General features: G+C 65.0%; 52 protein-coding genes (2 of these 52 cut by a window edge). 15 read left to right on the top strand and 37 right to left on the bottom strand.

The window, feature by feature from the left end:
* From IE101_RS01355 to pyrH, 7 genes are all read right to left on the bottom strand, one after another.
* A protein-coding gene (locus tag IE101_RS01355) for a hypothetical protein (RefSeq protein WP_189632745.1) crosses the window boundary here: on the bottom strand, window positions 1-48 show its start. 102 nt of this gene lie to the left of the window's left edge; 48 of the gene's 150 nt are visible here — the first part of the coding sequence; the start codon lies at window positions 46-48; its stop codon lies off the left edge, out of view.
* 83 nt (window positions 49-131) lie between these two features.
* The gene (gene rseP / locus IE101_RS01350) at window positions 132-1466 is read right to left on the bottom strand and encodes an RIP metalloprotease RseP (protein WP_189632006.1); all 1335 of its coding nucleotides are present in this window, start codon (window positions 1464-1466) and stop codon (window positions 132-134) included.
* A gap of 32 nt (window positions 1467-1498) precedes the next feature.
* Window positions 1499-2689, bottom strand: a complete 1191-nt coding sequence (gene dxr / locus IE101_RS01345; protein WP_189632005.1) for a 1-deoxy-D-xylulose-5-phosphate reductoisomerase — start codon at window positions 2687-2689, stop codon at window positions 1499-1501.
* A 3-nt stretch (window positions 2690-2692) separates the two neighbouring features.
* Window positions 2693-3478 (bottom strand): phosphatidate cytidylyltransferase, encoded by a 786-nt coding sequence (locus IE101_RS01340; RefSeq protein ID WP_189632004.1) that lies wholly within the window; start codon window positions 3476-3478, stop codon window positions 2693-2695.
* Entirely contained in the window at window positions 3475-4152 is a 678-nt protein-coding gene (gene uppS / locus IE101_RS01335) for a polyprenyl diphosphate synthase (RefSeq protein ID WP_189632708.1), read from the bottom strand. The genes IE101_RS01340 and uppS overlap by 4 nt, the downstream gene beginning before the upstream one ends.
* 115 nt (window positions 4153-4267) lie before the next feature.
* The gene (frr, locus tag IE101_RS01330; protein ID WP_189632003.1) at window positions 4268-4831 is read right to left on the bottom strand and encodes a ribosome recycling factor; all 564 of its coding nucleotides are present in this window, start codon (window positions 4829-4831) and stop codon (window positions 4268-4270) included.
* Window positions 4832-4958: 127 nt separating this feature from the next.
* Entirely contained in the window at window positions 4959-5693 is a 735-nt protein-coding gene (pyrH, locus tag IE101_RS01325; protein WP_189632002.1) for a UMP kinase, read from the bottom strand.
* A gap of 157 nt (window positions 5694-5850) precedes the next feature.
* Between pyrH and miaA the strand changes: the two genes are divergently transcribed.
* Together miaA and IE101_RS01315 are read left to right on the top strand one after the other, a co-directional pair.
* Window positions 5851-6735, top strand: a complete 885-nt coding sequence (gene miaA, locus IE101_RS01320) for a tRNA (adenosine(37)-N6)-dimethylallyltransferase MiaA (protein WP_189632707.1) — start codon at window positions 5851-5853, stop codon at window positions 6733-6735.
* Between the two features lie 174 nt (window positions 6736-6909).
* Window positions 6910-7707 carry a helix-turn-helix domain-containing protein gene (locus IE101_RS01315; RefSeq protein ID WP_189632001.1) on the top strand — a complete coding sequence of 266 codons (798 nt, stop codon included), beginning with the start codon at window positions 6910-6912 and terminating at the stop codon, window positions 7705-7707.
* Here IE101_RS01315 and IE101_RS01310 read toward each other — a convergent pair.
* The 4 genes from IE101_RS01310 to IE101_RS01295 all read right to left on the bottom strand — a co-directional run bounded on the left by IE101_RS01310 (window position 7704) and on the right by IE101_RS01295 (window position 11832).
* Entirely contained in the window at window positions 7704-8198 is a 495-nt protein-coding gene (locus tag IE101_RS01310; protein WP_189632000.1) for a hypothetical protein, read from the bottom strand. The genes IE101_RS01315 and IE101_RS01310 overlap by 4 nt on opposite strands.
* 70 nt (window positions 8199-8268) lie before the next feature.
* On the bottom strand, window positions 8269-9738 hold the full coding sequence (gene der, locus IE101_RS01305) for a ribosome biogenesis GTPase Der (RefSeq protein ID WP_189631999.1): 1470 nt from the start codon (window positions 9736-9738) through the stop codon (window positions 8269-8271).
* A 59-nt stretch (window positions 9739-9797) separates the two neighbouring features.
* Entirely contained in the window at window positions 9798-11132 is a 1335-nt protein-coding gene (locus IE101_RS01300; RefSeq protein ID WP_189632706.1) for an outer membrane protein assembly factor BamB family protein, read from the bottom strand.
* Window positions 11133-11184: 52 nt separating this feature from the next.
* Window positions 11185-11832 (bottom strand): tetratricopeptide repeat protein, encoded by a 648-nt coding sequence (locus IE101_RS01295; protein ID WP_189631998.1) that lies wholly within the window; start codon window positions 11830-11832, stop codon window positions 11185-11187.
* Window positions 11833-11992: 160 nt separating this feature from the next.
* On the opposite strand from IE101_RS01295, the gene IE101_RS01290 reads away from it, so the two are divergent.
* Complete coding sequence (locus IE101_RS01290; RefSeq protein ID WP_189631997.1) at window positions 11993-12886, top strand: calcium-binding protein; 894 nt, start codon at window positions 11993-11995, stop codon at window positions 12884-12886.
* 15 nt (window positions 12887-12901) lie between these two features.
* Here the strand turns inward: IE101_RS01290 and IE101_RS01285 are convergent, their stop codons facing one another.
* Window positions 12902-14743 (bottom strand): ABCB family ABC transporter ATP-binding protein/permease, encoded by a 1842-nt coding sequence (locus IE101_RS01285; protein ID WP_189631996.1) that lies wholly within the window; start codon window positions 14741-14743, stop codon window positions 12902-12904.
* A gap of 87 nt (window positions 14744-14830) precedes the next feature.
* Here IE101_RS01285 and IE101_RS01280 point away from each other — a divergent pair, with 87 nt between their 5' ends.
* Window positions 14831-15220 carry an ArsR/SmtB family transcription factor gene (locus IE101_RS01280; protein WP_189631995.1) on the top strand — a complete coding sequence of 130 codons (390 nt, stop codon included), beginning with the start codon at window positions 14831-14833 and terminating at the stop codon, window positions 15218-15220.
* A 6-nt stretch (window positions 15221-15226) separates the two neighbouring features.
* Here IE101_RS01280 and IE101_RS01275 read toward each other — a convergent pair whose 3' ends face one another.
* Complete coding sequence (locus tag IE101_RS01275) at window positions 15227-16402, bottom strand: LysM peptidoglycan-binding domain-containing protein (protein ID WP_189631994.1); 1176 nt, start codon at window positions 16400-16402, stop codon at window positions 15227-15229.
* Between the two features lie 94 nt (window positions 16403-16496).
* Between IE101_RS01275 and IE101_RS01270 the strand changes: the two genes are divergently transcribed.
* Window positions 16497-17051, top strand: a complete 555-nt coding sequence (locus IE101_RS01270; RefSeq protein ID WP_189631993.1) for an LOG family protein — start codon at window positions 16497-16499, stop codon at window positions 17049-17051.
* Here the strand turns inward: IE101_RS01270 and rarD (IE101_RS01265) are convergent.
* The 7 genes from rarD (IE101_RS01265) to IE101_RS01235 form a co-directional block, all read right to left on the bottom strand.
* The gene (gene rarD / locus IE101_RS01265) at window positions 16988-17926 is read right to left on the bottom strand and encodes an EamA family transporter RarD (protein ID WP_189631992.1); all 939 of its coding nucleotides are present in this window, start codon (window positions 17924-17926) and stop codon (window positions 16988-16990) included. The genes IE101_RS01270 and rarD (IE101_RS01265) overlap by 64 nt on opposite strands.
* A 127-nt stretch (window positions 17927-18053) precedes the next feature.
* A complete protein-coding gene (locus IE101_RS01260; RefSeq protein WP_189631991.1) occupies window positions 18054-18656 on the bottom strand; it encodes a superoxide dismutase in 603 nt (200 codons plus the stop codon).
* 113 nt (window positions 18657-18769) lie between these two features.
* On the bottom strand, window positions 18770-19042 hold the full coding sequence (locus IE101_RS01255; protein ID WP_189631990.1) for a hypothetical protein: 273 nt from the start codon (window positions 19040-19042) through the stop codon (window positions 18770-18772).
* 117 nt (window positions 19043-19159) lie between these two features.
* Window positions 19160-19711: a sarcosine oxidase subunit gamma gene (locus IE101_RS01250; protein ID WP_189631989.1), complete on the bottom strand. Its 552-nt coding sequence runs from the start codon at window positions 19709-19711 to the stop codon at window positions 19160-19162.
* Window positions 19704-22682: a sarcosine oxidase subunit alpha family protein gene (locus IE101_RS01245; protein ID WP_189631988.1), complete on the bottom strand. Its 2979-nt coding sequence runs from the start codon at window positions 22680-22682 to the stop codon at window positions 19704-19706. Before IE101_RS01245 ends, IE101_RS01250 begins: the two co-directional genes overlap by 8 nt.
* On the bottom strand, window positions 22679-23002 hold the full coding sequence (locus IE101_RS01240; protein WP_189631987.1) for a sarcosine oxidase subunit delta: 324 nt from the start codon (window positions 23000-23002) through the stop codon (window positions 22679-22681). The genes IE101_RS01245 and IE101_RS01240 overlap by 4 nt, the downstream gene beginning before the upstream one ends.
* Window positions 23003-23084: 82 nt before the next feature.
* On the bottom strand, window positions 23085-24332 hold the full coding sequence (locus IE101_RS01235; RefSeq protein WP_189631986.1) for a sarcosine oxidase subunit beta family protein: 1248 nt from the start codon (window positions 24330-24332) through the stop codon (window positions 23085-23087).
* Between the two features lie 240 nt (window positions 24333-24572).
* Between IE101_RS01235 and ccmI the strand changes: the two genes are divergently transcribed.
* From ccmI to IE101_RS01220, 3 genes are read left to right on the top strand one after another with little or no spacing between them, the layout of a single operon-like run.
* On the top strand, window positions 24573-25790 hold the full coding sequence (ccmI, locus tag IE101_RS01230) for a c-type cytochrome biogenesis protein CcmI (RefSeq protein WP_229803989.1): 1218 nt from the start codon (window positions 24573-24575) through the stop codon (window positions 25788-25790).
* A complete protein-coding gene (gene ruvX, locus IE101_RS01225) occupies window positions 25787-26272 on the top strand; it encodes a Holliday junction resolvase RuvX (RefSeq protein WP_189631985.1) in 486 nt (161 codons plus the stop codon). Before ccmI ends, ruvX begins: the two co-directional genes overlap by 4 nt.
* Complete coding sequence (locus tag IE101_RS01220; protein WP_189631984.1) at window positions 26265-26495, top strand: DUF1289 domain-containing protein; 231 nt, start codon at window positions 26265-26267, stop codon at window positions 26493-26495. Before ruvX ends, IE101_RS01220 begins: the two co-directional genes overlap by 8 nt.
* A 13-nt stretch (window positions 26496-26508) precedes the next feature.
* Here the strand turns inward: IE101_RS01220 and IE101_RS01215 are convergent, their stop codons facing one another.
* Window positions 26509-27252, bottom strand: a complete 744-nt coding sequence (locus tag IE101_RS01215) for a phytanoyl-CoA dioxygenase family protein (protein ID WP_189631983.1) — start codon at window positions 27250-27252, stop codon at window positions 26509-26511.
* Window positions 27246-28064 (bottom strand): sulfite exporter TauE/SafE family protein, encoded by an 819-nt coding sequence (locus tag IE101_RS01210; protein WP_189631982.1) that lies wholly within the window; start codon window positions 28062-28064, stop codon window positions 27246-27248. The genes IE101_RS01215 and IE101_RS01210 overlap by 7 nt, the downstream gene beginning before the upstream one ends.
* Before the next feature lie 145 nt (window positions 28065-28209).
* Here IE101_RS01210 and IE101_RS01205 point away from each other — a divergent pair, with 145 nt between their 5' ends.
* Window positions 28210-29415 carry a multidrug effflux MFS transporter gene (locus tag IE101_RS01205; protein WP_189631981.1) on the top strand — a complete coding sequence of 402 codons (1206 nt, stop codon included), beginning with the start codon at window positions 28210-28212 and terminating at the stop codon, window positions 29413-29415.
* Here the strand turns inward: IE101_RS01205 and dusA are convergent.
* The 5 genes from dusA to IE101_RS01180 form a co-directional block, all read right to left on the bottom strand.
* On the bottom strand, window positions 29400-30413 hold the full coding sequence (gene dusA / locus IE101_RS01200) for a tRNA dihydrouridine(20/20a) synthase DusA (RefSeq protein WP_189631980.1): 1014 nt from the start codon (window positions 30411-30413) through the stop codon (window positions 29400-29402). The genes IE101_RS01205 and dusA overlap by 16 nt on opposite strands.
* 331 nt (window positions 30414-30744) lie before the next feature.
* Complete coding sequence (locus IE101_RS01195; protein ID WP_189631979.1) at window positions 30745-32256, bottom strand: methyl-accepting chemotaxis protein; 1512 nt, start codon at window positions 32254-32256, stop codon at window positions 30745-30747.
* A 33-nt stretch (window positions 32257-32289) separates the two neighbouring features.
* Complete coding sequence (locus IE101_RS01190; RefSeq protein ID WP_189631978.1) at window positions 32290-32862, bottom strand: hypothetical protein; 573 nt, start codon at window positions 32860-32862, stop codon at window positions 32290-32292.
* Window positions 32863-33074: 212 nt separating this feature from the next.
* Window positions 33075-36749, bottom strand: coding sequence for a vitamin B12-dependent ribonucleotide reductase (locus IE101_RS01185; protein ID WP_189631977.1), 3675 nt, complete (start codon window positions 36747-36749; stop codon window positions 33075-33077).
* A gap of 609 nt (window positions 36750-37358) precedes the next feature.
* Entirely contained in the window at window positions 37359-38237 is an 879-nt protein-coding gene (locus tag IE101_RS01180; RefSeq protein ID WP_189631976.1) for a DMT family transporter, read from the bottom strand.
* Between the two features lie 135 nt (window positions 38238-38372).
* Between IE101_RS01180 and IE101_RS01175 the strand changes: the two genes are divergently transcribed.
* The 4 genes from IE101_RS01175 (at window position 38373) to rarD (IE101_RS01160) (ending at window position 42711) form a co-directional block, all read left to right on the top strand.
* Entirely contained in the window at window positions 38373-39149 is a 777-nt protein-coding gene (locus tag IE101_RS01175; protein WP_189631975.1) for a DUF533 domain-containing protein, read from the top strand.
* A 227-nt stretch (window positions 39150-39376) separates the two neighbouring features.
* Complete coding sequence (locus tag IE101_RS01170) at window positions 39377-40267, top strand: DMT family transporter (protein ID WP_189632704.1); 891 nt, start codon at window positions 39377-39379, stop codon at window positions 40265-40267.
* Between the two features lie 118 nt (window positions 40268-40385).
* On the top strand, window positions 40386-41663 hold the full coding sequence (gene eno / locus IE101_RS01165; protein ID WP_189631974.1) for a phosphopyruvate hydratase: 1278 nt from the start codon (window positions 40386-40388) through the stop codon (window positions 41661-41663).
* A 148-nt stretch (window positions 41664-41811) separates the two neighbouring features.
* Window positions 41812-42711 (top strand): EamA family transporter RarD, encoded by a 900-nt coding sequence (gene rarD, locus IE101_RS01160; RefSeq protein WP_189631973.1) that lies wholly within the window; start codon window positions 41812-41814, stop codon window positions 42709-42711.
* A gap of 100 nt (window positions 42712-42811) precedes the next feature.
* Here rarD (IE101_RS01160) and IE101_RS01155 read toward each other — a convergent pair whose 3' ends face one another.
* Window positions 42812-43912, bottom strand: a complete 1101-nt coding sequence (locus IE101_RS01155; protein WP_189631972.1) for an anhydro-N-acetylmuramic acid kinase — start codon at window positions 43910-43912, stop codon at window positions 42812-42814.
* Between the two features lie 77 nt (window positions 43913-43989).
* Here IE101_RS01155 and tyrS point away from each other — a divergent pair, with 77 nt between their 5' ends.
* Window positions 43990-45240: a tyrosine--tRNA ligase gene (gene tyrS, locus IE101_RS01150; RefSeq protein ID WP_189631971.1), complete on the top strand. Its 1251-nt coding sequence runs from the start codon at window positions 43990-43992 to the stop codon at window positions 45238-45240.
* Window positions 45241-45351: 111 nt separating this feature from the next.
* On the opposite strand, the gene IE101_RS01145 is transcribed toward tyrS, so the two are convergent.
* Both IE101_RS01145 and IE101_RS01140 read right to left on the bottom strand, forming a co-directional pair.
* Window positions 45352-45915 (bottom strand): peptidylprolyl isomerase, encoded by a 564-nt coding sequence (locus IE101_RS01145; RefSeq protein WP_189631970.1) that lies wholly within the window; start codon window positions 45913-45915, stop codon window positions 45352-45354.
* On the bottom strand, window positions 45905-46414 hold the full coding sequence (locus IE101_RS01140) for a peptidylprolyl isomerase (RefSeq protein ID WP_189631969.1): 510 nt from the start codon (window positions 46412-46414) through the stop codon (window positions 45905-45907). Before IE101_RS01140 ends, IE101_RS01145 begins: the two co-directional genes overlap by 11 nt.
* A gap of 260 nt (window positions 46415-46674) precedes the next feature.
* On the opposite strand from IE101_RS01140, the gene IE101_RS01135 reads away from it, so the two are divergent.
* Entirely contained in the window at window positions 46675-47409 is a 735-nt protein-coding gene (locus IE101_RS01135; RefSeq protein WP_189631968.1) for a helix-turn-helix domain-containing protein, read from the top strand.
* 24 nt (window positions 47410-47433) lie between these two features.
* On the opposite strand, the gene IE101_RS01130 is transcribed toward IE101_RS01135, so the two are convergent.
* The 7 genes from IE101_RS01130 to IE101_RS01100 all read right to left on the bottom strand — a co-directional run.
* Window positions 47434-50517, bottom strand: coding sequence for an Hpt domain-containing protein (locus IE101_RS01130; RefSeq protein ID WP_189631967.1), 3084 nt, complete (start codon window positions 50515-50517; stop codon window positions 47434-47436).
* Between the two features lie 29 nt (window positions 50518-50546).
* Window positions 50547-50951 (bottom strand): response regulator, encoded by a 405-nt coding sequence (locus IE101_RS01125; RefSeq protein WP_189631966.1) that lies wholly within the window; start codon window positions 50949-50951, stop codon window positions 50547-50549.
* 80 nt (window positions 50952-51031) lie between these two features.
* Entirely contained in the window at window positions 51032-52807 is a 1776-nt protein-coding gene (locus IE101_RS01120) for a methyl-accepting chemotaxis protein (protein ID WP_189631965.1), read from the bottom strand.
* Window positions 52808-52989: 182 nt separating this feature from the next.
* Window positions 52990-53712, bottom strand: coding sequence for a ParA family protein (locus IE101_RS01115; protein WP_189631964.1), 723 nt, complete (start codon window positions 53710-53712; stop codon window positions 52990-52992).
* Window positions 53709-54236 carry a chemotaxis protein CheW gene (locus IE101_RS01110; RefSeq protein ID WP_189631963.1) on the bottom strand — a complete coding sequence of 176 codons (528 nt, stop codon included), beginning with the start codon at window positions 54234-54236 and terminating at the stop codon, window positions 53709-53711. The genes IE101_RS01115 and IE101_RS01110 overlap by 4 nt, the downstream gene beginning before the upstream one ends.
* Window positions 54237-54256: 20 nt before the next feature.
* The gene (locus IE101_RS01105) at window positions 54257-55333 is read right to left on the bottom strand and encodes a protein-glutamate methylesterase/protein-glutamine glutaminase (RefSeq protein WP_189631962.1); all 1077 of its coding nucleotides are present in this window, start codon (window positions 55331-55333) and stop codon (window positions 54257-54259) included.
* A gap of 1 nt (window position 55334) precedes the next feature.
* On the bottom strand, window positions 55335-56105 hold the 3' portion of the coding sequence (locus IE101_RS01100) for a CheR family methyltransferase (RefSeq protein WP_189631961.1). The gene runs 42 nt beyond the window's last position; the window shows 771 of its 813 coding nt (coding positions 43-813); its start codon lies off the right edge, out of view — the gene reads right to left on this strand; its stop codon occupies window positions 55335-55337.

Here is a 56105-nt window from a genome sequence, read left to right as displayed (position 1 = left end):
GAACGACAGACCACGGTAGCCATTCATGACGGTTTGCATCGTCTTCACCCACTTCTCATCACTCGGCAAGCTTAGCAGGTGAATATGGCATCATTAGGGCTATGTTGATCCATCCATAGGGATGGATGCCATCACGGGCAGAACAGATCGTTCGTCAGCGCAAAAAGCATCATGCTGAGCAAGAGCGTCAGCCCCACCGTCATCAGCCCGCGCAGCGCCCGGTCCGACGGCGGGCGGCCCGTCACCGCCTCATAGGCGTGAAACACCAGATGGCCGCCATCCAGCACCGGCACCGGGAAAAGGTTCATCATCCCGACTGCGGTCGAAAGCGTGGCGATGAACAGGATGAAGCTGCCCGCCCCCATCGAGGCTGCGGCCCCCGAGGTTTCGGCAATGCCCAGCGGCCCTTGCAGGTTGCAGGTGGAAATCGCGCCCGTGATCATGTGCCACAGGCCGGAAAGGCTGGTGCTCACGACATTGATCAGCTGCTGCACGGCCAGACCCAAGCCCTCGATCACGCCGGGGCTGCGCAATTCCGGGGTGAAGACCAGCCCGCCGCCCAGCCCCACCAGCCAGCGGGTTTCAAACCCGCCCTCGGGCTTGGGCATGTCCACGCGGCGGGGAGTCATGGTCAGCTCCAGACCCGCGCCATCCCGGATCAGCTGCAGCGTCACCGGCGCGCCACCCGAATTGCCGACGATGTCGCGCATGTCGTCAAAGCTCTGGACCGGCTGGCCGTTGATCGCCTGCACGAAATCGCCCTCCAGCACCCCGGCCTCGGCGGCGGCCGACAGGGGCTGCACGCTGTCCACATAGGGCGGATAGGGATAGGGGCCGGTCAGGTCGACCTCGGCGCCCGCCCGTTCGACGGTATAGGTGGCCGTCGCAGAGACGGGCAAGTCGCGCGCGGCCTTGAGGAAGCTTTCCAGATCCGGGGTGGGCGTGTCCCCCAGCGCGGTGATACGGTCGCCAGCCTGCAACACCTCGGCCCCCGGCGCGGGCTTGACCACGCCGACGACCGGCTGGTTGGTCGCAATACCCGCGACCCAGAAATACCCGGCAAAGATCAGGATCGCGAGAATGAAGTTGAACACCGGCCCAGCCGCCACCGTGGCCGCACGCGCCCAAAGGGGGGCGCCATGCATGGTGCGGCGCAGCTCATCCTCGGGCAGCGCCGCCATCGCCGCGCCATCCTTGCCAGAGGCGGCGTTGCTGTCGCCCAGGAATTTCACATAGCCGCCGAAGGGCAAGGCCGCGATCTGCCAGCGCGTCCCGCGGCGGTCCACCCGGCTGAACAGCGTGGGGCCGAAACCCAGGCTGAAAACCTCGGCGTGGATGCCCGACCAGCGGCCGACGATGTAATGGCCGTATTCATGCACCGCAACGATCACCGAAAGCGCCGCCACAAAGGCGACCAGCGTGAGGGCGAGGTTCCCGAAATCCGGGAGAAATCCGACCAGTTCCAACTGCCTGTCCTTTTGTCAGCCCGTCGCGGCCGTTACCCCGCCCGTCGCGCAGCCAGCGCGAGGGCACAGGTTTCGGCTTCCGCACGGGCGATCCGATCCATCGACAAAACGTCTTCCAGCCCCATCGGGGCATTTCCAAGGCCGTTCCGGCGCGAAAGCGCGGCGAGCGTGTCTTCCACCACTCCCGCCATATCGGCAAATCCGATCCGCGCGCCAATGAAATGATCGAGAGCGATTTCCTTCGCCGCATTGAAGGCCGCGCCCGCCAGACCGCGCGTCGCCATGACCTCGCGCGCAAGGCGCAGGGCGGGGTAGCGGGCATCCTCGGGCGCGCGGAAGGTCAGCTGCGCCAGCGCTGCGAAATCCAGCCGCGCCACCGGCAGATCGGCCCGCTCGGGCCAGTTCAGCGCATAGCCGATGGCATGGCGCATATCCGCCGCCCCCAGATGTGCCATCATTGCCCCGTCGCGATAGCCAACCATCGAATGGATGATGCTTTCGGGATGGATGATGACTTCGATCTGTTCAGGCGCCACGCCGAAATATTCGCGCGTCTCGATAACTTCGAGCGCCTTGTTGAACATCGAGGCGCTGTCGATGGTGATGCGCTGCCCCATCGACCAGTTGGGGTGGGCCAGCGCCTCGGCCACGGTGGCGCGGGCCAGCCGCTCCAGCGGCCAGTCGCGCAGCGCCCCGCCCGAAGCAGTCAGCACGATGCGTTCGACGGCGGCCAGATCCTCGCCCACCAGCGCCTGAAAGATGGCGCTGTGTTCGCTGTCGACCGGCAGGATGCGGGCGCCGTGGCGCGCGGCCTCGGCCATCAGAAGTGGGCCTGCGGTGACAAGGCTTTCCTTGTTCGCAAGGGCCAGCGTCGTGCCGTGGCGCAGCGCGTGGAAGCCGGGCGCAAGCCCCGCCGCCCCGACGATCGCGGACATGATCCAATCGGCCGGGCGATCAGCGGCCTCAAGAAGCGCCACCTCGCCTGCCGCGGCCTCGATCCCGCTGCCGGCCAAAGCCGCGCGCAGGGCGGGCAGGCAATCGTCAAAGGCGGTCACGGCCACTTCGGCACGCAGGGCGCGCGCCATTTCGGCCAGACGCGCCACATTACGCCCGCCGGTCAGCGCCACGGTGCGAAAGGTTTCAGCCCCGCCGTGGTGAAGCATCAGGTCAACGGTCTGTTCACCAATCGACCCGGTCGCCCCGAAAATGGAAATGCGGCGCATGGTTCAGCCCCCGGAGACAGGCAAATCGACGACATGGGCAAGGATCGAGACCAGCACCACCGCAAAGGCCAGCGCATCAAAACGATCCAGAACCCCACCATGACCGGGGATCAGGGACGAGCTGTCCTTGACGCCCGCGCGCCGCTTGATCGCGCTTTCGGCGATATCGCCCAGCTGACCGGCAAAGGCGATCAGCGGCGAAATCCAGATCAGCGCCGCGCCGCCAAGCCCCGCCGCATGAAAGGCCCAGCCCACGCAGGCCGCGCCGATCCAGCCTGCGACCGTGCCGCTCCAGGTCTTTTTCGGGCTGACGCGCGGCCAGAACTTCGGCCCGCCCAGCAGACGCCCGGCGAAATAGCCCATAACATCCGAAGCCACGACCAGCGCCACGATCCAGAGAATCGTCGTGGCCCCGCCCATTTCGCGCAAGAGGATCAGGCCAAAGCCCGTGACCATCACCACCACCGCATAGGCGGCAAAGACCACGCGGTCCGCGCGCGGCCGCAACTGGCCAAGGATTGACGGCACCAGCAGCAGAAGCGTGGGCAAGGCCCCCGGCAGCAGCAGGATCATCACCAGCACCGCCGCCGCCACCGCCGCCAGCGCCTCGGCCGGGGCCGATCCGGGCCGCGCGGTCATGCGCGCCAGTTCCCAGATCATCAGCGCCGTGACGAGGATCACCAGCGCCCGGAAGCCCAGTCCCCCGGCCCAAATCGCCAAGGTGCCCAGGCCCAGCATCACCACCCCGGACAAAAGCCGGGGGATCAGATCATTCCAGGTGCGGCTCATGCGCCAACCACCCCGCCAAAGCGACGCTCGCGGTTGCCAAAGCGCGCCACGATCCGGCCCAGTTCGGCAGGCGTGAAATCGGGCCAGAGCGTTTCGGTGAATTCATATTCGGCATAGGCCGCCTGCCACGGCAGGAAGTTCGAGGTCCGCGTCTCGCCCGAAGTGCGGATCACCAGATCCGGGTCGGGCAGATCGGCGGTATCCAGGTGCTGCGCGATCAGCTGATCGGTGACCTGTTCGGGCTTCACCAGCCCCTGCGCCACGGCGCGGGCAATGTCGCGCGTGGCGCGCACGATTTCATCCCGGCCACCATAGTTGATGGCAATCGTAAAGTTCAGCCGGTTATAGGCGGCAGTACGCGCCTCGATCCCGGCCATGAGCTTTTGCAGCTTGGGGTCCAGCCGCGACCGATCGCCGATAAAGCGCATCCGCACGGATTCGGCTGCAAGACGATCAGCCTCGCGTTCGATGTAGCGCGCGAAGATGGCCATCAGGCCCAGCACCTCTTCGGTAGACCGTTTCCAGTTTTCCGTGGAAAAGGCATAGACGGTCAGCCAGCGAATACCGAGATCGGGCGCCGCGCGCACGATCTCTTTCACCCGTTCGGCGCCCTTGCGGTGGCCCACAAGCCGCGGCCAGCCGCGATTTGTGGCCCAGCGGCCGTTGCCATCCATGATGATGGCCACATGCTCCACCTTTTTGCCGGAACCGGCGGGGGCAGAGGTTGATCGCGTGTCGCTGGCGGCCAAGTGCTGCCCCTTCGCGGCTGATGGGATCGGATGCAGGCCGTCAGACCTGCATGATTTCCTGCTGTTTGGTTTCCAGGGCCTTGTCGACCATGGCGATATGCTTGTCGGTCAGGTCCTGCACCTCTTCCGACCACATCTTCTGATCGTCTTCCGACATGCCGGCGGCCTTGGCCTTCTTGATCTGGTCCATGCCGTCACGGCGCACGTTGCGGATGGCCACCTTGCAGCTTTCGGCATAGCCCGCGGCGACCTTGGCCAGTTCCTTGCGGCGCTGTTCGTTCAGTTCCGGGATCGGCAGGCGGATCAGCGGGCCGTCGGTCACCGGGTTGATGCCCAGACCGCTTTCACGAATGGCCTTTTCGACCTTGTTGATCATGCCCTTGTCCCAGACGTTGATCACGACCATGCGCGGCTCGGGCACGTTGACGGTGCCAAGCTGGTTGATCGGCGTCATCTGGCCATAGGCTTCCACCTGGATCGGGTCCAGGATCTGGGCCGAGGCGCGGCCCGTCCGCAGCGAGGCGAATTCCATCTTCAGCGCGTTCATGGCGCCGTCCATACGGCGCTGGATGGCATCGAGGTCGATCTCGAGATCGTCAGGCATGGCTAGTCCTCATGGGTTCGGCGCGGCGCTCTGTCCCGCTTCTATAGCAGGGGCCGCCGCGCATGGGTATAGGGGGATGCAAGGCCGGGGCCCGCCGTGCGCGAGCCCTTGCCACAGCGGCCGAAGGTCAGCCCTGAACAGTGGTATAGGTGCCCTCACCGGCGAGGATGGTGCGGAAACCGCCGGGTTCATCCAGCGAGAAGACGATGATCGGCAGATCATTGTCGCGCGCCAGCGCAATGGCCGAAGCATCCATCACGCCCAGATGCTTGGCCAGACATTCGTCATAGCTCACATGCTCATACCGTTTGGCATCGGCGAATTTCTTCGGGTCCTTGTCATAGACGCCGTCCACCTTGGTGCCCTTGAAGATCGCCTCGCAGGCCATTTCATTTGCGCGCAGCGTGGCTGCGGTGTCGGTGGTGAAATAGGGGTTGCCGGTGCCCGCGGCAAAGATGCAGACGCGCTTCTTTTCAAGGTGGCGGACGGCGCGACGGCGGATATAGGGTTCGCAGACCTGATCCATCGGGATGGCGCTGATCACGCGGGTAAAGACGCCGAGGCTTTCCAGCGCCGACTGCATGGCCAGCGCGTTCATCACGGTCGCAAGCATCCCCATGTAATCGGCGGTGGTGCGTTCCATGCCCTGTGCTGATCCGGCCAGACCGCGGAAGATATTGCCCCCGCCGATCACCATGCAGATCTCGACGCCAAGGTCGCGCACCGATTTCACCTCTTGCGCGATGCGCTGCACTGTCGGCGGATGCAGGCCGTAGCCCTGATCCCCCATCAGGGCCTCCCCCGAGATTTTCAGCATCACACGGCTGTATTTCACGGGTTTCGGCGCGGTGTCGGAGGTCATGGGGGCGGTCCCTATAGTCGTTTGCGGAAATTCGGATGTGACTTGGCTTTCGTCGCGCTGCAAAATGTCGGAAAACGCGCCGAGGTTCAACGGGGAAGCGCGAAAGCGCACGCAGCTTTCCGCGACAGACTCGGGCGATGGACGGATCAGGATGAAGATGACGGCCTTTGACAGCGTGATGACCGGGCTTGCCCCCGAAACGCCGGTGCTGATCGCGGGGCCGACAGCTTCGGGTAAATCGGCGCTGGCGCTGCAGACCGCCGAGGCGCAGGGCGGCGTGATCGTGAATGCCGATGCGCTGCAGGTTTACGGCTGCTGGCGCCTGCTGACCGCCCGGCCGGATGCAAGCGAAGAGGCACGGGCGCCCCATCGGCTTTATGGCCATGTCGGGCGGGATCAGCCCTATTCCGTCGGCCATTGGCTGCGCGAAGTGGCGGCGATCCTCGCCGAAGGCGCCCGCCCGATCATCGTCGGCGGCACCGGCCTTTACTTCATGGCCCTGACGGAAGGTCTGGCCGAAATCCCCGCCATCCCGCCGGACGTGCGCGCCGAGGGCGATGCGCTGCGCCTGTCCGACCCCGCGCGGATGGTGGCAATGCTGGATCCGGCCACTGCCGCCAAGACCGATCTGGCCAATCTCGCCCGCGTCCAGCGCGCGTGGGAGGTGCTGCGCGCAACCGGCCGCGGCCTTGCGGCCTGGCAGGCACAGACGCCGCCGCCGCTCTTGCCGCCTGCCCGCTGCCGCAAGGTGGTGCTGCGCCCCGATGTCGATTGGCTGAACGCGCGAATCGACCGGCGCTTCGATCTGATGATGGCGGCGGGTGCGCTGGAGGAAGCGCGGGCCGAGCTTCCGACCTGGGATCCTGCCCGCCCCTCGGCCCGCGCCATCGGCGCGCCCGAGCTGATCGCCCATCTGCAGGGCCAGATGTCGTTGTCCGAGGCCGTGGCAGCCGCTAAACTTGCCTCGCGCCAATATGCGAAACGGCAGCGGACGTGGTTCCGGTCACGCATGGGCGACTGGCTGGCGCCGCCCCTGCCCTAAGGTGTGAAGACCGTCCTCTATCTGTCTGACTTGCAACAATTTCCGGAAATCGCGGCTTTGCTGCGTCAAGGCGATCTTTTCGCTTGGGACTTGGGGCCGCGCGGGTTTATCTGAGGCTCGCGTGCGAGTGACCTGTTGCCTGTACCCCCATGTCAGCGCGTCGGACCAATGATAATGCAAGAACTGAGCAGCCCATCCCCCCTTCGTCTGGTGGCGATCCCCCGTCTGGCCGCCGGTGGCCGCTGGCGGGTTGAGGCCATGCGCGCCTATTCCGAACCCTGCCTGCTATGGTTCACCAAGGGTCAGGGGCGCATCACGGTGGCCGGGCTGACGCGGGGCTATACTGCCCATAACGCGATCTTCATCCCCGCGGGCGTCATGCACGGGTTTGAGGTCGGGCCGCAGGTCTTTGGCACCGCCGTCTTCTTCGGGCGCGATTGCAATGTGATCCTGCCGAAAGACCCCCATCACCTGCGGATCCGCGAAACCTTTGTCGCGCAGGAACTGAATGTGACGCTTGATGCCATCCTTCGCGAGCTGAACTCCGACAGCCCCGCCAGCGACCGGGCGGCGCAAGCGCATCTGGGGCTGCTGGGTGTCTGGCTGGAACGCCAGATCGCCAAGGCCGCCCCGGACCAACCGAAACCCGATGCCGCCAAACGCCTTGTGGCGCGCTATACCACGCTGCTGGAACAGGAATTCCGGTCCGGCATGGGGGTTGCGGACTTCGCGGCCAAGCTGGATGTCACCCCCACCCATCTGACGCGCTGCTGCAAACAGGCCTGCGGGCGCCCTGCCTCGGCCCTGCTGCATGACCGCCTGATCTTTGAGGCCCGCCGCCTGCTGAGCGAGACGGACCTGCCGGTCAATATGATCGCCGATAGTCTGGGCTTCACCTCGCCCGCCTATTTCACGCGGGCCTTCAACCATCTGGTTGGCAAGTCACCCACCGCCTTCCGGCGTGGGGCCTAGGCCGACACCTCAACCCGAATATGGGGATAGCGCGCGGCAAGGCGCTGTGCCCATGCCTCAGGCGGCGGTGGCACCACCTCTGCGTCAAACCAGGGCAGCACCTGCCGCCGTTCATCAAAAAGACGCAAGGCATCCGGGCCTTCGCGGTCATTGCGGATGTCGATCCGACGGATCCGGACGGGGGCAATGCGCCCACCCAATCCGCTGCGCACGGCACTGCGGTTCTGCCACCAGATCAGATCACCGGTTTCAGCGTCGATCCGGCACCCCCGGCGCGGATTGTCGATCAGCTGCCACAGCCCGCCCAGCAGTGCCAGCGCCCCTAGACCGCGCGCGAGCCACACCAACCAAGGTGCGCAGTCGCCCGACGGGCTGCAATTCGTGGCCGGGGCAATGCTGAAGCCCGCCACAACAAAGCCCGCGCCGACCAAGACCAAAAGCCAGACACGCGGGTCGCGACGTGCGGTGCATTCGTGGTCAAGATCGTTCATGCCCCGATCCTTGCCGCACAAGATGACAAAAAGATGACGCGCGCCCGATAGCTCTGGACGCGCGACAGGATCAATCCTTGCGGCCGTCGATATGCTTGCGGAGGCGCGACGGGGTGCGGAACTTGTTCGCGTTCTTGTAAGGGTTCTTGTCCCCCTGCCCGCGGAAAGTCACGCGGATCGGCGTGCCGGGCATGTCAAAGTGATCGCGCAGCCCGTTCACCAGATAGCGGCGATAGCTTTCGGGCATCAGATCGGGGTGGCTGCACATGGCGACAAAGCCCGGCGGACGGGTTTTCACCTGCGTCATGTAACGCAGCTTGATGCGCTTGCCGCTGGGGGCCGGCGGCGGGTGCGCCTCAGTCATGGCGCCCAGCCAGCTGTTCAGGCGCGCGGTGGTGATGCGGCGGTTCCACACATCATGGGCGCGCAGGATGGCCCCGTGCAGACGGTCAAGCCCGCGGCCGGTCTTGGCCGAGACAGTCACCAGCGGCGCGCCGCGCAGCTGCGGCAGAAGCCGCTCGAACATCTCTTTCAGCTCGGCCAGCTTTTCCTGCTTGTCGCCTTCCAGATCCCATTTGTTCACCGCCACCACAACGGCGCGGCCCTCGGTTTCCGCAAAGTCGGCGATCCGCAGATCCTGCTGTTCGAAGGGGATGTCCACGTCCAGCAGCACGACCACCACCTCGGCAAAGCGCACGGCGCGCAGGCCATCGGCCACCGAAAGCTTTTCTAGCTTGTCGTTGATCCGCGCCTTTTTCCGCATCCCGGCGGTGTCGAAAATCCGCGTGGGCGTGCCGAACCAGTTGGTGCGGACCGAAATCGCGTCGCGGGTGATCCCGGCTTCGGGGCCGGTGAGCAGACGGTCCTCGCCGATGATCTTGTTGATCAGCGTCGATTTCCCGGCATTCGGACGGCCGATCACCGCAATCTGCAGCGGGCGGCGTTCGGTGGGCTTGTGCGCGTCCTCATCGGCCTCGGTCTCGGCCTCTTCTTCAGACACATCGACGTCGACAATGGGCGCGTCCAGCGCCGCGCGTTCCTCGAACTCGGCCCCGATGGGGCGCAGGATGTGATAGAGGTCATCCATCCCCTCGCCGTGTTCGGCGGACATACGGACGGGTTCCCCGAGCCCGAGGCTCCAGGCCTCGATCGCGCCACCGTCACCGGCCTTGCCCTCGGCCTTGTTCACGCCGAGGATCACGCGGGCATTCTTGCGGCGCAGGATATCGGCGAAAACCTCATCGGACGGGGTCACGCCCACACGGCCATCTATCAGGAACAGGCAGACATCGGCCATTTCCACCGCGCGCTCTGTCAGGCGGCGCATCCGGCCCTGAAGGCTGTCATCGGTCACCTCTTCCAGACCGGCGGTGTCGATCACCGTGAAGCGCAGGTCATAGAGCTTTGCATCGCCCTCGCGCAGGTCGCGCGTCACGCCCGGTTGGTCATCGACCAGCGCAAGCTTTTTGCCGACGAGGCGGTTGAAGAGCGTCGATTTGCCGACATTCGGGCGGCCGACAATGGCGAGTGTAAAGGTCATCGATGCTCTCCAGGGGCCGTCACATCAGGTCAAGCTGTTGCCGATACACCGGATCACGCCTAACGGAAAGCGTGAAGTTGCCCATTGGCACCGACAACGAAAAGCATTCCCCCCGCAAGCGCGGGTTGGGTGGCCGCGCCGCCGGGGATCGGGGCGGTGGCGACCATCGCGCCGTCAAGGGGCGAAAAGAAGCGCAGCAGCCCATCGCCCGAGGCAACCGCAATGCGCCCGCCTGCCAGCACCGGCCCGTAATGCGCGGTGATCGACTTTTGCTTCTTGGCTTTGGCGGTGTCGAAATAGGGCATGTCGGCGCGCCAAATCACGGCCCCGCTGGCGGCATCGAGCCGCACCAGCTGCGCCTGATCATTCACCAGAAAGACCGAGTCCCCCACCGGAAGCACCGGGCCAAGTGCGCCCTCTTCGGCCATCCACAGCGTCTCGCCGGTATCCGAGATCGCATAGGTGCGGCCCGCGGCATTGCCCGCATAGATCGTGCTGCCCGCCACCACCGGGTCGCCGGTAATGTCGGAAATCAGGCCATAGGCCCGCCCCAGACGCTTGCCCACGATATCGGCCTGCCAGCTTTCCGTGCCACCCGCCTTCATCACCGCGCGCAGGTCGCCCGAAACGGTCGGCAGCAGCACCAGACGGTCGGTCACGGCCGGGGCCGAGGACCCGACCATGCCCGTGGTCCCCACGGTTCCGGTGATCTGCCAGCGCACCTTGCCATCGGCCACGTCCACGGCCCAGGCCCCGCTGTCACGCCCGACGACATAGACCGTATCGCCATCCACCGCAGGCGCACCCGAGACGGAGGAGCCGAGATCCTGCCGCCAAAGCACGCCCCCGGTCTTGGGGTCGACGGCGATCAGCTCACCATAGCCGGTCGAAACAAACAGCCGCCCGGCCCCGACGGCCAGCCCGCCCCCCGAAACCTCGGACGGGCGGTCGCCCACGGGGGTCAAATCGGTCCCCCAGAGCGCGGCACCATTCAGGCCCGTCGCATGCAGACCCATGCCCGCATCCAGCGTGAAGATCCGGCCATCCGCCACCACAGGCGCGGCCGAAATCCGGTTGCGCCGGGTGGACGCCGCGCCGATATCGGCGCTCCAGACACGTTGGGGGGCGGCGCTCAGCGTGCCATGGGGCGGCAGGTGGCGCACATTGCCCCCGCGCTGCGGCCAGTCGGCATTGGCCACCGCAGCCGGAAGGCTGATGGGACGCGCCTCATTCTTCTGGACAGCCAGCGGGTCGGTCGGACTTGGCCGTTCGGTCGTGGCAAGGCTGGCATCCAGCGGGGTGCGCGTCCCGAAGCGTTCACCGGGCAGGATCACCTCTTTTTCACAGGCGGCCAGCAGCGCCAGCAGCGCCATGAAAGAGATAGCGGATTTCATCTGCGGCACGACAGCTCTCCGTTTGCTGCGGGATCGGACGGGCGGCGCGGGGTCAACCCTGCGCGGCCTCGCCCCCCAGCGCCACAATCATCTGCTGGGCACGGTTACGCAACCCCCCGGTGGCTTCCTGATCCTGCGTCAGGGCCTGCAAGGCGGAAATCGCCTCTGGGGTCTTGCCCTCTTCGATCAGCAGATAGGCCAGCTGTTCGGCGGCCAGCACGCGGAAGCTGCGGCCCGGCTGGGCCAGCGGCTCCAGCGCGGCGCGGCGGTCGGCCAGCGGCAGATCGCGGCCCTGCACACCGATGCGGCGCAGAACGGCCAGATCGCGCCAGACCTGCGGCAGCGTGGCGTCGGCTTCGATCCGGTTCAGCGCCTCGAGCGTGGCCGTCGCGTCCTCGGCCGGGTCAGAGGCGATCAACAGATTGAGGACGGCAGCTTTTTCGCCCGTCGCCTGGACCTGCGCCAGTGCGGCGCGCCGATCCTCGGGGGTTGAGGCATCGGTTGCCATCATCAGCGCGTCGCCAAAGGCGCGCGCCTCGGCCTCGGCCTGCGATTTCTGCCATTCGGTCCAGGCCGTGCCCCCCACGATGCCCAGCACGGCAAGGATGCCGATCCAGCCATATTTGCGGAACGTGGCGAACAGCTTGTCGCGGCGCACCTCTTCGGTGACCTCGTCAATGAAGCTTTCGGGGTTGCTCAAAGCGTCTCTCCCATTCTTTCCCCCGTCTTACACGCAAGGCAAAGCCCTTGCCAAGCCCGCACCGCCCCCTGCAACCGGCGCGAAAGTGGCGCGGTTTTGCCCATCATTCTTCACAATTCTGAAGGATTGATACCGAAACGCAGACAAAGGCCACCCCCCGATGGACTATTACACCCTGCTCTATATGTCGCTTTTCGTTCTGCTGTTCGGCAATGAGCTGGATTGGTTCACAAGTTCGGGTTCCAATTCCGACGATGGCGCTGATGACCCGCTTTATGATCGGAACGCCTACAGCGACCGGATCGACGGAACGACAGGCGCTGATGACCTGTCCGCAGACGCGGCCGAAAATCTGGCATGGTTCCTCGATGCGGGGAATGACACCCTCTCAGGCTCGATCGGCAATGATTTCGCGGATGGCGGGGCGGGTGATGACAATCTCCACATGCTCAGCGGCAGTGACATCGTGCGCGCCGGAGACGGGAACGACACCGTCGATGCCGGCGTGGGCTTTGATACCGTGCTGGGCGGCACGGGGGATGACAGCCTTGTCGGCAATGGCGGGATGGATGTTCTGTCGGGTGAAAACGGCAATGATACCGTCGCGGGCGGCAGCGGGGCCGATATGATCAGCGGGGGGGACGGTGACGACCTTCTGGCGGGCATGTCGCCCGAGCAAAGTTTCGTGGATGACGGCGCCCTGGACGGGTTTGACACGCTGGACGGCGGCGCGGGAAATGACACATTGATGCTGGGCCACGGAGATCGCGGCACCGGCGGGGCGGGCGATGACGATTTCGTGCTGGACCAGCGCGATGACAGCAGCGCCGTCACAAGTGTCGTCGATTTTGGCGTGGGTGACAGCGTGGCCCTGTTCTATACCCCCACCTTCGGCAGCGACGGGGCCGAGATCGCGCCGGAAATCTCGGTTTCCCCCAGCGAGGATGGGCTTGCCGGGCAGATCAGCTTCAACGGTCAGGTCGTGGCCCATGTCACCGGCGGCCAGAACCTGACCGCTGATGACATCAGCCTGATCGCTGATCCGGGTCGCTGACGCCGGGGGCAAAGCTCAGGCGGCTTCGCTTTCGTCCTCGGCCTCCGAGGCCTGCAGCGCCCACATCGCAGCATATTTGCCGCCACGGGCCAGCAGCTCGTCATGGGTGCCTTCCTCGATGATGCGACCGGCCTCCAGCACGACGATGCGGTCGGCATGGGCGATGGTCGACAGGCGGTGCGCGATGGTGATGACCGTTCGCCCCTGCCCCATTTCCCGCAGGCTTTGCTGGATGTCGCTTTCCGTCTGCGTATCCAGCGCCGAGGTCGCCTCATCCAGGAGCAGGATCGGCGGGTTCTTCAGCAGCGTGCGCGCAATGCCCACGCGCTGCTTTTCACCGCCCGAGAGTTTCAGCCCGCGCTCGCCCACCGTGGTGCGATAGCCGTCGGGCAGCGACAGGATGAAATCGTGGATCTTGGCCGCCCGCGCCGCGGCCTCGACCTCGGCCTGCGAGGCTTCGGGGCGGCCATAGGCGATGTTGTAATAGATCGTGTCGTTGAACAGCACGGTATCCTGCGGCACCACCCCGATCTGGGCATGGAGGCTGTCCTGCGTGATGGTGCGGATATCCTGACCGTCGATCTGCACCGCCCCGCCCGTCACATCATAGAAGCGGAACAAGAGCCGCCCCACCGTCGATTTCCCCGACCCCGACGGCCCGACCAGCGCCACCGTCTGCCCCGCCGGCACATCAAGCGTAATGCCCTTGAGGATCGGCCGTTCCGCATCATACGCAAACCGCACGTCGTCAAACCGCACATGGCCACCGGTCACGCGCAGAGCGGGCGCGCCAGGGGCATCGGTGATTTCGGCAGGTTGCGACAGCAGGCCGAACATCTGCCCCATATCGACCAGCGCCTGCCGGATTTCCCGATAGACCGTGCCAAGGAAGTTCAGCGGCATGGTGATCTGGATCATATAGGCGTTGACCATGACGAAATCGCCCACCGTCAGCCGCCCCGCCTGCACGCCCATCGCCGCCATGACCATGACGATGACAAGCCCGGTGGTGATGATGCAGGCCTGCCCCGCGTTCAGAAAACTCAGCGACTGGCCGGTCTTGACGGCGGCGGCTTCATAGCCCTCCATCGCGCGGTCATAGCGCGCGGCCTCGCGCCGGGCGGCGCCAAAGTAGCGGACGGTTTCAAAGTTCAGCAGGCTGTCGATCGCCTTCTGGTTGGCATCGGTATCCTGATCGTTCATCTTGCGGCGGATCGCCACGCGCCATTCCGTGACCTTGAAGGTGAAGGCCACATAGATGGTGATGGTGACGACCACGACCGCCATATACTCCCACCCGAACATCACGGCGAAAATGGCCGAAACCATGGCCAGTTCCAGGATCAGCGGCCCGATGGAAAACAGCATGAAGCGCAGAAGGAAATCGACGCCCTTCACCCCGCGCTCGATGATCCGGCTCAGCCCCCCGGTCTTGCGCGTGATGTGATAGCGCAGCGACAGGCGGTGGATATGGGTGAAGGTTTCCAGCGCCAGCTTCCGCAGCGCCCGCTGCCCGACCTTGACGAAGATCGCATCACGCAATTCGCCAAAGGCCACCGCGCCGAGCCGTGCCAGACCATAGGCCAGCGTCAATGCCACGGCCGTCAGCCCCATGAGCATCGCCCCCGAGGGCGCATCCCCCGCCAGCTTGTCCACCGCCGCCTTGTAAAAGAACGGCGTCGCCACCGAGACGACCTTTGCCAGACCCAGCATGACCAGCGCCAGAACGACGCGGCGTTTCACCCAGGCTTCGTCCTTGGGCCAGAGATAGGGCAAGACCCGGCGGATCGTCTCGATCCCCGGGGTGGAGGGCGTGTCGGCATCGGCCGAAGTCAGATTGTCGGAGGGGCGGCGCATCGAGAGGCTTCCTTGGCCTACCCCGTTGATCCGGGGGCGGCACTGGGTTACAGAGGATCAATTCAACGTTTCACGAGTAGTTGAAAGATGGAGCGAAGTAAAGTCCTCATGGCCCTTGCGGCGCTGGCGCATGAATCCCGGCTGGATCTGGTGCGCCTGCTGGTGCCGCTGGGCGAAGATGGGCTGAATGCGGGCGATATTGCCCGGGCGCTGGGGCTTTCGGCCTCGCGGCTGTCATTTCATCTGTCGGCGCTGGAACAGGCCGGGCTGATCCGGTCGCGGCGGGTATCGCGCCATGTGATCTATAGCGCCGATCTGGCCGGGATCGGCGGCACCCTGTCCTACCTGCTGGCGGACTGCTGCATGGACCACCCCGAGGTGCTGGCCTGCTGCGGCAGTGCGGCCCGCGCCGCCCTGCATAGCGTGGCAACCGGCACAGCAGGGACCGGGCAGCCCCACCCGGACGGGCAGGGCTGACAACGCTTATTCGGGAATGGTGAAGACCTGCCCCGGATAGATCAGATCGGGGTCGCGGATCTGATCCTTGTTGGCCTCAAAGACCTTCACGTAAAGGATGCCGTCCCCGAAGCTCTCGCGCGCGATGCGCCAGAGGGTAAAGCCCGGCTGCACGGTCACGGTCAGTGCGGGATCGGCTGCAGGCGCCGCTGCCGCTACAGGCGCCGCTTCGGGTGCGGTCGGCGTGGGCGCGGCAGGCTTGCGCGCCACGGGCACGCCCTCCGCCGCGCGCGGTTTCATCGCAGCGGCCAGCGCCTCGGGCGTTTCGCGCTGGAACGGGGTTTCAAACCGCGCCGTGACCTTGCCTTCGGCATTCGTCTGGTCCGCACGCAGGGTATAGATCCCCGGCACGATCCCGCGCAGGACGGCGGTCCAGCCGCCGCTGCCCGCCACGGTCGCATCCGCCACGGGCGTATTGTCGAGATAGAGCCGCACCGTCGACGCCGGATCCCCGCGCCCCGAAAGCTGCACCGCGCCATCCGGCGTATAGGTGATCGCGGCGATCGAGACATTGCCCGGCGCCACTGCCGCGCCTTGCAGCACTTGCGCCCCGTCTTCCGTTACCAGAAGGGCCGTGGGCGGCACGGTCGCAACGGTGGTTTCCGGTTCGGGCGCAGCCGCAGGCTTTTCCGGCTCGGTCAGGGTGGCCCCGGTGGGCGCCAGCGCGACCGAGGCCGCCGCAGGCACCTCGGGATCACCGAGCATCACCAGCGACAGCATCCGCGGCTTGTCCGACGGCGGCAGCGTGAACATCGACACGAAGGCGCCATTTGCATCGGCGGTACTGCGCGCCACCTCATCCCCATCGACGCGCAAGGCCAGTTCGGCCCCCGCCATGGCGCGCCCCGCGACCACCGCTTCGCCGACGGGCGTCACGCGCACGGTATCAAAGCTGGGCGCCACACTTGCCGGGCTTTCGGCGGCCGCGGGCGCCGCGGCCCCGGGCATTGCCGCCGGCGCAGGGGCGGCCGCTGTGGTCGCGGCATCCGCCCCCGTCGCCTCTGTCCCCGCCGCCGCGGTCTCGGCGGCGGGTGCCACCAGCTCAGGGCGCTGTGCATACCACAAAATTCCAACCACTGCCGCAACGGCGACGGCAGCCCCGGCAGCGACAGCTGCCCCTCCGAACGGTTTCCCCTCGGCCATTCTATCCCCTTCCGCGCGCTCTTGTCCGGCGCTGCTTTCCATCCCAGAGGAACCCCGATACATCTGGAAACGCAACACCTTTTGCGAGGACTCGATGTCGAAGCTGCGCTCTGTCTGTGTCTTTTGCGGCGCACGCCCCGGTGCGCGCCCCTCCTATACCGAAGCGGCGCGTGCCACGGGCCGGCTTTTGGCCGCCGAAGGCTGGCGTCTGGTCTTTGGCGCGGGCGATGTGGGGCTGATGGGCGAGGTCGCGCGCAGCGCGCAGGCCGCAGGCGCCGCGACCATGGGGGTGATCCCCACGCATCTCATGGCGATGGAGGTCGGCAAACGCGATCTGACGCAGCTGGTGATCACCGAGGACATGCATGAACGCAAGAAGGTGATGTTCATGAATTCCGACGCCATCGTCGTGCTGCCCGGTGGGGCCGGGTCGCTGGACGAGTTTTTCGAGGTGCTGACCTGGGCGCAGATCGGCCTGCACAAGAAGCCGATTTTCCTTCTGGATACCGAAGGGTATTGGCAGCCGTTGATCGGGCTTTTGCAGCATGTGGTGGCCGAGGGCTTTGCCTCGGCCAGCCTGCTGGATCAGTTCACCACGATTTCCGATGTCGAAGGGCTGCGCGCGGCTTTGCGTGCCGCCCTGTCCTGACGCAGCGCCTCAAGGCTGTAGATCACGAGCCCCGCCCAGATCAGGCCAAAGGCCACGGCGTGCCAATGGGTGAAGGGTTCGGCGAAAATCAGTGTCGCAACAATGAATTGCAGTGTGGGGTTGAGGTATTGGATCAATCCCACCGTCGCCAGCCGCACCCGCGCGGTGGCATAGGTAAAGATGATCAGCGGCCCCGCGGTCAGCACACCCGAAAAGACCAGCAGCGCCGCCGTCAGGGGGGAATCGAAGAAATGCCCGCCGGGGCGGCCGAATTCGACGACCCGGCCTGTGGCTGTCAGCCAGATCCACAAAAGCGCAAGCGGCGTCAGCACCAGCACCTCGGCCGTAACAGAGGGCACCGGCGCCGCCCCCAGCCGCTTTTTCACCAACCCATAGGTGCCGAAGCTGCCCGCAATGGCCAGCGCTACCCAGGGCGCCACGCCAAGCCCGATCGTCAGCACCAGCACCGCCCCTGCCGCCAGCAGCACCGCCACCCCCTGCCCGCGCGTCAGCCGCTCGCCCAAGGAAAAGACGCCCAGCAACACGGCCACCAGCGGGAAGATGTAATAGCCCATGGCCGCCTCGACCGCATGGCCCGCCTGAACCGAGAAGATGAACAGAAACCAGTTGGCCGAGATCATCACCGCCGCCAGCGCCACCAGCAAAAGCCGCCGCCCCGTCAGCAGACCGCGCAGGGTACCCAGCCTGCCCTGCGCCGCAAGCAGCCCCGAGAACAGCACCGCCGACCACAGCGTGCGGTGGCTCAGGACCTCGATCGGGGGAACATGGGCCAGAAGCTTGTAGTAAAGCCCCGAGGCGCCCCAGATCACGCAGACCCCCACCATGGCCAGCACGCCCTTGCCTGTCTCGGTCATCTTGTCCCCCTTGTGCCGCGTCTTTCTGGCGCAGCCCGCGGGCGGCGAAAAGCCCCCGCAGGCAGAAAGACGAAGGGCCTGACGGATTTCTCCGTCAGGCCCCCGCAGATCCGGTCGAAGTGCCGGATTACAGTTTCGCGGCAACCGCTTCCCAGTTGACCAGCTTGTCGAGGAAATTGGTCAGATAGGCCGGGCGCTTGTTGCGGAAATCGATGTAGTAGGAGTGTTCCCACACGTCGCAGCCCAGCAGCGCGGTCTGGTTGAAGCAGAGCGGGTTCACGCCGTTTTCGGTCTTGGTGATCTTCAGCGCGCCATCGGCGTCCTTGACCAGCCAGGCCCAGCCCGAACCGAACTGACCGGCACCGGCAGCGGCGAAATCTTCCTTGAACTTGGCGACCGAACCGAAAGCCTCGACCAGCGCCTTTTCCAGGTCGCCCGGCATCTTCTTGTCTTCGCCCGGACCCATCACTTCCCAGAACAGGTTGTGGTTCCAGTGCTGCGAGGCATTGTTGAAAATGCCATTCTGCGCCACGGCGCCCGCCTGATAGGTGCCTTTGACGATCTCTTCGAGCGATTTCGATTCCCACTCGGTCCCGGCGATCAGCTTGTTGCCGTTGTCGACATAGGCCTTGTGGTGCAGGTCATGGTGATATTCGAGCGTCTCTTTCGACATGCCGAGCGACGCCAGCGCGTCATGGGCATAGGGCAGATCGGGAAGGGTAAAGGCCATGGGGACTCTCCTGTTCGAAATGTTGCGTTGGGCCCAATAAGAGGCCGCGGGGCGCCAAGGTCAAGGGGCGGCAGGGAAATCTTGCCGTTTCCCGCCGTCGGGAAAGACAGGGGTCAGAAGCTCTGGCAGCTGCCCCGCGCCTCAAAGTTGTTGCTATAGCCATAGGGGGTGGCGCGCACCGTCACCTTGCCGGTTTCCTTGAAGAAGGACAGCCGATAGCCCATGTGCGCCAGCCAGCCCGCATTGGCGCCGCGCTTCTCGACCTTGCAGACGTATTTCTGCCCCAGCATCTTCACCATCCGGTGCAGGGCGGCTTTGGGGGTTTCGGCAACCGCACCGAACGGCAGGGCGGTCAGGGCAGCTGCCGTCAAAATCACACGCAGCATGGAAAATCATTGGTTGAAATTTATATAAAAACATCAACCAAAAGAGTATTCAAGGGCCCGTGAACGCAAAAAGGGGGAAGCATGGCTCCCCCCTTTTAGTCTTTGATCCGGACGGGATCAGAACAGTTCGCTGCCCGACTGGGCCGAATGGGTCAGAAGCCCCATCACATAGGCCGCGACCGAACGGAAACAGACCAGGGTATAGCCCTTATCATCCGCCCAGAACGCCCCGGCCACCTGCGCGATGCGCGTGCGGCGCAGCTCACCGGGTTCCAGCGTGGCGTGATCGACCGGCGCGAGCTTTTGCAGCACCTCGACCGCCTTGTCGCCTTCAATGCGGAAGACCGCGCGGGCATCCGACACGTCCACCGCAAGGTGATGCTGACCGGCCAGCTTTTCCGCCAGCACCGCCAGCGCCCCGGCCACTTCGGCATAGGGCACGACGATCAGGTATTCATCCGGGCTCATCCAGCCGGCCGCCTTGTCACCCGCAATCTCGATGCGGCGCAGGGCGGGCAGCGGCGTGCCGGTGACGGCGGTCACCGCCTCGGCCAGCCCGACAACGTCGGGCTTGGCGCGGAGCGTAATCATGCCGACCGGGCCGATTTCCCGGATCGAGGCGAAGCCGTCGAACTTCGCGCCATTCAGTGCGCTGACGATCTTAGACATTCTGCTTCTCACCTTCTTTGTCGTAGAACACCGGATCGCAGATGCGAACCTGCTGGGTGCTGCCGTCAAGTTTGGTCATCTCGATGACTTCACCGATGCGCGACAGACCGCCCTTCACCAGACCCATGGCAATCCCGCGCTTGAGCGTGGGCGAGTAATAGGTCGAGGTGACGCGCCCCTGCGTGTTGCGCTGGCCATTGGCGTTGAAGCCGGGGGCCGGTGCGTAAGCGCCATCCTGGATGACCGACCCGTCGAGCGTTTCCAGACCCACCAGCTTCCAGCGGTCGGGGCTTGCCAGATAGGGCCGTTCCTGACCACGCTTGCCGAGGTAGTCGGCCTTCTTCTTCGAGATCGCCCAGCCGAGGTTCAGGTCCTGCGGGATCACCGTGCCATCGGTTTCATCACCGATCATGATGAAGCCTTTTTCGGCACGCATGATGTGCAGACCTTCGGTGCCATAGGGCATCAGCCCGAATTCCGCACCCGCCGCAACCAGCGCATCCCAGAACGCACGCCCTTCCGAGGCCGGAACCGCGATCTCATAGGACAATTCGCCCGAGAACGAGATCCGGTAAGCCCGGACGCGGAACCCGCCCAGCACACCATCCGCCCATTGCATGAAGGGCAGCGTCTCTTTCGAGACATCCATCCCGCCCAGCTTTTCAAGCAGCTTGCGTGCCTTCGGACCGACGACGGCGAACTGTGCATATTGCTCGGTGACGTTGGCGGTATAGACCTGCCAATCCCACCATTCGCATTGCAGCCAGTCTTCCATCCAGGCGTGGATACGGTCTGCACCGCCCGAGGTGGTGTGGCAAAGCCAGGTGTCCTCGTCGATGCGGGCAACCACACCGTCATCGGACAGGAAGCCCTGTTCGTTGCACATCAGGCCGTAGCGGCACTTGCCGATCCCGAGGTTCGACATGACGTTCGTATAGAGCATGTCGAGGAACTTGCCCGCATCGGGGCCCTTGACGATGATCTTGCCGAGCGTCGAGGCATCGAGCAGGCCCACGTTGGTGCGGGTGTTCAAGACCTCGCGGTGGACCGCCTGTTCGTGAGTTTCGCCCGCACGCGGGTAGCAGTAGGGGCGACGCCACAGACCAACGGGTTCCATATAGGCGTTCTGGGCCATGTGCCAGTCATAGACCGGGGTGCGGCGCAGCGGCTGGAAGATCTCGCCGCGGGCCTCACCCGCCAGCGCGCCGATAGTCACGGGCGTGTAGGGCGGACGGAAGGTGGTGGTGCCCACCTGCGGGATCGCGGTCGAAAGGCTGTCGGCGAGGATGGCGAGGCCGTTGATGTTCGAGAGTTTCCCCTGGTCGGTGGCCATGCCGAGCGTGGTGTAGCGCTTGGTATGTTCGACCGAGGTATAGCCTTCGCGGGCCGCCAGCTGCACGTCGCTGACCTTCACGTCGTTCTGGTAGTCGAGCCACATCTTGGCGCGCAGCTCGACCGGGGCGCCTTGCGGCATGACCCAGACGGCCTCGATCGGCGCTTCATGCGGCACCTTGGCCGAAGGCGCACCTTCGCCGCCGACGGCGCGAGTCGCATCTGCCAGAACCTCATCGGCCAGCAGATGGCCCGAGGCGGACCCGGCGGTCACAACCAGCGCCGAACCATCGTGGTTCAGCGGCGGGCGGGCCGGATCGGGGGCGAAATGGGCCTTGGCGGTATCCCAGTTCAGCTTGCCGCCGCAATGCGACCAGAGGTGCACGACCGGCGACCAGCCGCCCGACATGGCGACCGCGTCACAGGAGATTTCCTCCAGCACGGCGCCCTGCCCGGCCTGGGCGCAGATCGCCACGCTGGTGACGCGCTTGCCGCCCTTGACCTTGGCGATGCCCTTGCCGGCCTCGACCCGGATGCCCATGGCGCGGGCCTTGGCGGGCAGTTCGCCCGTCAGATTGGCGCGGGCGTCGAGGATCACCGGAACCTCAAGCCCCGCCTCTTTCAGCGCGATCGCGGTGCGGTAAGCATCGTCGTTGTTGGTGACGACAACGGTGCGGTCGCCCGGCGCCACGCCGAAGTTGATGACATAGTCACGCACGGCGCCCGCCAGCATCACGCCGGGGATGTCGTTGCCTGCGAAGGACAGCGGACGTTCGATGGCCCCGGTCGCGGTCACGATCTGACCGGCACGGATGCGCCACAGGCGGTGCCGCGGACGACCGTCGCCAGGGGTATGGTCGGCCACCTTCTCATCCGCCAGCACATAGCCGTGGTCGTAGGACCCGGCCGCCATGCAGCGGTTGCGGATGGTGACATTTTCCATCTTCGACAGCGCGGCGAGGGTCGCATTGACCCAGACCTCGGCCGGTTGGCCTTCGATCTCGACCCCGTCGACGACGGCACGGCCGCCCCAATGTGCGGTCTGTTCGACCAGCCAGATGCGCTTGCCCGCTTTGGCCGCCGTCAGCGCCGCTTGCAGACCGGCGATGCCGCCGCCCACGATCAGCAGATCGCAGAAGGCATAAGCCTGCTCATACCGGTCGGCGTCCCGCTCTTTCGGCACCTGACCCAGACCGGCCGACTGGCGGACGATCGGTTCAAAGACGTGCTTCCAGGCAAAGCGCGGGTGGATGAAGGTCTTGTAGTAGAAGCCCGCAGGCAGGAAGCGCGCGGCATAGTTGTTCACGACGCCAATGTCGAACTCGAGGCTTGGCCAATGGTTTTGCGAGGTCGAGGTCAGACCATCGAAAAGCTCGGTCGTGGTGGTGCGCTGGTTCGGCTCGAACCGGCCGCCGGTGCCCATGTTCACCAGCGCGTTCGGCTCTTCGGCGCCCGAACCCACGATGCCGCGGGGACGGTGATATTTGAACGAACGCCCGACCAGCATCTGGTCGTTGGCCAGCAGGGCTGCGGCCAGCGTATCGCCCTTGTAACCCTTCAGGCGCTTGCCGTTGAAGGAGAATTCACAGGCGGTGGTCCGATCGATCAGACGGCCACCCTTTGCAAGACGGCTGCTCATTTGTAACCCTTCCAGTCCGGCCGCTTGGCCTTGATCTTGGCGACGATTTCGGCGGGCGGTTCCGAGGTTTGGGCAGGATAGGTGCCGAAGACCTCAAGCGTCGCGGTGCAACGCGCCGCCAGGAACCATTTGCCGCAGCCATAGGCATGGCGCCAGCGTTCAAAGTGCACGCCCTTGGGGTTCTTGCGGGCGAACATGTAGTTTTCGAAATCCTCGTCCGACGAACCGGGACCGAAGCGTTTCAGGTGCGCCTCGTAGCCCGGGGTCAGTTCGGTTTCTTCGGCTTTGACGCCGCAATAGGGGCATTCAAGGATCAGCATGTCCGGGCCTCGTGCTTGCGGGTGTCATGGGGGCGTTGCCCCCATACCCCCAGGATATTTTTGCCAAGATGAAGGGGATGCATCAGTGCGCCACCCCTGCCGCAACGGATTCGTCGATGAACTGGCCTTCGCGGAAGCGCCACATGTTGAATTCTGCCGCGAGGGGGCCGGGTTCGCCCTTGGCCATCAGCTCGGCCATGGCCCAGCCCGAACCGGGGATCGCCTTGAAGCCGCCGGTGCCCCAGCCGCAGTTGATGAAGCAATTGCCCAGCGGCGTCTTCGAGATGATGGGCGAACGGTCGCCGGTCATGTCCACGATGCCGCCCCACTGCCGCAGCATCTTGAGCCGCGAGATCATGGGGAAGGTTTCGACCAGCGCGCGGAGCGTTTCCTCGATATGGTGGAAGCTGCCGCGCTGGGTGAAGTTGTTGAACCCGTCGGTGCCGCCGCCGATGACCATCTCGCCCTTGTCGGATTGCGACATGTAGCCGTGGACGGTATTGGCCATGACGACCACATCCATGCAGGGCTTGATCGGTTCAGAGACAAGCGCCTGCAGCGCCACGGCTTCGACCGGAAGGCGGAAGCCCGCCATATCGGCGACCTGGCCCGAATGGCCGGCGACGACGATCCCGAGCTTCTTGGTGCCGATGTAGCCCTTGGTGGTGTCAACGCCGACGACCTTGCCACCCTCGGAGCGCACGCCGGTCACTTCGCATTGCTGGATGATGTCCATCCCCATGGCCGAGCAGGCACGGGCATAGCCCCAGGCGACCGCATCGTGACGGGCGGTGCCGCCGCGGGCCTGGTAGAGCGCACCCAGAACCGGATAGCGAGGGCCATCGATATTGATGATCGGAACCAGTTCCTTGACCTTTTCGGGGCCGATCCATTCCGTCTTGACGCCCTGCAGGTTGTTGGCATGGACCGTCCGCAGGTAGCCGCGCACCTCGTGATGGGTCTGCGCCAGCATCAGCAGGCCGCGCGGGCTGAACATCACGTTGTAGTTGATGTCCTGGCTCAGGTCCTCATAGAGCGAGCGGGCCTTTTCATAGATCGCCGCCGAAGGGTCCTGCAGGTAGTTCGACCGGATGATGGTCGTGTTCCGGCCGGTGTTGCCGCCGCCGAGCCAGCCCTTTTCGATCACCGCAACATTGGTGATGCCAAAGTTCTTGCCCAGATAATAGGCGGTGGCAAGGCCGTGGCCGCCCGCACCCACGATGATGACATCGTAGGATGATTTCGGCGCGGGTGAGGCCCAGGCCTTGTCCCACCCTTGGTGATAGCGCAGTGCCTCGCGTGCGATGGCAAAGACCGAGTAACGTTTCATGGGTTGTCCAACTCCCTGTTCGGGTATGAAAGAACGATGCATCGGTCCGCGGGATTTTCCGCAGCGCCCAGCGGCACAATGGGGAAAATTGCGACCTCTGTGCAAAGGATATTTTACGCCCTGTGCGCGCCCCTGCGCGTGCCATGAATCGGCCCCGCCCGGCCTGCGACGCCAAGACCCTTTTGCCCGGCCCGCAGAGCCGCTACATGGAGGGGCGAAGGCAGGAAACGGAGACGGCCCATGATGATGTTCTGGCTGACGGCGGGGGCGCTGTTGCTTGCCTCGGTGGTGGCGCTGCTTCTGGGCATGCGGCGCGGAATTCCAGCACAACCGGCAGCGGCACAAGACCTTCAGGTCTATCGCGATCAGCTGGCCGAGGTGGAACGCGATGCCGCCCGCGGGACCATTGCCCCTGAGGAAGCCGCGCGGCTGCGCCTTGAAGTGTCCCGTCGCATTCTGGATGCCGATCGCGCCGCGGGCACCACGGCGACCGGTTCAGTTGCGACACGCGGGGCCACCATCGCCGCAGGGACCGTGCTGATTGCGACATCGGCGGCGGTCTGGCTTTATGAGCGGATCGGGGCGCCCGGCTATCCCGACATGCCGCTGGCTGCCCGTATCGCCGCCGCAGATGAGGCGCGCGCGAGCCGCCCTTCCCAAGCCGTGGCCGAGGCCGATGTGCCCCCCCACCCCGCGCCGGACGTCGAACCTGAATATCAGGCCCTGATGGAAAAGCTTCGCGCTGCCGTGGCCGAACGCCCCGACGATCTGCGCGGGCAACAGCTTTTGGCCCAGAACGAGGCGCGTCTTGGCCGTTTCACCGCGGCACTGGCCGCGCAGGATACGGTGATCCGCCTCAAGGGGGCAAATGCGACCGCCGAAGACCATGCCTCGCGGGCAGAGCTGCTGATCTATGCCGCCGGGGGCTATGTGTCGCCCGAGGCGGAAGCCGCGCTGACCGAAGCCCTGAAACGAGATCCCAAGAATGGAACTGCGCGCTATTATGGCGGCCTGATGCTGTTGCAGACGGGGCGGCCGGATCTGGCCTTCCCGATGTGGCGTGACCTGCTGGAAACCTCGCCCGCCGATGCGCCATGGGTTGCGCCGATCCAGCGCGACATCGCGGGTCTCGCGGCCATGGCAGGGGTGCGCTATGCCCCGCCGGGCGCCGCCGGGGCGCCGGGGCCGGATGCCGCCGCCATGGCCGCCGCCTCAGAAATGTCAGCCGAGGATCGCACCGCGATGATCGAGGGCATGGTCGCGCAGCTGAATGACCGTCTGGCATCCGAAGGGGGCAGCGCCGAGGAATGGGCGCGTCTCATTTCGTCGCTGGGGGTGCTGGGGCAGGCCGACCGCGCCCGCGCGATCTATGCCGAAGCCCAGACGAAGTTCACCGGCAAAGAGGCGGAGCTGGATATCCTGCGTGCTGCTGCCGAACAGGCGGGGGTGGCGCAATGATCTATGACGATGCCGTCGAATTTGCCGCCGCCCTGCCCCGGATGCAGCCGCTTGCGGGCCTTGACTTCGGAACCAAGACCATCGGGGTTGCGCTGTCGGATGTGATGATCAGCGTGGCCTCGCCGCTTTTGACCATCAAGCGGGTGAAGTTCACCGACGATGCGGTGGCCCTGCAGAAGATCATTGCCGATCGCCGCGTGGGCGGGCTGGTGCTGGGTCTGCCGCGCAACATGGACGGGACCGAGGGGCCGCGCGCGCAATCGACCCGCGCCTTTGCGCGGAATTTTGACCGGCTGCAGCCGATCCCGATTCTCTTGTGGGACGAACGTTTGTCCACTGTGGCTGCCGAACGGGCGCTGCTTGAGGCGGATATGTCCCGGATGCGTCGCTCTGAGGTGATCGACCATGTCGCCGCAGGGTTTATCCTGCAGGGGGCGCTGGACCGGCTGGCGCATCTGCGGCGGGAACAACGGGATGAGTGACGACGTCTGGAGACGGGCCGAGATCGAAAGCCCCTGCAAGAAGCTCTGCTCGGTGCATCCGGTAGAGCGGATCTGCGTGGGCTGCTATCGCACCATCGAGGAAATCGGCAGCTGGTCGCGGCTGACGCCAGATGCGCGCCGCGCGATCATGGCCGATCTGCCGGGCCGTGCCCCCCGTCTGCACAAGCGCCGCGGTGGGCGCATGGGGCGGATAGAGGGCTGATCAGCCCCCCGCCTCAGTCCCCGATCCAGGACGCCACATCGGGCAATTCCGGGCGGAAATAGGCGATGATGCGCCCGGCTGCGGGCGCCTCTGCGCCCTCGGCCCAGGGGCTGACCCCGTGCAGCAGATGGCGGTGGATCAGGATCGCCTCACCGGGGCGCGAGGGCAGATCGCGCCGGGGACAACGTTCAAAACACTGTTTGCGCGCGGCGGTATAGGCCGCCGTGATATCCACCCGGCCCCAGTCTTCGGTCGGATGGGGGCGCAGAGCCTCGGCCAGTGCGGCCCGCATGATGTGATGGCTGCCTTCCCAGACTGTCAGCGGTGCCGCGTCGGCAGAACAGGCATTCAGCGACAGGCCCAGCACCCAGGCATGGGGCTCTGCCACATAGCGGCGCTTATCGGCATCGGCGATCAGCCCATCCAGATGCGCGGCCCCCCGCCGAAGGCGGAAACCGTAGGCGGCCTCGCTCTCGGTTTCAGAGGGTTGGGGGTAGCCGGGCCGCATGACCGAAAGCTGCGCGCGATGCAGCGGCACGGGCGCAAGGCCGATCACATCCCAGGGCAGCGCCACCCCGCCGATGCATCCCGCCGCATCATTGGGCAGGGCATCGACCCCGACGAACCAGGTGCCGCCGCAGCGCCAGACTTCAGCACTGGTGGCCAGAACCTTTTCGGCCACCGGCAGGGCGGCCTCGGCCCAGGCCAGAATCTTCGGATGCGGCCCGATCCGCCGCCAACCGCAATCGCTTACCATCCCGCCACCTTCCGCAACATGTTCAGCGCCACCAGAATCAGGAAGGCCGCAAAGGCCCGTTTCAAAGGCTTGGGGTCCATCGCATGGGCCAGACGCACCCCGAGCGGCGTGGTCAGCAGCGTCATGGCGACGATGACGACAAAGGCCGGCAGGTTGACCGCCCCCAGCGTATAGGGCGGCGCGCCCGCAACCGGCATGACCAGAAAGCCGATGGCCGAGGGCACCGCAATGATCAGCCCGAAGCCCGAGGCCGTGCCGACGGCGCGATGGATCGGCATGCCGTAGAGCGTCATCATCGGCACGCCAAAGGTGCCGCCGCCGATGCCCATCAGCACCGACAGGAAACCAAGCCCCCCGCCAAGCGCCCATTTCCCCGGCCCCTGCGGCAGATGGTCGGCCAGCCGCCAATCCGCCCGCCCAAAGGCCATCCAGAGCCCGGCCACAAGACCAAGGCAGCCAAAGACCGCCTGCAGCGTCGTCGATTTCAACTGCGTCGCGGTCAGAAATCCCAGCACCGCACCGCCCCCGATCACCGGCGCCCATCCGCGCAGCAGCGCCCAATCCACCGCCCCGCGCCGGTCATGCGCCCGCACCGACCGCATGGCCGTGGCCATGATCGTGGCAAGCGAGGTGCCCAGACAGACCTGCATCAGCTGCGGCCCGTCATAGCCCAGATGCGCGAAGGCATAGAAGAACGCAGGCACTAGCACGATGCCCCCGCCCACACCCAGAAGCCCCGCGATGATCCCGGCCAAGGCCCCGATCCCCACCAGCAAAGCCAGCATCGACAGAAGGGTGATGGGGTCGGACATCCGGGAAACTCCGCTTGGGATCGGGCCGGAATACGGCCCGCGCGGGCGCAAGCTAGACCGCCCGCCGCGCCGCTTCCAGAGGGCGATTGTGCCGCAGCGCCGAAAAGGTTACGCTCTGGTCCAACTTTAAGATCGGTTTTCCTCCATGCCTTCCTCTCTTTTGCGCGCCGCGCTCGTTCTCGGGCTTTTGTCGGCGGTCGGCCCCTTTGCCATCGACATGTATCTGCCCGCCCTGCCCCGTATCGGTGCGGATCTGGGCGCAAGCGTGCCAGCCATGCAGGGCACGATCACCAGCTATTTCATCGCTTTCGGTCTTGCCCAGCTGATCTATGGCCCCTGGGCCGATCAGGCCGGGCGGAAGACGCCGATCTATGTGGGCCTTGGCATTTTCCTGCTGGGCACGCTGATCTGCACCTTCGCCCCCACGACCGAGGCGCTGATCTTCGGCCGTTTCGTGCAGGGTCTGGGTGGCGCGGCCGTGATGGTGGTGCCGCGGGCCGTGATCCGCGACCTGTCCACCGGGCATGAGGCGACGCGGATGATGGCGGCGATCATGCTGGTGATCTCGGTCTCGCCCTTCCTAGCGCCGCTGGTGGGAGCGGGGCTGATGGCACTGGCGGGCTGGCGGGCGATTTTCGGCGCGCTGATCCTGGCCACGGTGATTTCGCTGCTGATGACGCGGTTCCTGCTGCAAGAGACGCTGGCCCCGACCGACCGGCAGCCGGTTTCGGTCCGGGCGCTGCTGCGGGGGAGCGCGAAACTCCTGACCCACCGGGGCTTCATGGCGCTGACCCTGCTGGGCGGCTTTGCCATGGGCAGCTTCTTCGTCTTCATCGCCTCGGCGTCCTTTGTCTATGCCGAGGCCTTCGGCCTGACGCCCACACAGTTTTCGCTGGCCTTCGCGGTCAATGCGCTGGGGTTTTTCTCCTCATCGCAGGTGGCCGCGCGGCTGGGGATGCGCTTTGGCGCCCGCACGGTGATGGTGCGCGCCACCATGGGTTTTGCCGTCTTCACAATCGGGCTTTTCGGGATCGGGCTGATGGGCGGGGCGACGCTGGTCGTCACGATGGCGGGGCTGTTTCTGGCCAATGCCTGCCTTGGCCTTGTGATCCCCACCGCCATGGTCATGGCGCTGGATGATCATGGCGATGTGGCGGGGCTGGCCTCGTCGCTGGGCGGCACGCTACAGATGCTGGCGGGCGGCGTGATGATCGCCCTCACCGGCCCGTTCTTTGATGGATCGGTGCTGCCGATGCTCGCGGCGATTGCGCTTTGCGGGGCGCTGGCGCTGATGCTGGCGGGGGTGGTGGCGCGCCTGCCCGCCGCGCCGAAGGTTCAGGCCAGCGCCTGAACCTCGGCCAGCGCGGCATCAATCAGCTCTACCCCCGCCCCGGGACGCGAGGCCCCTTCCGACAGCACGCGGCGCCAGCCGCGCGCACCCGGGCGCCCGGTGAAAAGTCCGAGCATATGGCGCGTGATCTGATGCAACCGCCCGCCGCTCTCCAGATGGGCGGCGATATAGGGCTTCATCGCCGCGACCACGGCAAAAGCATCCGGGGCATGGTCATCCCCCCAAAGCGCATCCGCCCCGATCAGCACCTGCCCCGGATCGTGATAGGCCGCCCGCCCGATCATCACGCCGTCCAGCCCCTCGGCCAGCAGGTCGCGCGCAAGCTCCAGCGAGGCGATTCCGCCGTTGATGCAGATCGTCAGCTCGGGGAAGCGCCGCTTCATCTCGATCACCAGAGGATAGTCGAGCGGCGGGATCTCGCGGTTCTCCTTGGGGGACAGGCCCTGAAGCCACGCCTTGCGCGCATGGACCACGAAATGCGTAACCCCTGCCCCGGCTACCGTTTCGATAAAGCGCGGCAGGATTTCAGACGGGGTCTGATCATCCACCCCGATGCGGCATTTGACCGTCACCGGCACATCCGATTCCCGCGCCATGGCGCGCATGCAATCGGCCACCAGCGCAGGGCGCTCCATCAGCACCGCGCCGAAACAGCCCGATTGCACCCGATCCGACGGGCAGCCGCAGTTGAGGTTGATCTCGTCATAGCCCCAGGGCTGGGCCATGGCCGTGGCGCGCGCGAGCTCATCCGGGTCAGACCCGCCGATTTGCAGCGCAATCGGATGCTCCGCCCCGCTATAGTCGAGCAGCCGCGCCTTGGGCCCATGCACAATCGCGGGCGCCGTGACCATCTCAGTATAAAGCATAGCCCGCCGCGTCATCAGTCGATGGAAGAACCGGCAATGACGGTCGGTCCAATCCATCATGGGAGCGACCGAGAGACGGTGCGCCTGCGAAACAAGGGACCCCTTGGAAAATAAGGATTTGTTCTCAGTCATCTACGCCGCCGTTTCCTGCCGTTAGCCGCCGATTGGCGCCTATTCGGTGCGCGGTGGTGCACCATACGGTGCAGCATCCATCCTACGAAATCAGCGCCAAGAGTTTGGCCCATACCATGGTACAAGAGACGATAGAAGCAACATCCCGGCGCGTCGGCACCTGTGCCATTTTCTTCGCTTCAAACCTTTTTCAAAGCGATACCGCTGAGCAAAGATCCTTGCCACGAAAACATCGGACCGGAGACCGTCATGGCCACGTTCCACGAAGGCTATGGCAAGAAGAACGGCAAAATGCCGGAAGACCGCGTGGCGATCTTCCGGTGGGACGGCATCATGCAGTGGCAGTCTGCAGATCGGTCGTCAGCCCGCCATCCCGTGCGTTTGCGGACGGCGTGAGGTGGAAATAGCCGATCGTCGCGCGCACCTGTTCGGCCTGCGAGGACAGTTCCACTGCGCTTGAGGACAGGCTTTCCGACGCCGCGGTATTCTGCTGCGTCACGCGGTCAAGGCTCTGGATCGCGCTGGCAATCTGCGAAGTCCCGATAGACAGTTCCCGCGCATTGGCGGACAGGCCGGTCACAAGCTCTGCTGTCTGCTGAATGGCCGGCACCAGACGGTGCAGCATTTCACCGGCAAGCTGCGCCAGACGCAGGGTCTGCCCGGCAAGGCCGGAAATCTCGCTCGCCGAGGACTGGCTCTTTTCGGCCAGCTTGCGTACCTCGGCGGCGACGACCGCAAAGCCGCGACCGTTCTCTCCGGCGCGTGCAGCCTCTACCGCGGCATTCAGCGCCAGCAGATCGGTTTGTCGCGCGATTTCCTGAACCACCGAGATGCGTTCGGCAATGCGCGTCATCGCCTCCATCGCCTCGGCCACCACCTGCCCCGATTTCTGGGCATCAAGGGCGGATTGCGCGGCAATCTTTTCGGTCTGTGCGGCGTTTTCGGCGGAATGCTGGATGTTCGCGGTCATTTCCTCGACGGCGGCAGACACCTGCTCCGTAGCGGAGGACTGGACAGTTGCACTGCCGCTCAGCTCTGTCGAGGAGGTCGCAATCGCAGAGCTGCCCTCGCTCACACCATCAATGGCAAGCGCGACATTCCCCACCACATCGCGCAGGCTTTCGACCATCTCGCAAATCGTCTGGTGTAGCTGCGCGATTTCATCACTGCCGCGACGAGGCGCAACCTCGGTCAAGTCCCCCTCGGCAACGCGCCGCCCGATGCTTGCAATGGACTTCAGCGGCACCGACAACGTCCTGTGCAGGAACCACGCGGCTGCAACCAGCAAGGTGCAGAGAATGATGGCCGCCAGCCAGACGACACGGATCAGCTGGGCCTGGGATTTGGCCTCAAGTTCGGCACTTGACCACTGCGTGACGACAACACCGGTCACATCGCCCTTTTCACCGAACACCGCGGGCGATGCGATCAGCAATCCGTTCTCGGCCACCTCGACCTTGCCCGAGGCGATGGCCTTGCCGGCCAGATCGGTCGTGCGCTTCATCTGCGCCTCGTCGATCTCGCCCCCCTGGGCCTTGGGGGTGATCTTGGCGTCGAAGGCGACCGCCGAAGTCAGTTTGTCGGCGGCGCGTTTTTCAAGATCGGCAAAGACCGCTGTGATCAGATCGGTCTTGCCGAACTTGATTGCGCCCGCAACCTCGCGCGATGTGCTCCGCGTGCTGTCAAAGGCAAGGGCCTGCAGCCCCTCCATGGCCACGCTGCGCAGAAGTCCTGCTGCATTCAGGGTGATGCTGCCTGCAACGATCATGGTCAGCAAAATGATCATGGCAAGACATTTGCCGAACACCGATAGTCTGATGCGTCGCGGCGAGGTTACGGCCATCTGAATCTATCCCGTGTTATCTGGATGAGGGGGTCACATCAACGCTTCGGCATTGAGACCGATCGTCATCGTGCCGATCACCTGCGAGGTGGCAGGATCGGTGATCGAAATGGAGATCTGCCCCTGGTAGGTCTGGGTCGATTCATCAAGCTCGATTTCCCCCAGCAGCACGGCATCCGGCCCCGCCGAGAACACCTTGCTGAACTTGTCTTCATCACCTTGCCACATGTCGGACGTCGGCGCCGAGACCGCGACATTCAGACCGACATTGTCGGTGATGAAGACTTCGGTGATCTTGCCGCCGGAACTGTCGATCTGCGTGCGCAGGAAATCGGCCGCCGCGCTGGTCAAGATGGGCGTGATCGTCGGGCTGTCGGCCTGCCCCACCTCGGCGCGCCAGGCCGTATCCATGTTGTCGATCCTGGCCTGATCAATCCCCGCGCGTTCGGTATTTGCGGCATTGATCGCGGCGACCAGAACCGGGTCATTCGCCCAAGTCCGGATCGAACTGTCCAGATAGGCACGCATCGCGGCATCATATTCCGATGCATAGGCGGCAGTGGTCATCAGCGCCAAAGGCAGAACTGCAAGGCGAAACAGTTTCATTCCATTCTCCTGCTAAGGTTTCAGAATCACCCAACAAGAGATAACGGCAGGCCAAGCACCGCTGTTAACGGTGCAACTACGCATTCAGACATTGGCAGGCTCGGCCCAGATCCGCGCCCTCTGCGGCGGCAGCCCCCCAGAACGACGACAGGCCCCCGAGGAGGGGGCCTGCGAACCGAAGCTTTTTTGACGTCAGGGACAGGCGCGCCCTCTCAGCTGCAGCCAGAGGTACCGCCGCAGGTGTTGCACTTCATGCAGGTGCCGTTGCGGACCAGCGTGTAGTTGCCGCATTCGCCGCAAGCCTCGCCCTCGTAGCCCTGCATCTTGGCCTTGGTGCGCGCATCCATTGACACGCTGCCCGTGGCTAGCGCCGTGGTTGCCATCGGCGCCGTTTCAGGCAGCAGCATGGACAGCGCGGTCGCATCCCCGCTGAGCGCGGTTGCCCCGGCCCCGCCCTGCAGCACCACAAGCTCTTGCGGCAGACGCTTGCGGAGATAGCCGGTCGAGGAGATCTGGCGCAGCACTTCTAGCGATTTCGAGGCGGCGCTTTCGCTTACCGGCTCGATATTGCTGCTGCGCTTGCCTTCATCCTTACCGCCGCCGATGTCGTCAAAGCTGGCGCCCTTGGGGGCGACATGGGCCAGGTCGGTGCGGTCCAGATAGCTGACCGCCAGTTCGCGGAACACATAGTCGAGGATCGAGGTTGCGTTCTTGATGCTGTCATTCCCCTGCACCATGCCCGCCGGTTCGAACTTGGTGAAGGTGAAGGCATCGACGAATTCCTCCAGCGGCACGCCATATTGAAGGCCGACCGACACGGCGATGGCGAAGTTGTTCATCATCGCCCGGAAGCCCGCGCCTTCCTTGTGCATGTCGATGAAGATCTCGCCCAGCGTGCCGTCCTTGTATTCGCCGGTCCGCAGATAGACCTTGTGCCCGCCGACGACCGCCTTCTGGGTATAGCCCTTGCGGCGCTCGGGCAGCTTTTCGCGGTGGCTGCGGACGATTTCCTTGACGATCACCTTCTCGATGATCTTCTCGGCCAGGACGGCGGCCTTTTCCTGCGGATTGCCGGTGGCGAGGATTTCTTCCGCCTCTTCATCATCCTCGACCAGCGCGGCCGCCAACGGCTGCGACAGTTTCGAGCCGTCGCGATAGAGCGCGTTGGCCTTGATCCCAAGCGAATGCGACAGCTCATAAGCCGCCAGCGTTTCCTCGATCGTGGCCGAATTCGGCATGTTGATCGTCTTGGAAATCGCGCCCGAGATGAAGCTTTGCGCGGCCGCCATCATGGTGATGTGGCTGTTCACGCTCAGATAGCGCGTCCCCTTCTTGCCGCAGGGGTTGGCGCAGTCAAAGACCGGCAGGTGCTGGGCCTTGAGGAAAGGCGCCCCTTCCAGCGTCATCGTCCCGCAGACATGATCGTTGGCCGCATCGATCTGCGCCTTGGTAAAGCCCAGATGGCGCAGCAGGTCGAAGGTCGGGTCCAGCAGCTTTTCGGCCGGGATGCCCAGCGTGTGCTTGCAGAACTCTTCCCCCAGCGTCCACTGGTTGAAGACGAAGCGGATGTCAAAGGCCGAAGGCAGCGCGGCTTCGATCTTCTCGATCTCGCGCGGGCCAAAGCCGTGGCCGATCAGCGCGGTATGGTTGATGCCGGGGCAATTGCCCAGCGTGCCATGACCCACCGCATAGGCCACGATCTCGGCGATCTGGCCCGAGGAATAGCCCAGCTTTTCCAGTGCCGCCGGAACCGATTGGTTGATGATCTTGAAGTAACCGCCGCCCGCCAGCTTCTTGAACTTGACCAGCGCGAAATCAGGCTCGATCCCGGTCGTGTCGCAATCCATAACCAGACCGATGGTGCCGGTGGGGGCTATGACGGTAGTCTGGGCGTTGCGATAGCCATGCTGTTCGCCAAGCGCCAGCGCCTCATCCCAGGCACCACGGGCCAGCGTCACCAGTTCGGGCGCGGGGCAGTTGGCGGCATCCAGCGGCACGGGGGTCACGTTCAGGGCCTCATAGCCCTTGGTTTCGCCATAGGCGGCGCGGCGATGGTTGCGGATCACGCGCAGCATATGCGGCGCGTTGCGGCCATAGCCCGCAAAGGGGCCAAGCTCGGCCGCGATTTCGGCGCTGGTGGCATAGGTCACGCCGGTCATCAGCGCCGTCAGCGCCCCGCAGAGCGCCCGCCCCGCGTCGGAATCATAGCCAAGGCCCATGTTCATCAGCAGCCCGCCGATATTGGCATAGCCAAGGCCCAGGGTGCGGAAGTCATAGGAAAGTTGCGCGATTTCCTTCGACGGAAACTGCGCCATCATCACGCTGATTTCCAGCGTCAGCGTCCAGAGCCGCGTGGCGTGGATATAGGCCTGCGCGTCAAAGGCGCCGTCGGCAAAGAAGGTCAGCAGGTTCATCGAGGCCAGATTGCAGGCCGTATCATCGAGGAACATGTATTCCGAACAGGGGTTCGACCCGCGGATCGGCCCATCTTCGGGGCAGGTGTGCCAGGCGTTGACCGTGTCATGGAACTGGATGCCCGGATCGGCGCAGGCCCAGGCGGCATGGCCGACCTGATCCCAAAGCTCGCGCGCCTTCACGGTCTTGGCGACCTTGCCATCGGTGCGGCGGATCAGCGCCCAATCGGCATCGTCCTTGACCGCCTGGAGGAAGGCATCCGTCACGCGGACCGAGTTGTTCGAATTCTGGCCCGAAACGCTGATATAAGCCTCAGAGTCCCAGTCCGTATCATAGGTCGGAAACTCAATGGAATCAAAGCCCTGCCGCGCGTATTGCAGAACCCGGTTGATGTAGGTTTCCGGGATCATCGCACGTTTGGCAGCTCGGATCGCGCCCTTCAGCGCGGCATTCCGGGTGGCATCGCAGGCGTCGGTGACGCTGCCATCCCAGCCCTTGATCGCGGCGAAGATCGCGTTCAGGTGCTGCTCATGCATCTTGGATCCGGCCACAAGGCTTGCGACCTTCTGCTCTTCGATGACCTTCCAGTTAATGAAGGCCTCGACATCGGGGTGATCCATGTCGCAGATCACCATCTTGGCCGCCCGGCGCGTGGTGCCGCCCGATTTGATGGCGCCCGCCGCACGATCGCCAATCTTGAGGAAGCCCATCAGACCCGAGGATTTGCCCCCGCCCGACAGCTTTTCGCCCTCGCCCCGCAGCGAGGAGAAGTTGGTCCCGGTGCCCGAGCCGTATTTGAAGAGACGCGCCTCACGCACCCAAAGGTCCATGATCCCGCCTTCGTTCACCAGATCATCCTTGACCGACTGGATGAAGCAGGCATGCGGCTGCGGATGTTCATAGGCGCTGTCAGAGGGGGTGAGCTTGCCGGTCTGATAATCGACATAGAAATGGCCCTGACCGGGGCCGTCGATGCCATAGGCCCAGTGCAGCCCCGTGTTGAACCATTGCGGCGAATTGGGCGCGGCCATCTGGCGGGCCAGCATGAAGCGCATTTCATCGTAATAGGCGCGGGCATCGGATTCGGCGGTGAAATAGCCGCCCTTCCAGCCCCAATAGGCCCAGGCCCCGGCCAGACGGTCAAAGACCTGCTTGGCCGAGGTTTCGCCGCCAAAGCGTGCCTCCTCGGGCAGATCGGCCATGGCTTCGGAATCGGGAACCGAACGCCACAGGAATTCCGGCACGCCCTTTTCGGCCACGCGCTTCGAACGGGCAGGCACACCGGCCTTGCGGAAGTATTTCTGCGCCAGAACATCGCTTGCGACCTGGCTCCAGCCCTCGGGGATTTCGACGGCCTCGTTGCGGAAGACCACCTTGCCATCCGGATTGCGGATCTCAGAGGTGGTGGTGCCGAAGGACAGCGCGCCATAGGCGCCGGTTTCCTCGGTCGTGAACTTCCGCTCGATCTTCATCTACCCCTCGCTTCATATCCGGCGGGCTCGGCCCGTCTTTTGTGCTGTGGTCAGGACTGTCTCTCGCGCAGACCCGGGCGGACATAAGCGATCCTCCCGCCCGGAGACGGGGCGGGCGGCGCCGCAACGGGCGCGGCGCATCTGGTGGTATGGATCGCCTATTCCGTTCGCCACACACCAAATGTGGTGGCCCGCGGGTTTGCGGGGACAAGTTGTCGGAATTTGCGGGGCCAATCAACTGAGAAATTTGCGGGCAGCCACCTGATTTGGTGTTGACGCGCAGCTTACCCACAAGCGGTGGATAGCTTGGCCGAGGGACCCGGATCTCCCCCCGCGCCTGTGGATTATTCTGTGGGAAATCTGTTGCCGATTTTTCCGCGGCGCCGCGCGGGCCGCGAAAAAGCGCAATGTTCCGGCAGGGTTCGGGCGCAAGCCTCAGACGGCGTATCAGCTGTGGATAACTCCGCCCGCGGGTGGCAGAGGGCCGCTTTTCGGGCAGAATCTGATCCCTTCGGGGCGATGACACCGCCAAAATGATGGGCCATTTCCCGCCGGTGCCGTGGCTTTGGCGCACCAGCTGCCACTGGCGCTGTCCCGCAGAGCCGGCCCTTACCTGCGATTGATCAGGATGATTCCCGCCGCGACCAGTCCACCGGCCCCCAGGATCGACCATCCCAGATGTTCCCCCATCAGCAGCCAGCCCAGCGTCAGGCTGAAAATGGGCGTGAGGAAGCTGAAGCTCGCCACTGTCGCGGCCGGGTAGCGCGACAGAAGCCAGAGCCAGCTGATGAAGCCCCCCGCCACCACGACCCCTGCCTGAAACACCAGCCAGACCCAGTGCATCGGCTCGACCGCGCGTAGAAAGGGGCCGAAGGCGGGCGCGACGATCAGCAGCATCGGGGCCGAGACGGCGACCATCCACAGCAGCTGCATCTCGGGGCCGACAGCGGCCATGCGCGGCCTGCGGGCGATGAAGGCCGTTCCCGCCCATCCAAAGGCGCCGACCAGCGCATAAAGATCGCCCGCAAGGCTGCCCTGCCCGCCGCTGCTGCCCCGGTCGAGGATCGCCCAGGCCGTGCCGCAAAAGGCCAGCAAGAGCCCCAGCGCCCGCACCTTCGTCAGCCTTTCGCCCGGCAGCCCGAAATGCGCGGCCAGGCCCAGCCAGACCGGCATGGAATAGAAGATGATCGCGGCGCGGCTGACCGTGGTCAGGTCCAGCGCCATGAACAGACAGAGGAATTCGACCGCGAAGACCGCCCCGATCAAAAGCCCCGGCCCCAGCGTGCCGGGGGTGTAGCGCGGCGCCCGGCCCTTCCAGACCATCCAGCCCCAGACGAACAGCACCGCCAGCGCCGACCGAGCACCTGCAAAGAACACCGGCTGCAACCCTGCGGTGGTGATCTTGACGATGACCTGATTGGCCGCGAGCAGCGCCGTCACCCCCAGAAGGGCCGCGATGCCCGTGCCGTCCAGCCTGTCTTTACGCATCGCCTGCCCCGTGCTGCGACCCCGATCTTGACCATCCGGTCGAAAGAGCCGCCTTTCTCCCCCTTTGCAGCCGCGCGCGCAATCCCCACCTAAAGGGAGAGCCCCTTGGAAGGGCCATTCAGAAAGGGTGTGCGGATGAGTTTCGTGAAGACACTGGCCAAGGTCGCGCTTGGCGTGGCGATTGCCAAGGGCGCCAGCTATGTGGCGAAGAAAGGGCTGCCGAAACGGGGCAGCGGTGGTTCCACGCCCCACTTGGGCGGATCAGGGGATCTGCTGGGCCAGATCGGCGGGATGCTGGGCGGCAAGGGCGGCAGCAGCCGTGCGCTTGGCGGGCTGATCGACAGTCTGGGTGGGTCAGGTGCGGGCCCGTCGAACATCCCCAAGACCCGCGCACGCAAGGCGCCTTCGGGGTTTGAGGCGCTTCTGGCCTCGGGCGGCGGGCTTCTGGGCGGGGCGCTGGCGGGCGGGGCTGCGGCCAAGGGCGGCACGGGCGGTCTGGGCGTGCTTCTGGACCGTGCGCTTTCCGGCAAGACCGAGGATGAGGCCCCCACCCCCGCGCAGGAACTGGGTGCGGCGCTGATGCTGCGGGCGATGATACAGGCGATCAAGGCCGATGGCCAGATGGACGCCGCCGAAAAGCGCCGCCTGATGGAGACGCTGGACGGCGCAACCCGGCAAGAGCTGGATTTCGTCAATGCCGAACTCGCCGCCGAGAGCGACATCGAAGGCCTCGCCGCGCAGGTTCCGGTGGGGATGGAGGCGCAGGTCTATGCGATTTCGCTGGCCGCCATCGATCTCGACAGCCGGGCCGAGGCCGATTACCTGGCCGCGCTGGCCCGCGCACTTGGCCTGACCCCGGCCGAAGTGACCGAGATCCATGACGCCGCCGGGGCGCCGCGCCTACAGGTTTGACGCCCCTGCGCTCACATCCGCGCGATCATCCGTCGGGGAATGACCAGTCTGTCGGTTTGAAGATGGCAGAGGGGCTGCGAATCCCCTAAGGCGGGCCAAGACCGGGCGGCGCCTGCCGCCCTGCACCGCCGCCCGGCTGCCTGCCGCGCAGCGGTATTTCTTGGGCAAGCGGCCAGAAAGACCCCGACGTGAGCGATACCAGAGACAACCTTCGCGGCATCGTCCTGATGCTTCTGGCCATGGGCGGCTTCGCGATCGAGGACATGTTCGTCAAATGGGCCGCGCAGGATCTGCCCACCGGGCAGATCCTGCTGCTGCTGGGGATCTTCGGCACGCCGGTCTTCGCGCTCATGGCGCGGCACCAGGGCGGATCGTTCTGGACGCGCGATCTGCTGCACCCGGCGGTGATGTGGCGCAATATCGGCGAAATGGTCGGCACCTTCGGCTTCATCACCGCCTTGGCGCTGACCGAACTGACCACCGCCACGGCGATCTTTCAGGCAAGCCCGCTGGCGGTGACGTTGGGCGCCGCGCTCTTTCTGGGGGAAAAGGTCGGCTGGCGGCGCTGGACGGCAATTTCGGTGGGCTTTCTGGGCGTGATGGTGATCATCCGCCCCGGATTTGACGGGTTCCAGCTGGCCTCGCTCTGGTCGGTGCTGGCGGTTTTCGGCCTCTCGGTGCGCGATGTGGCCACGCGGCGCATCCCTGCCCGCATCGTCACGGCACAGGTCGCAGCCTGGGGCTTTGCGGCGGTGGGGCTGTTGGGGGCCGGGATGCTGGTGGTTTCGGGCGGGGCGCAGGTGCCTGACCTGAAGGCGGCCCTCTGGATCGGGGGGGCGCTGTCCTTCGGGGTCGCGGCCTATTGGGCAGTGACGCAGGCCATGCGCGTGGGCGAAGTCGCGGTGGTGACGCCCTTCCGCTATTCGCGCCTTGTCTATGCGATGATCATCGGCATCATCGTTTTTGGCGAACGCCCTGATGCGCTGACCCTGACGGGGGCTGCGCTGATCATCGGATCAGGGCTCTACACATTTGCCCGCGAAAGGATGCGCGCCCGCGCCGAGGCGCGCGCCGCCCGCAGTGCCGCCGTAGCAGACGCCCTGCGCGAGGCGGCCTGACGCGCGTCGTCTTTTCGATACAAGTTCCGGCCATGGTAGCGCCATCTGTGCTTTCCTTGGCCCGCGAGCTTGAGTAAGACCGCCCCGAGAGCACGCTTCACTCGGAGGAGATCCCCCCATGAGCACGATCATCGACATCCACGCGCGCGAGATTTTGGACAGCCGCGGCAACCCCACCATCGAGGTGGACGTGACGCTGGAAAGCGGCGCCTTCGGTCGCGCGGCGGTCCCCTCGGGCGCCTCGACCGGCGCGCATGAGGCGGTGGAACGCCGCGACGGCGACAAGTCGCGCTACATGGGCAAGGGCGTGCTGGATGCCGTTGCCGCCGTGAACGGCGAAATCGCCGAAGCCATCATCGGCTTTGATGCGACCGACCAGATCGGCATCGACCGCACCATGATCGAACTGGACGGCACGCCGAACAAGGCCCGTCTGGGCGCGAATGCCATTCTGGGCGTGTCGCTGGCCGTGGCCAAGGCCGCTGCCGAAGTGACCGGCCAGCCGCTGTTCCGCTATGTCGGCGGCACCGCCGCGCGTGTCCTGCCCGTGCCGATGATGAACATCATCAACGGCGGCGAACATGCCGACAATCCGATCGACATTCAGGAATTCATGATCATGCCCGTTTCGGCCGCGAATATCCGCGACGCCGTGCGGATGGGGTCGGAAGTGTTCCACACCCTGAAGAAAGAGCTGTCGGCGGCGGGCCTCTCGACCGGGATCGGCGATGAGGGCGGCTTTGCCCCCAACCTGTCCTCGACCCGCGCGGCGCTGGATTTCATCCTGAAGGCTATCGAAAAGGCCGGCTACAAACCGGGCGAAGACATCTACCTCGCGCTCGACTGCGCCTCGACCGAATATTTCAAGGGTGGCAAATATGAGATGAAGGGCGAAGGCCTCTCGCTCAGCTCGGCCGAGAATGTGGACTATCTGGCCAGCCTCTGCGCCGATTACCCGATCATCTCGATCGAGGACGGCTGCGCCGAAGACGATTGGGAAGGCTGGAAACTGCTGACCGAAAAGCTGGGTGACAAGGTGCAGCTGGTGGGTGACGATCTGTTCGTGACCAACCCCAAGCGTCTGGCCGAGGGCATCAAGAAGGGCGTCGCGAACTCGATGCTCGTGAAGGTGAACCAGATCGGGTCGCTGACGGAAACGCTGCAGGCGGTCGATATGGCCCATCGCGCGCGCTACACCAACGTCATGTCGCACCGTTCGGGCGAGACCGAGGACAGCACCATCGCCGATCTCGCCGTGGCGACGAACTGCGGCCAGATCAAGACCGGCTCGCTGGCGCGGTCGGACCGGCTGGCAAAATACAACCAGCTGATCCGCATCGAGGAAATGCTGGGTGAAGTGGCCGAATATGCCGGCCGTTCGATCCTGAAGGGCTGAGACGCCCCAAGATGACGGACCGGCCCGCGCCGGTCGCCGCAGCGGCGCGCCCCGAACCGGGCGCGCCGTTTGCGTTCGGGGGGGGAATTGTGGCGGTGACAAGATTGCCGTGGCCTCTGCCCCGCCAAAGATTTAGGCAATCTTCATCATGACACAGCAAAATCAGTCTTCGGATTCTCCGCGTGGCCTTGCCTTTGCCTTGGGTGCCTATGTGCTCTGGGGGTTCTTGCCGCTTTACATGAAGGCGCTTTCGCATGTGCCGACCTTTGAGGTTCTGGCCCATCGCGTGATGTGGTCGGTGCCGGTGGCGGGGCTCTTGCTGATCTGGCTGGGGCGGACGCGCGATCTGATGACGGCGATCCGCACGCCGCGGATGCTGGCCATGGGCTGTGTCACGGCGGCGCTGATTTCGATGAACTGGGGGATCTATGTCTGGGCCATCCAGACGGGCCATGCGCTGGATGCGGCGCTTGGCTATTACATCAACCCGCTGTTTTCGATCCTTCTTGGCGCGGTGGTGCTGCGCGAGCCGATGAACCTGCCGCAAAAGATTGCCGTGGGATTGGCGGGCGTTGCGGTGGTGGTGCTGACGGTCGATGCCGGGCGCCTGCCGGTGCTGGCGCTGGGGATGACCTTTACCTGGGCCGCCTATGCCTATGCCAAGAAGCAGCTGCCGATCGGGCCGAACCAGGGGTTCCTGCTGGAAGTGTTGCTGTTGTTGCCGCTGGCGCTGGGATATGCGGTCTATGCCGGGGTGACGGGGACGGCCAAGTTCATGGGGCCGGATCTGACGGATACGCTGCTCTTGGCCTCGGCCGGGGTGGTGACGGCGGTGCCGCTGATCCTTTATGCCAACGGGGCCAAGCTTCTGCGCCTGTCGACCATCGGGATCCTGCAATATGTCTCGCCCACGCTGATCTTTCTGGTGGCGGTCTTCGTGTTCCACGAACCTTTCAGCACGGCGAAGATGGTGGCCTTTGCGCTGATCTGGTCGGCGCTGGCGATCTATACCTATGGCATGGTGCGCCACGCCCGCCGCCCGGCGTAAGGGGCGCTGCCGGGAAGGCAGGGAGGGGCTGTCTGCCCCTCTGGGCGCGCAGGCGCGCCCATTCACCCCGAGGATATTTTCAGACAGAAAATGCGGGCGATCAGACGCCGGGATGGCTGATCTGGCCGCCGCCCACGAGGGCCATGACGCCGGTTGTCGTGGGGCCGGAGGTGGGCAGGCCGCGGGCCACGCGCACCGCGAGATAGGCGAAGGCCTGCGCCTCCAGCATGTCGCCATCAAGGCCCACGCTTTCGACCGGGGCGACGGTGCAGGGCAGACGTGCCGCCAGATCGGTCATGAGCGTGGCATTATGGCGCCCGCCGCCGGTGACGAGAAGGCGCTCGACCGGGGTGGGGAAATGTTCGGTGCCGCGGACCACGGCTTCGGCTGCGGCGCGGGTGAGGGTCGCTGCGGCATCGGCATCCGGGAGCGGCGCCACCGCGGCGAGCAGCGCGTTGAAATCATTCCGGTCGAGCGATTTGGGCGGCATCCGCAGGAAATAGGGATGGGCCAGGAAATCGGCGATGATGCCTGCATCGGGCGTGCCGCTGGCCGCCAGTTCCCCGCCGGTATCCTGCGTCAGGCCGCGACGGCTGCGGAGGAGATCATTCACGGGGGCATTGGCAGGGCCGGTGTCGAAGGCGAGGCAGGCGCCGGGGCTTTCGGGGCCGGGTTTTGACGGATCGACCCAGGTGAGATTGCCGACCCCGCCGAGGTTGAGGAAAGCGAGGGGTGCCGTCGCGCCGATGCGTTTGGCCAGCGCGAAGTGAAAGAAGGGAGCGAGCGGTGCGCCCTGCCCGCCCAATGCCACGTCGCTTGAGCGGAAATCCCAGACCACGGGCACGCCCAGCACCTCGGCCAGGACGGCGCCATTGCCGGCCTGATGTGTGCCGCGGCCGCGCGGATCATGCGCCAGCGTCTGGCCGTGGAACCCCACCAGGGCCGCGGCGCCGAACTGGCTGAGGAGTTCGGCATGGGCAGTTTCGACGATTTCGGCGGCCATCTCGACCTCGGGTGCGCCGGGCCAACGGCCGAGCGCCGCGCGGATCAGCGCGCGTTCCTCCTCATCATAGGGGCGGTAGCCGGTTTCGCCGAAATCGAGGATGCGTTCGCCATCGGTCAGCACGAGGGCCGCATCGACCCCGTCGAGCGAGGTGCCCGACATCGCCCCCAGAGCCCAGATCGGTCCGGCCTTCAACATGGCTGCCCCCAAAGCACTTTCCCTTGGCCCCCACGGCCGCTATACGCTGTCTCGTCGTCATAAAACACGAGAGAGCGATGACCTACCACCCGAAATCCGACTTCATGCGTGTGATGATCGAGCGCGGCTATCTGGCTGATTGCACCGATTATCAATCGCTCGACGAGGCGCTGCGGAAGGGGGTCGTGCCAGCCTATATCGGCTATGACGCGACGGCCGCCTCGTTGCATGTGGGGCACCTGCTCAACATCATGATGTTGCGCTGGCTGCAAAAGACCGGGCACAAGCCGATCACCCTGATGGGGGGCGGCACCACCAAGGTGGGCGACCCGAGCTTCCGCGCCGATGAGCGCCCGCTGCTGACGCCTGAAAAGATCGACGAGAACATCCAGGGCATGAAGCAGGTCTTCGGCCGTTACCTGAGCTATGGCGACGGGGCGACCGATGCCATCATGCTCAACAATGCCGAATGGCTGGACAGCCTGAACTACCTCGATTTCCTGCGCGACATCGGGCGGCATTTCAGCGTGAACAGGATGCTGTCGTTTGAATCGGTCAAGTCGCGGCTGGACCGGGAACAGAGCCTGTCCTTCCTTGAATTCAACTACATGATCCTGCAGGCCTATGACTTCCTGGAGCTGAACCGCCGCTATGGCTGTCTGCTGCAGATGGGCGGCAGCGACCAGTGGGGCAATATCGTCAACGGGATCGACCTGACCCGCCGGGTGCTGGATCGCGAGATCTATGGCCTGACCTCGCCGCTGCTGACCACGAGCGACGGCAAGAAGATGGGCAAATCGGCCTCGGGCGCGGTCTGGCTGAACGGGGCGATGCTGTCGTCCTATGAATTCTGGCAGTTCTGGCGCAATACGACCGATGCCGATGTGGGGCGCTTCCTGCGGCTTTACACTGATCTGCCGCTGGAGGAATGCGACCGTCTGGGCAAGCTGGCCGGATCGGAGATCAATGCCGCGAAGATCATCCTCGCCAATGAGGTGACGGGCCTGCTCCACGGGGCTGATGCGGCGGCTGCGGCCGAGGCCACGGCGCGCGAAGTGTTCGAGAAGGGCGGCGTGGGCGCAGATCTGCCGACCGTCGCGCTCGATCTGGCCGATGTGGCCGAAGGTATCACCGTGGCGCAGCTTTTCGTGCGGGCGGGGCTTTCGCCTTCGGGGAAAGAGGCCAAGCGCCTGATCCAGGAAGGCGGCGCGCGTCTGAACGACGAGCCGGTGCTGGACGCGGGTCACAAGATCCACGCCGCCGATCTGGTCGAGCCGCTGAAGCTGACGGCCGGGAAGAAGCGGCACGCGCTGGTGACGCTGGGCTGACCGCCCTGCCCCGATCGGAACCCAAGGGCGGCTTCGGCCGCCCTTTTCATTGGGCCAAAACAAAGGGCCGCGCAGTTGCCCGCGCAGCCCTGATTTGCCGGATAGCTGCGATCACTCGCTGACCGTGACCTTGGCCATGCGGTCGGGGGTATCGACCTCGCCATTGCCGCCGGTGCCTTTCTTGATGGCATCGACCACATCCATGCCCGAGATGACCCGGCCGACGACGGTGTATTGACCATCCAGATGCGGCGCGGGGGCGAACATGATGAAGAACTGGCTGTTGGCCGAGTTCGGGTCCATCGAGCGGGCCATGCCCACGATGCCGCGATCAAAGCTGACCGAGGAGAATTCGGCCGGAAGGTCGGGCAGATCCGACCCGCCCATGCCGGCCATGTCGGACCCGCCGGCCTTGCCGTATTGCACATCGCCCGTCTGGGCCATGAAGCCGTCGATCACGCGGTGAAAGACCACGTCGTCATAATCGCCGCGCTTGGCCAGCGTGACGATCTGTTCGACATGCTTGGGCGCCACATCGGGCAGAAGGTCGATGACGATCTCGCCCTGGGTGCTGCCATCGACGGCGATGGTCAGGTTCGGGCCGGGGCCGTCTTCCTGGGCAAACGCGGGGGCCGCGATCAGCGCGAGCGCGGCGATCAGCGCCTTACTTGACATCGGCGGCCACCATGACCTTGATCATGCGGTCTGGATTGGCCGGCGGCTCGCCGCGGACGATCTTGTCCACATGTTCCATCCCCGAGATCACGCGGCCATAGACGGTGTATTGGCCGTTCAGGAAATGGTTGTCCTTGAAGTTGATGAAGAACTGGCTGTTGGCCGAGTTCGGGTTCATCGACCGGGCCGCGCCCAGCGTGCCACGGTCATGCGGCAGCTTGGAGAATTCGGCCGGAAGATCCGGAAGCTCGGACCCGCCCGTGCCGGCGCGGCGCAGGTTGAAATTCTTTTCCATATTGCCGTTTTCGACATCGCCCGACTGGGCCATGAAGCCCTCGATCACGCGGTGGAAACAGACATTGTCATAGGCACCGGCGCGCGCCAGCGTCTTCATGCGCTCGCTGTGCTTGGGGGCAACGTCCGCCAGCAGCTCGATCACCACATCGCCGTCCTTGAGCGTCATGATGATGGTGTTTTCGGGATCTTTGATGTCGGCCATGCCGTCAGTCTCCTTGTTTGGTTGCACCGAAAGTAACGATGCGCGCGGCGAAGGAAAAGGGGACAGCACAAAGATCGGCCACTTCCCTCTTCCCTGGGTTCGGGGGTGGAACACGCAAAGGGTGCATGACCGCCGTCAGCTGCCCGAAAACGCGCAAAACGCCCGTAGTTTCACGCAAACTGCCGTGATTTTCACAAGTCCCGATTGACTTTTGACAAGGCGAAGAGACAGATCCGCCCATCCAAAGGTGAACGAGTCCCATGCGCCCAGAAGACCTGCCGGAAATCCGCCACCTGCCGCTGTTCCGGGACATGCTGCAGAGCAATTTCGAACAATTGATGCAGGCCGCCTACGCGCAGACCTTTCCCGCCGGGGCCGAGCTGATCCGCCAGGGCGACCCGGCCGATTACCTGCATATCGTGCTGGACGGCGCGGTCGAACTGTACAGCCACTGGGGCACGCAGGATTGCACGATGGAGGTGGTCCGGCCGGTTGGAACCTTCATCCTGGCCGCCTGCATCAAGGATGTGCCCTATCTCATGTCGGCGCGCACGCTGGAAAAATCGCGTCTGGTGCTGGTGCCGGCATCGGATCTGCGGGCGGTGTTCCGGCGCGACCCGGAATTTGCAGTCTCGAGCATCACCGAGCTTGCCACCCATTTCCGCATCATGGTGCGTCACGCCAAAGGGTTGAAGCTGCGCAATTCACGCGAACGGATCGCGGCCTATCTGCTCAATCTGTCGCGTCAGCAGGGCGGTGCCGTGCAGTTTCCGCTGCAGGTCGAGAAAAAGCTGATCGCGTCCTATCTGGGCATGACGCCCGAAAATTTCTCACGCGCGCTCAAGACGCTGGATGCCGACGGGGTTCGCATCACCGGGACGACGGTGCTGATCCATGATCCGGAGCGCCTTGCAACGCTGGCGCGGCTTGATCCGCTGATCGACGGGCCAGAAGCGCGCCCCGGCAGCATTGAAGCCGCCAGCCCCTTGGGCTGACGGCCGGTGGTTTAAGCCGGTGCTTCAGGCAGCCGCTTCGGCACCGCACAGCGCCGAGGTGGACAGCACCATCCCGACCTCGCCCCCCGCAAGCAACGCGATGCCATTCAGGTTGCGCAGGCGTTTCAGCACCCCCCGCAGGGGACGCAGCAACACGAGTTGCTGGCCCACCACCTCATCCACCGGCAGGGCGACACGCGCCCCGTTCGAGGACAGGATGACATAGACATCATTGGCTGCGTCGCGGTTCAGCATCGACCGGATCGGGACGATTTCGTTTTTCGACAGGCGCAGCAGCTGCTGGCCCCCGCCCGCCGCCACGCGGATGCGCGCCGAGGGATCGGATTGCACGATCGTGCTGATCGCATCGACCGGCAGCACATAGCGCACGCCATCGACCCCCACCACCATGCCATCCAGAACCACCATGGTCATGGGGAGCGAGACATGGATGCGCTGACGCCCGCCCGGCACCTGCACTTGCCGCAGCCGCCCATGCTGGCGCTGGACGGTCGCCAGAACCGGGGCAAGGGCGGTTTCGGAAATGGGGCTGGCGCCATCATCCTCTAGCGTGACCTGCACGCTTTCCTCGTCCCGGCGGAAGGTCAGGCACATGGATTTCGGCCCGTCAGCCGCCTCGACCCGTGCCGTGGCGAGCGTCCGCAGCACCCCGCGCAGGGTTTCAAGCAGCGTGACGTCCAGCGCCAGTTCCCCGCCAAGCGTGGTCACGCTCAGATCGCGGCCGCGGTGGCGCGACAGGGTCTGGGCCAGCGTCGCCACCGGCCGCAGCACACTGTCGGCCGGACGGGTGCGCAGGGTGACGGTTTCCTCCTGCAGATGCGCCATCTGCGCCAGAAGCTGCGTTTCCAGCTGCACAATGTCGCGCAGACGGTCGCTGTATTCGGTCAATGCGGCGCGCACCTCGCCCCGGGGACCGGCGGCAATGCCAAGCCCGCGCAGCAGGCTGTCCAGCTGGCCCACGATATCGGCCTCGGCCAACTCGCCCAGCATATGGTGGATCATCGCCTGGCCGGTGGCGATTTCCCCGATCTGTTCGAGCATCTCGACACTGACGGCCGCTGCCTGCGGGATGGCCGACCCCGGCTCTTCTTCCGCCAGAACAGTGTCGCTATTGGCCGGGGTCAAGGTCTGCAGCAGCAAAAGCTTGCGCCCGCCCGGGTCCAGCACGGCAAGCGCCTCGACCACGCTGCCCTCGGTCAGGGGCGAGGCCAGCAGGAAATCGAACAGCGTCTCATTGCCGCGGAACACGGTGACATTGGTGATCGGGCGGTTGCCATGCTGGCCCAGCCAATCAAGGAAGGCCTCGGCGATGCGTTCATCATCGTTGATGTCGGCGCGCAGGATGTGAAAGCGCATGCCTTTGTCCAGCGCATCCGCCGCCGCACGCACGCTCTCGGGCGACATCACACGGTGGAATTCGCGCGGCAGACCCAGCTTGCGTTCGATCGCGCTCGCCGAGATCACCCCTTCCGAAACGAAAGCCACGCTTGAAGCTTCGGCAAAGAGACGCTGGAGCGCGTCATATTCCGTCACCTCATCGGATTCCGCCAAACGATCGAACACAAGTTCGATGGTGCTGATGAACCCCTGGGCGATGTGGTTCAGAATGGCATCCGGCGCCCCGCCGACCGTCTGTTGACGGGCAAAGAGGTCAAGCAACGACATCGACAGCTGCGCCGCCATGTCGATGCGGTAATGCTGACAGGCACGATGGATGCGCCGCATCATCTGCGAGAAGCGCGCGAACATCGGGTCGCGGTCGCTTTCCTTCTGCAGCCGTTCCAGCAGCGATGAGGTTTCCGCCAGCGTGTCGAAGATATGATCGGCGCACCAATTGAGCAGCAGCGCCCGCGGGCTTGCGCCTTCCTTGCGCGCCTCTTCCGGCAGAACCGCCTCAACCGCGGCCAGTTCTTCATAAAGCGCCAGTTCGCCCTCGCGGTAGGCCGCCTGGTTCGTGACACGGGTCAGGGCCTGTGCAGCCTCGATCACCCGGACAAAGCCAAGGGGCTGCGTCGCGGCAATGATCTGCTGCGCCAGCTCTTCTCGCTTTGCGCGGTGATCGGGCGTATCGGCAAAATCAAGGCCGAGCTTGGCCAGTTCGGCCAGCGGCACGCGCAGGCCGCCCAGATAATCATCATCCGAATCCAGCACCGCGACCGGCGCCAGAAAATCGGCCTGCATCCGATCATCAATATCCAGCATGAGCTGGGCGAGCTTTTCCTTGCCCGGGGCGGGATCTGCCAAATACCCCGACAGCATTGCCGCCCAGTCGGGCAGCCCGATCTGCCCCGAAGCATGGGCCAGGCCGTCCAGCGCATTGCGGAAGGCCGCCATTCCCGCATCATCCGAAGCGGCGATCTGGGCCCGCAGCTTTTCGGTCGTTTCCTCGACCATGCCCAGAAAGATCTTGCGATAGACCGGATCATCCACCAGCCGCGACCGCGAAGGCAGATCTGCCGCCGGGGCGGGTTCCGGCGGGGGCGCCGGATTGGCAACCAGGCCGTAATCATCAGGCTCCGGTTCGGCGGGCAGTTCATCGAAACTGTCCGGCACGAATACCCCCTCGGCGGGGGCCGGTTCCGGGGCGGGTGTGGGCACCGGGGCGGCCTCCACCACGCGTGCAGGTTCCGGCGCCACCGCAACAGACGGCGTTGGCGCCGCGGCAGGGGGTGCCGGTTCGGCACCGCTGCAGCGCGCGATCTTGTCGCGCAGCCGGTCCATCAGGTTTTCGGACCCGTCCGGGCTCACATCGGCGCGGGTCTGTGCGGTTTCCTCCAGCATGCCGCGCAGCACATCGGCGGCCAGCAGCAGGATGTCGCGGATCTCCTCATCCAGCGGCACCCCCTGATCGCGGACCAGACCGATCAGATCTTCGGCCAGGTGGGCGCGGCTTTCGACCACCGCCAGACCCAGCACCCGCGAGTTGCCCTTGAACGTATGGACGGCCCGGAACAAAGCCGAGATATGGCTTTCTTCCGCGGATTTGTCGCAACCGGCCAGCGCATCCAGCGCCGTTTCCATCGCGTCGAGCGCCTGTTGCCCATCATCGGCGTAAAGCGCCCAGATTTCGTCCATTTCGTCTTCCATGCCGGGGTCCCCTTCCCGTTACGCCAAGATCAGGCCGCGCAAAGCGACCGCATCGTGCGCGCCAGTTCCTCGCCGGTCTTTTCCTCGAGGTCATGCGACACCGTGCCGGAGGGTTTGGCGACCACACCGTCGGCGCCCAGTTCGCGCGCCTTGGCCGCATGGGGCGACCCCGACACCGCCACCGAGGACAGCATGCAGATCTTGGCCCGGGTCTTGAGCTTGGCATGCCGAAGGAATTCGAGACCATCCATCACCGGCATCTCGATATCGAGCAGGATCAGGTCGACCTGGGGCGTGGTCGCCAGCTTGTCGAGCGCCTCCTGGCCATTGGCGGCCTGGGCGACCACCTTGAAATCCGGCAAGGTCTTGATGAAGCTCGCGATGTACAGACGCATCATCGCCGCATCGTCAACGATCATCACATTAAAGGGCATCTTGTCATCCTTTCCCGTTCAGGGGGGCGGCACCCGGATCAGTCCCGGCGCCGCGATATTGGCATCTGGCAGAGCGGGGTTCAGAACCCGGCGAAACCACGTTCATCATGATCGGCCGAGCGCGGCCCCTGGCCATTGCTGACCGGCATCGCCAGCGCCGCGGGGACACCCCCGTTACCGGCCATCATCCGCTGGATCTGGGCCAGCATTTCGGGCGGCAGCATCTCAAGACCGGGGATGGCGGACAGCGGGGTCGCCGCGGCCTTGCGCAGGCTGAAGCGCGACATTTCCTGACGCATCGCTTCGGCCGCCGATTGCATCTGGCTGCTTGACGCGGCCAGTTCATCGGCCTGCTGGCTGGTGGACAGGGCCGAACGGGCGACCTCGCCGATGGCGATGTTGATCTGGGCCACGCCGCGCGATTGTTCTTCGCTGGCGGTGGCAATGTCAGACACGAGGGCGCGGACCTTTTCGATGTCATCCACGATCTGGCCGAAGGACTTGCTCGTCTCGTCTGCAATCCGCACGCCATCGCGCACCCGCACCGTCGCATCCTCGATGTAATCCGAGGTTTCGCGCGCCGCCTTGGCCGAGCGACCGGCAAGATTGCGGACCTCCTGCGCCACCACCGCGAAACCGCGGCCATGCTGGCCTGCACGTGCTGCCTCGACGGCGGCGTTCAGGGCGAGAAGGTTGGTCTGGAAGGCGATCTCGTCGATGACCTTGATGATCTTGGCAATATCCTGCGACGACACGCGGATGCCTTCCATCGCGGCCACCATCTGGCTGATCTTGTCGCGCCCGTCCTGCGCCACGACCGAGGCCGAATTGACCAGCTGGCTTGCCGTGCCGGCGGCGGCGGCATTGGCCTTGACCTGGGCGTCGGTTTCCTCGGTCGAGGCCGAAACCTCATCGACCGAGGCGGACTGGATCTGGCTGTTGGTCGCCAGTGCGGTGCTGGACTTGGCCATCATGGCCACGGTGCCCGCGATCTGTTCGACCTGTTCCGACGTCCGGCTGACGGTATGGTTCATCGAGGCCAGAACGCGGTCCAGCGCATCGACCACGCGGCGATACTGGCCCGAGAACTTGCTGGCATCGACCTCCACGTCCAGACGACCATCGCTGATCGCCTGCGCCAGACGTTCGATTTCCGATGTCACACCGCGGAAGGCCCCGCGAACCTGTTCGATGGTGTCGTTGATGAAGAACCGCTTGCCCGAGAATTTTTCAAGCGGGGCATCGAAATTGCCCTGCGCGAATTCCTGCACCACCGTCAGGATTTTCTTCTTGGTGCTGATATGTTCGCGCACCATCGCATTTGCGCCTTCGACCACGCGGCGCATGTCGTCGGTAAAGCCGTCGGTATCCATGAAGAACTCAATTTCGCCCGCCATGTGCTGGGCGGTCATGTCCTCGATGGTTTTTACCAGAAGATCGACCTGAGCCTTGGCGGCGACTTCGGCGGTGCGGTCGTTCCATTCCACGATGACATAGGCCATCTTGTTCTGCCCATCCATCACCGGGGTCGCCCGGAAGGACAGGGTCTGACCGCCGATCACGAAACGGCCGTCATGTGCGGCCGTCAGCCCCGACATGATCCGACGCTGGAATTCCGGCTTCTTGTGGAACACGTCGATGGATTTCCCGATCACATCCCGCGCCACAAAGTGCGGCAGATCACGACGGATGTCATCTTCGATCCGCTCGAACATCGCATAGGCGGCATCGTTGACGAAGCGGATCACCAGATCCGATGTTGCAATCATCACCGGGTTGCTGAGCACATTCAGCGCCTGCGCGCTGGTCAGGTTTTCCCAGTCTGAACGCTGGGCGGATTGCGCGGCAGTTGTCATGGCGGGGCTCCTAACGGGGTTGGTCTCGGGCGTGGAGACAGGCAATTCGGCAGAGGGCGGGTCTGCGGTTTCCGGGGGGGGGTCGCCGGTCGGGGGGCCGGAAACGGGATCGGCGGCGACAGGTTCGACCCAGGCAAGCGGGTCGGCTGGCAGCCGGCTGTTCGATGGGGTCTTGCGGCGTGTCATGCGTCCTGCCTCCTTGTCTTTTTCTTGCCCCGGCCCGTCAGAAGGCTGGCAAGGGTCGTGAAATCCGTGGCGCCCGTGCTGTCGGGGGCGTGGGTAAAGATGGTGCGGCCATAGCCGGGCGTTTCCGCCAGCCGGACCGAGCTGTTGATTTCGACGGGCAGCAACATCCCGTCGCCAAACCGTTCCAGAAGCCGCGCCCGCACCTCGCGGTGAACCACCAGACGGCGGTTGTAGCGGCTGACCAGAAGCCGGATGCGATCCAGTGGCAGACCTTCCTGGCGCAGCTGGCGCAGCAGGCGGTTCACCCCTGAAAGGCCCAAGAAATCCGGCTCGAGCGGGCAGATCACCAGATCGCAGGCCTTGATGAAGCCCAGGACAAGCGGGCTCCAGACGGGGGCGCAGTCCATGATCAACCAGTCATCCGCAACCTCGGGCAGGCCCCCTTCCGCCGACAGCGGATCGGCCGCGCCCGGCACCAGCGAGAGCCCCGGCTCATCGGGAACCTCGACCGGCGCACCGGGCCGCCCGGCCAGCCAATCGGCCGCCGTCCAGCCCGCGGCCTCGGGGTCAAACCCCAGCGAGGCCGTCAGGTGCATCTGCGGGTCCAGATCGGCCAAAACCACCCGCCCTGCCCCGGACCGCGCCAGCGCGGCGCCGAGGTTCACAGCTGTGGTGGTCTTGCCGACCCCGCCCTTCTGGTTGAAAATGACGACCTTCATGCGACCCCCGCAAGATCCTCGGGCAGGCGCAGATCCTCTTCCGACACAAGCGCGGCCGTATCCAGCAGGATGGCGACCCGGTCCCCGATGCGGCCAATGCCGGAAATCAGCGACCGCGCCCCGCCCCGCGAAAACTGTGCCGGACGGTCGACCTGGCCGGGCGGGATCTCCAGCACCTCGCGCACGGCATCGACGATCAGCCCGATGGGCGCATCCTCGACATCCATGACGATGATGACGGTGCGCTCGTCATAGGCGCGCTCCGGCATGCCAAAGCGCAGCCGCACATCCATCAGCGGAATGACCTTGCCGCGCAGGTTGATCACACCCTTCACATATTCGGGCATGTCCGGGATCGGCATGATCCGCTGCATGCCCACGATCTCGACCACGCCGCCGATGCCGACGCCGTAATCCTCGTCGGCCAGCGCGAAGGTCAGATACATGTCATCGATGTTGTCCGTTTCCGCCAGCGAGATGCCGTCGCTGTGGCTGGTCTTCATGTCGGCGCCAAGTTCGGCCATGGTGTTCTCCTCTCAGTGGCTCAGGGCCGGGCCGCGCGGGCCTGGCTCACGGTGATGCAGCGCAGCATCCGGTCGGGAATATCGTCGAGCGGCAGCGTCTCTTTCGCGGCGCCCAGTTCCACGGCTGCAAAAGGCATGCCGTAGACAACCGAAGTCGCCTCATCCTGTGCAAAGGTTGTGCCGCCCGCCTGGCGGATCGCCAGCATGCCGCGGGCGCCATCCCGGCCCATGCCGGTCAGCAGGGCCGCAATCGCCTTGCGCCCCGCCTGCTGCGCGACCGAGGCGAACAGCACATCGACCGAGGGGCGCGAATAGCTGACCGGGTCCCCCGGTTCGAGCAAGATGGACCAGGACGATGCCCCCTCACGCCGCACGGTCATATGGCGTTGACCGCCCGGCGCGATATAGACCGTGCCAAAGCGCACTTCCTCACCGTCGCGGGCTTCGCAGACCGACATGTTGCACACGGCATCCAGACGGCGGGCGAAGGCCCCGGTAAAGCCTTCGGGCATGTGCTGTACGATCAGGATCGGCGGCGAAGCCGCGGGAAACATTGGCAGTATACGGCTGAGCGCCTGCACCCCGCCGGTGGAAGACCCGATGGCCATCAGCGTGCCGTGGGCCGCGCGTTCATCATATTGTGGCGGCGGGGCGACGGGGGGCGCCTGTCTGACGCGCGCACGCCGGAGGACCGGCCGCGCCGAGGCGGCGGCCCGAACCCGTTCGCAGATGTCGCGCATCATGCCCGACATGCCTTCGACGCCAAGCGAGGGTTTCTCGATCACATCGACGGCGCCGGCCTCCATGGCCTGCAAGGTGACAGGGGCGGATTCCGACGTCAGCGCCGAGATCATCACCGTCGGGATGGGCATGACCTGCATGTAGCGGCTGAGGAAGGTCACACCGTCCGTCGCGGGCATTTCCACATCCAGCGTGATCACATCGGGGCGCTGCGCCTGCATCATGTCCCAGGCCTGCGTCGCGTTTGACGCACTGCCGATCACTTCGATTTCCGGGTCGGAGGACAGCCCCATCATCAAGACCCGGCGCACCATGGCCGAGTCGTCGACGATCAGGACACGGACGGTTCTGCTCATCTCAGTGCCCCCCGTCCTTGCGTGCGATCCCGCTGCCGGTGATGGTCCAGCGCGTATTCAGATCGCGCACGTTTTCGGTGACGGATGTCACAAGCCAGCCGCCCGGTTCGGTCACGTCATAAATGGCGCGCAAGGTGGCTTCTTGATCTGGTTTTTCAAAGTAATACAGGATGTTGCGGCAAAAGACGGCCTGAAAGGGGCGTTTGAACGGATAGGGTGTTGTCTTGAGGTTCATGCGACGGAAGGTGCAACAGGCGCGCAATTCGGGGATGACCTGGAACTGGTCGATCCCGATAGGCACGAAATAGCGTTTCAGGATGTCGGGGGGCACATAGCCCAGCTGGCGCAGGCTGTAGATGCCCTGCTCGGCCCGTTCGACGACCGGCGCGCTGATATCGGTGCCGAGAATCTGGGTCCGGCGCAGCGCCTGCAGGCCTTCGGTTTCGGCCAGGATGATCGCCATGGTGTAGGCCTCATCCCCGGTCGAGCAGGCGGCACTCCAGAAGCGGTATTCGCCGCGACCCGACAAAGACGGCAGGATGATCGAGCGGAATTGATCCAGCACACTGATTTCGCGGAAGAAATAGGTGTGATTGGTCGATGCCGCATGCATCACCGCCAGCTGGATTTCGTGCTGCTGGCTTTGCGTCACCTCATGGGCCAGATCGGCAAGGCCGCGCAGGTTGTGGGCCCGCTGCACCCGGCTCAGACGCTGGACCAGCAGGTCGCGTTTGTGGTCGGGATAGGCGATCCCGCAGCGTTCATTCAGCCA

It is taken from the genome of Gemmobacter lanyuensis, from assembly GCF_014652355.1.
Classification (GTDB): domain Bacteria; phylum Pseudomonadota; class Alphaproteobacteria; order Rhodobacterales; family Rhodobacteraceae; genus Gemmobacter; species Gemmobacter lanyuensis.
Note: the sequence above shows the minus strand (reverse complement) of the source record. Positions and strands in the feature narration are given on the sequence as shown.

What these genes read in the sequence shown, in the direction of transcription:
- IE101_RS01140 (WP_189631969.1), bottom strand. Translation starts at nt 46,414, where the DNA reads ATGGCCGACATCAAAGATCCCGAAAACACCATCATCATGACGCTCAAG.
- dxr (WP_189632005.1), bottom strand. Translation starts at nt 2,689, where the DNA reads ATGCGCCGCATTTCCATTTTCGGGGCGACCGGGTCGATTGGTGAACAG.
- IE101_RS01105 (WP_189631962.1), bottom strand. Translation starts at nt 55,333, where the DNA reads ATGAGCAGAACCGTCCGTGTCCTGATCGTCGACGACTCGGCCATGGTG.
- IE101_RS01175 (WP_189631975.1), top strand. Translation starts at nt 38,373, where the DNA reads ATGAGTTTCGTGAAGACACTGGCCAAGGTCGCGCTTGGCGTGGCGATT.
- uppS (WP_189632708.1), bottom strand. Translation starts at nt 4,152, where the DNA reads ATGGATGGCAACGGCCGCTGGGCCACAAATCGCGGCTGGCCGCGGCTT.
- frr (WP_189632003.1), bottom strand. Translation starts at nt 4,831, where the DNA reads ATGCCTGACGATCTCGAGATCGACCTCGATGCCATCCAGCGCCGTATG.
- IE101_RS01250 (WP_189631989.1), bottom strand. Translation starts at nt 19,711, where the DNA reads ATGTCTAAGATCGTCAGCGCACTGAATGGCGCGAAGTTCGACGGCTTC.
- IE101_RS01210 (WP_189631982.1), bottom strand. Translation starts at nt 28,064, where the DNA reads ATGTCCGACCCCATCACCCTTCTGTCGATGCTGGCTTTGCTGGTGGGG.
- IE101_RS01185 (WP_189631977.1), bottom strand. Translation starts at nt 36,749, where the DNA reads ATGAAGATCGAGCGGAAGTTCACGACCGAGGAAACCGGCGCCTATGGC.
- IE101_RS01245 (WP_189631988.1), bottom strand. Translation starts at nt 22,682, where the DNA reads ATGAGCAGCCGTCTTGCAAAGGGTGGCCGTCTGATCGATCGGACCACC.
- IE101_RS01235 (WP_189631986.1), bottom strand. Translation starts at nt 24,332, where the DNA reads ATGAAACGTTACTCGGTCTTTGCCATCGCACGCGAGGCACTGCGCTAT.
- IE101_RS01205 (WP_189631981.1), top strand. Translation starts at nt 28,210, where the DNA reads ATGCCTTCCTCTCTTTTGCGCGCCGCGCTCGTTCTCGGGCTTTTGTCG.
- eno (WP_189631974.1), top strand. Translation starts at nt 40,386, where the DNA reads ATGAGCACGATCATCGACATCCACGCGCGCGAGATTTTGGACAGCCGC.
- IE101_RS01285 (WP_189631996.1), bottom strand. Translation starts at nt 14,743, where the DNA reads ATGCGCCGCCCCTCCGACAATCTGACTTCGGCCGATGCCGACACGCCC.
- IE101_RS01240 (WP_189631987.1), bottom strand. Translation starts at nt 23,002, where the DNA reads ATGCTGATCCTTGAATGCCCCTATTGCGGCGTCAAAGCCGAAGAAACC.
- IE101_RS01275 (WP_189631994.1), bottom strand. Translation starts at nt 16,402, where the DNA reads ATGGCCGAGGGGAAACCGTTCGGAGGGGCAGCTGTCGCTGCCGGGGCT.
- IE101_RS01195 (WP_189631979.1), bottom strand. Translation starts at nt 32,256, where the DNA reads ATGGCCGTAACCTCGCCGCGACGCATCAGACTATCGGTGTTCGGCAAA.
- IE101_RS01180 (WP_189631976.1), bottom strand. Translation starts at nt 38,237, where the DNA reads ATGCGTAAAGACAGGCTGGACGGCACGGGCATCGCGGCCCTTCTGGGG.
- IE101_RS01120 (WP_189631965.1), bottom strand. Translation starts at nt 52,807, where the DNA reads ATGACAACTGCCGCGCAATCCGCCCAGCGTTCAGACTGGGAAAACCTG.
- IE101_RS01220 (WP_189631984.1), top strand. Translation starts at nt 26,265, where the DNA reads ATGAGTGACGACGTCTGGAGACGGGCCGAGATCGAAAGCCCCTGCAAG.
- rarD (WP_189631973.1), top strand. Translation starts at nt 41,812, where the DNA reads ATGACACAGCAAAATCAGTCTTCGGATTCTCCGCGTGGCCTTGCCTTT.
- ruvX (WP_189631985.1), top strand. Translation starts at nt 25,787, where the DNA reads ATGATCTATGACGATGCCGTCGAATTTGCCGCCGCCCTGCCCCGGATG.
- IE101_RS01310 (WP_189632000.1), bottom strand. Translation starts at nt 8,198, where the DNA reads ATGAACGATCTTGACCACGAATGCACCGCACGTCGCGACCCGCGTGTC.
- IE101_RS01190 (WP_189631978.1), bottom strand. Translation starts at nt 32,862, where the DNA reads ATGAAACTGTTTCGCCTTGCAGTTCTGCCTTTGGCGCTGATGACCACT.
- rarD (WP_189631992.1), bottom strand. Translation starts at nt 17,926, where the DNA reads ATGACCGAGACAGGCAAGGGCGTGCTGGCCATGGTGGGGGTCTGCGTG.
- IE101_RS01255 (WP_189631990.1), bottom strand. Translation starts at nt 19,042, where the DNA reads ATGCTGCGTGTGATTTTGACGGCAGCTGCCCTGACCGCCCTGCCGTTC.
- miaA (WP_189632707.1), top strand. Translation starts at nt 5,851, where the DNA reads ATGACGGCCTTTGACAGCGTGATGACCGGGCTTGCCCCCGAAACGCCG.
- IE101_RS01300 (WP_189632706.1), bottom strand. Translation starts at nt 11,132, where the DNA reads ATGAAATCCGCTATCTCTTTCATGGCGCTGCTGGCGCTGCTGGCCGCC.
- IE101_RS01215 (WP_189631983.1), bottom strand. Translation starts at nt 27,252, where the DNA reads ATGGTAAGCGATTGCGGTTGGCGGCGGATCGGGCCGCATCCGAAGATT.
- IE101_RS01125 (WP_189631966.1), bottom strand. Translation starts at nt 50,951, where the DNA reads ATGCCCTTTAATGTGATGATCGTTGACGATGCGGCGATGATGCGTCTG.
- IE101_RS01260 (WP_189631991.1), bottom strand. Translation starts at nt 18,656, where the DNA reads ATGGCCTTTACCCTTCCCGATCTGCCCTATGCCCATGACGCGCTGGCG.
- IE101_RS01340 (WP_189632004.1), bottom strand. Translation starts at nt 3,478, where the DNA reads ATGAGCCGCACCTGGAATGATCTGATCCCCCGGCTTTTGTCCGGGGTG.
- dusA (WP_189631980.1), bottom strand. Translation starts at nt 30,413, where the DNA reads ATGACTGAGAACAAATCCTTATTTTCCAAGGGGTCCCTTGTTTCGCAG.
- tyrS (WP_189631971.1), top strand. Translation starts at nt 43,990, where the DNA reads ATGACCTACCACCCGAAATCCGACTTCATGCGTGTGATGATCGAGCGC.
- IE101_RS01115 (WP_189631964.1), bottom strand. Translation starts at nt 53,712, where the DNA reads ATGAAGGTCGTCATTTTCAACCAGAAGGGCGGGGTCGGCAAGACCACC.
- IE101_RS01135 (WP_189631968.1), top strand. Translation starts at nt 46,675, where the DNA reads ATGCGCCCAGAAGACCTGCCGGAAATCCGCCACCTGCCGCTGTTCCGG.
- pyrH (WP_189632002.1), bottom strand. Translation starts at nt 5,693, where the DNA reads ATGACCTCCGACACCGCGCCGAAACCCGTGAAATACAGCCGTGTGATG.
- IE101_RS01290 (WP_189631997.1), top strand. Translation starts at nt 11,993, where the DNA reads ATGGACTATTACACCCTGCTCTATATGTCGCTTTTCGTTCTGCTGTTC.
- IE101_RS01280 (WP_189631995.1), top strand. Translation starts at nt 14,831, where the DNA reads ATGGAGCGAAGTAAAGTCCTCATGGCCCTTGCGGCGCTGGCGCATGAA.
- IE101_RS01170 (WP_189632704.1), top strand. Translation starts at nt 39,377, where the DNA reads ATGCTTCTGGCCATGGGCGGCTTCGCGATCGAGGACATGTTCGTCAAA.
- ccmI (WP_229803989.1), top strand. Translation starts at nt 24,573, where the DNA reads ATGATGATGTTCTGGCTGACGGCGGGGGCGCTGTTGCTTGCCTCGGTG.
- IE101_RS01270 (WP_189631993.1), top strand. Translation starts at nt 16,497, where the DNA reads ATGTCGAAGCTGCGCTCTGTCTGTGTCTTTTGCGGCGCACGCCCCGGT.
- IE101_RS01110 (WP_189631963.1), bottom strand. Translation starts at nt 54,236, where the DNA reads ATGGCCGAACTTGGCGCCGACATGAAGACCAGCCACAGCGACGGCATC.
- IE101_RS01155 (WP_189631972.1), bottom strand. Translation starts at nt 43,912, where the DNA reads ATGTTGAAGGCCGGACCGATCTGGGCTCTGGGGGCGATGTCGGGCACC.
- IE101_RS01130 (WP_189631967.1), bottom strand. Translation starts at nt 50,517, where the DNA reads ATGGAAGACGAAATGGACGAAATCTGGGCGCTTTACGCCGATGATGGG.
- IE101_RS01315 (WP_189632001.1), top strand. Translation starts at nt 6,910, where the DNA reads ATGCAAGAACTGAGCAGCCCATCCCCCCTTCGTCTGGTGGCGATCCCC.
- der (WP_189631999.1), bottom strand. Translation starts at nt 9,738, where the DNA reads ATGACCTTTACACTCGCCATTGTCGGCCGCCCGAATGTCGGCAAATCG.
- IE101_RS01145 (WP_189631970.1), bottom strand. Translation starts at nt 45,915, where the DNA reads ATGTCAAGTAAGGCGCTGATCGCCGCGCTCGCGCTGATCGCGGCCCCC.